This window comes from Donghicola sp., assembly GCF_025210255.1.
GTDB classification, from domain to species: Bacteria; Pseudomonadota; Alphaproteobacteria; order Rhodobacterales; family Rhodobacteraceae; genus Donghicola; species Donghicola eburneus.
Window position 1 is genome coordinate 111,559 of sequence record NZ_JAOARZ010000029.1, and the last position, 57,671, is coordinate 169,229.

Consider the following 57,671-nt stretch of genomic DNA (forward strand, 5'->3'; position numbering starts at 1 on the left):
ATCGTTCGCCGCCGCGCCAGGGTTTGATGACAAGAGGACCATGGGCAACCGGATGCCCGCATCCTCTAGAGCCTGCGCGAGCTCCAGCCCGTCCATCCCCGGCATTTGGTGATCGGTCAGCAGGATATCAAACCCCTGATCCGCCTGAAGCGTGGCGAGTGCGGCGGGCCCGTCCGCAACGGCGGTAACCTCTACTCCCATCAATGAAAGCTGCTTTTCCAGAATGCACCGGTGTCCTTGTTCGTCGTCCGCGACCAAAGCTCTGCGAATACGCTCACCAATCGCAGGCGGGGCGGGCAGTTCCCCATTTTCGGGCAGAGGCAGGCGGAAGCCAAAACACGTTCCCTTGTCAGGTTCGGATTCGCACCAAAGCTCGCCTTGCATCATATCGATCAAGCGGCGCGTGATTGCCAACCCAAGGCCCGTGCCTTCGAATTTGCGGTTCCTGTCATCCTCGACCTGATTGAACTCGCCAAAAATGTGCTCGATCATTTCGGGCAGAATGCCGATGCCGGTGTCTTCGATCAGGACGTGGATGTTGGATTTCTTGTCGTCTTTGTGGCCAGTGACGCGTACCCGCACGTGACCCGTTTCCGTAAACTTCACGGCATTTCCGATCAGGTTCGTTAGAATCTGCCGGATACGGCCGGGATCGCCAACGAACTGGGTCGGCATAAACAGATCATAATCCAAGAGCAGCGCCAGCCCCTTTTCCCGCGCTTTGGGTTGCAAGAGCATCAGGATCTCATGGATGCAGCGCTCCAGATCAAAGGAGACAGCGTGCAGAGCCATCTTGCCCGCTTCGATCTTAGAGTAATCCAGAACGTCGTTAATGATGACAAGCAACGCCTCGGCGGAATTGCGGATCGTATCCACATACAGTCTCTGTTCGTCATCGAGCTGCGTGTCACCAAGCAGGTCCGCCATCCCCATAACACCGTTCATCGGCGTGCGGATTTCGTGGCTCATGTTCGCCAAGAAGCTGGATTTCGCCCGAGAGGCTGCCTCGGCTCGGACTTTGGCATCCTTGAGTTCGGCTTGGTTTTTCTTGGTTTGGGTAATGTCCACGCGCAGACCGACACGGCCACCATCCGGCGTTTGATGCTCCAGGATGCGCAGCCAACGCCCGTCGCTCATCTGCTGCTCGCGCTCGGCGCCCGTCCGGTGATGCGACAGCCGCGCCTCGAGCCACTCTTTCTCGTGACCCAGAGCCTCGGCGTATTGTCCGCGATCCAACCCAAATCGCAAAATCTCTTCGAACGAGGCACCGGGCACCAACGCTGGCGCCGTGTCCGCATAGTATTGCCTGAACGTGTCATTGCAGGTGATCAGGCGATCATCTTGATCGTACAGGATAAAGCCGTCCGGAACCGAATGCACAGCAGCCCAAAGCCGCATCAGATCCGTCACGTCGACCCCAAGGGTCACCATACCACCTTGGGGCGTTCGCTGATCCACCAGCTTGATGAACTGGCCATTCCAGAGACGGAGAACCTCTGGCTCGGTCTCTTGGGATTGCCATCTTTGGATCATCCTCTGACACCAATCCATGGGCGTCTCACCCTGCAAATCCACAGTGCCCTCGAACGCAAGCGCATGGATGATGCTGGTGTAGCTGACCCCTTCTTGGATCTCAGCCAGTCCGTCGAAAATCTGCAAATAGGCACGATTGGCAAGGATCAGCCGCGCGTTTTCATCAAACAGCGCAAAGCCGTCCTGCACCGCCTCGATCGCTTGCCACAGACGCATTTCTGCGACCTCGGCCTTGGTCATCGCGACACCTAGGTCGACCAGAACACGGCTGTGGTCTTTGCGGATCGTCTCGACTTCATTGCGGGTTTCGGCAAGGTCGGCGGACAAGGCCTCGGCATGACGACCCAATTTGCGATTGGCCGCACTCAACTCTTCTTGCTTCATCTCGAGCAAGCGTTCCGCCGCCAGTCGCGCGCGTCGTTCCTGAGCCAGTCTGGAGGCCAGATCCATGAGCCGATTCCCTGTTCCGAATAGGGGCAACCTGACGGAACAGGGTGAATAGGCTCTTAAATTGCGGTGACTTTAGCGCTCAATCGCCAGCGCAATCCCTTGGCCACCACCAATGCACATGGTGATCAGGGCGCGTTTGCCACCGATTCTTTCCAGCTCGTACATAGCTTTGACGGTGATGATCGCGCCGGTCGCGCCCACCGGATGACCCAGAGCAATCGCGCCGCCATTCGGGTTCACCTTGGCCGGATCAAGTCCCAGTTCGCGGTTCACAGCGATGGCTTGCGCGGCAAAGGCCTCGTTCGACTCGATGACGTCGAAATCGCCGACAGTCAGTCCGGTTTTCGCCAACAAGGCCTGCACGGCAGGGACAGGGCCGATGCCCATCACCTCGGGGCGTACACCAGCGTGGGCATAGCCAATGATGCGCGCCCGCGGCGTCAGGCCCGCGGCTGTTGCAGCTTCTTCCCGCGCCAGAACCAAGGACGCCGCGCCGTCATTCAAACCACTCGCATTGCCTGCGGTGACAGAGCCATCCTTGCGGAAGGCAGGGCGTAGTCCGGCCAAGGTTTCCAATGTGGTCGCCTTGGGATGCTCATCGGTGTCAAAGGGGACCAACTCGCGCTTGCGCTTCACCTCGACCGGCACGATTTGATCTGCGAAATAGCCCGCTTCGATTGCAGCGGCGGTGCGGCGCTGGCTTTCCACGGCAAAGGCATCCTGATCTTCGCGGCTCACGCTATGTTCAATTGCCACGTTTTCGGCGGTGATCCCCATGTGACCTGTGCCAAAAGGACAGTTCAGCGCCCCCAGCATCATGTCCTGCGCCTGCATATCGCCCATTTTGGTACCCCAGCGCGCGCCGGGCACGATGTAGGGCGAACGGCTCATGCTCTCGGCACCGCCCGCCAGCGCATAGTCTGCATCCCCCAGCATCAGCGATTGCGCGGCCGAGATGATGGCCTGCACGCCCGACCCGCAGAGCCGGTTCACGTTCATCGCGGGCACGCTGTCGGGAATACCCGCATCCATCGCAGCGACGCGCGACAGGTACATGTCGCGTGGCTGGGTGTTAATGATGTGGCCATAGGCAACGTGACCGATCTGCTCCGGCGCGACGCCAGCCCGCTCCATCGCCGCTTTGGCCGTGATATTCCCCAAAGTCGCTGGCTCGATCCCCGCCAAGCTGCCGCCAAAAGTGCCAATCGCGGTGCGTGCGCCGCCTAGAATTACGATACCTGTCATGGGTGCTCCCTCCCCCTGTGATTGCAGGTAGGTTAACCCTGCAAAGAGCAGTATGTCATAAAAACGTGGGGTCAGATTTCGGGACCGGATTGCTTGACTTTAGGGCTCGTGCAGGGGCTTAGTTCCGCTATGACGGATGAAGCCTCCACCCCCGAAACCGAAGTCCTCTCGCTACTGCCCACTCGCCTGCGCTCTGCGCGTCGGGACAAGGGGCTGTCGCTGGATGCGGTCGCCAAACTGTCAGGCGTATCCCGAAGCATGGTCAGCCAGATCGAGCGTGGGGAATCCAGCCCGACCATCGCGACCCTCTGGAACCTGACTCGCGCTCTTCAGGTGGATTTCGCAGGGCTTCTCGAGGGTGTGGATGAGCCTGCAGGCATCGAAGTGCTGCGCAACGCAAATGTCCCGCTGATCGCCAACGCGGGTCAGGGATGCTCGATCCGCATTCTATCCCCGCCCGAGGAAGTCGGTCGTCATGAAGTCTATGACATCCGTTTTCAGGACAGCGGGATTCTGGACAGCGCCCCTCATAAACGGGGAGCGCGGGAACATTTGACCGTCATTAGTGGTAATGTTCGTATCAAGGCTGGTGACAAGGTCGAGATGCTCGGACCCGGAGACACAGCCCGCTATCCGGTCGACCAGCCTCATACAATCAGCGCCGAGGCTGGCCCTGCACAGGTGTTTCTGGTGGTTCAGGATGCCTAATTCCACCGTGCAGTCGCGAATTTCCGATATCACGGAAATTTTCCCCTAAAACAGATTTCCGGTATTTTGGAAATTCTTCCGTCATGCTACCTTTGTGGAAACACGGAGGTGATTCATGACGACCGCATTTCTGAACCAGATCACAGAAACCCTGCACGAGATCGAAAAAGACGGTCTGTATAAACGGGAGCGGATGATCACCTCGCCCCAGTCGGGATGGGTATCTGTGGGCGATCGCAAGGTTCTAAACCTGTGTGCGAACAACTATCTGGGGCTTGCGGATCACCCCGACCTGATCGCCGCCGCCAAAGGCGCGATGGATGATCATGGGTATGGCATGGCCTCGGTCCGGTTCATTTGCGGCACCCAAGACCTGCACCGAGAGCTGGAACAGCGGCTGGCAGACTTCCTTGCCAAAGATGACGCGATTCTGTTCGCCGCCTGTTTTGACGCGAATGGCGCGCTGTTCGAACCCCTGCTGGGCCCCGAGGACGCCATTATCTCGGACGCGCTGAACCATGCCTCGATCATCGACGGCATTCGGCTGTGCAAGGCGCAGCGCTATCGCTACGCCAATTCGGACATGGCGGATTTAGAGGCCAAACTGATCGAGGCAAAGGAGGCCGGGGCGCGTCACATCATGATCGCCACCGACGGCGTCTTCAGCATGGACGGTTATCTAGCCAAGCTGCCCGAGATCACGCATCTGGCTACCCAATACGGCGCAGTGGTGATGGTGGACGACTGCCACTCGACCGGCTTTATGGGTCCAAAGGGGGAAGGCACCGCAGCGCACCAAGGGGTCGACGTCGATATTCTGACCGGCACCTTGGGCAAGGCTTTGGGCGGCGCTTTGGGCGGCTACATCGCAGGCCCCCAACCCGTGATCGACCTGCTGCGCCAGCGAGCGCGGCCCTATCTTTTCTCGAACGCGCTGCCGCCTTCGGTCGTGGCCGCAGGGATCAAGGCGCTGGAGTTGGTCGAACAGGGCGACGCGCTGCGCGAACAGCTTTTCGAGAACGCAAAATACTGGCGTGCTGGTTTGACCGACCTTGGTTTTGACTTGCTGCCGGGCGAACACCCCATCATCCCCGTCATGCTCGGCGAGGCGCAAAAGGCCCAAGATATGGCGAACGCCCTGTTCGAAGAGGGTGTCTATGTCTCGGGCTTTTTCTTCCCCGTGGTGCCCAAGGGCCAAGCCCGCATCCGCACCCAGATGAACGCCGCCCTGACCCGCGATGATCTGGATTTCGGCCTGAACGCCTTTGCCAAAGCTGGCCGCAAGATCGGAGTGATCGCATGACCCGCCCCAACACCATGAGCGCGCTGGTCAAGGCGCAGCCTGCTGTCGGCCTCTGGCAGGAACAGCGCCCTGTGCCCGAGATTGGCCCAGATGACGTGCTGATCCGCGTCAAGAAAACCGGCATCTGCGGCACCGACATCCATATCTGGAACTGGGACGAGTGGGCGCAGAAAACCATTCCCGTCCCGCTGATCACCGGTCACGAATTTGCGGGCGAAATCGTGGATATGGGCCGCAACGTCGAAGGGCTCTCGATCGGCCAACGTTGTAGCGGCGAAGGGCACCTGATCGGCAAAACCAGTCGCCAAAGCCGCGCGGGCCGTTTCCACTTGGACCCTGAAACGCGGGGGATCGGGGTGAATGAACAAGGTGCCTTTGCCGAATACCTGCGGCTGCCTGCCTTTAACGTGGTGCCCCTGCCCGATGAAATTAGCGACGACATTGGCGCGATCCTCGATCCGCTGGGTAACGCGGTGCACACAGCGCTGAGTTTCGATCTATTGGGCGAGGACGTGCTGATCACCGGTGCGGGACCCATCGGCATCATGGCCGCCGCAGTCGCCCGCCACGCCGGTGCGCGCCATGTAGTAATTACGGACGTGAACGCTGATCGCTTGGCCTTGGCCGGGCAGGTTGCGGACGTCACCCCCGTGAATGTCGCCCAAGAAGACCTGCGGGATGTGATCGCTCGCCTCAAGATGAAGCAAGGATTCGATGTCGGGCTAGAGATGTCCGGCAACCAGCAAGCCTTGGATCAGATGGTCGAGGCGATGGTAATGGGTGGACGGATTGCGCTACTCGGCATCCCGCCGGGCAAAAGCCCCGTGGACTGGTCTCGAATCGTTTTCAAAGCGATCACCCTCAAAGGCGTCTATGGCCGAGAGATTTTCGAGACGTGGTACAAGATGATTGCGATGCTGCAAAACGGGCTCGACGTGAGCCGTGTTATCACCCATCGGTTTGCGAAAGACGACTACATTCAGGCCTTTGAGACCATGCGATCAGGCAAGTCCGGTAAAATTGTTTTGGACTGGACGTGAAGCCTCTCGAAATCCGCAATTTCGCGCGTGCAGCATGCGATATTTTTAGGTCGGAACCTTTGGCGTAGTTTGAAGTTGTCATCATGAGTGACTGATATTCAGACTGCTCTGCCGACAGCCTGACCCGCAATTTACGCGGCACGGTGGCAATTCCCGCGATTGCGGGCTGCATCGCCCCAACGATGCCATGTAGTTAAAGACCTTTGAAATCAAAGGGGGAGAGTTGCGAAGCCTCTCCCCCTTTCTTTTTTCTTTATTCAGCGGTCACATGCGGCCGAACGGGCACGCGTCCCTCTTCGGTCAGCTGCCAGATGTCTCGCCCCTCAACGACCACTGCAGAGATCTGACCGCCGTATGCGGCACCGGTGTCGATATCCACGCGGTTCCCGAAATGGGTGATCCGGTCCAGATGCGTGTGGCCGTGAAGGATCAGTGGGCCAAAGCTGCCTTTGTGCTCGTGGAACGGGCCACGAATCCACACCAAGTCGTCCTGCACCTGTTGATCAAGCGGCACGCCGGGGCGCACGCCGGCGTGGCAGTAAAAAACATCATCTGTGGGATAGCATTCACGCAAACCCGCGATGAAATCCAAATGCCCTGATGGCACTTTCGCACGGCCTTCGGCGTGGATTTCGTGGATCGGGCGGTCGTCGGACACATCGACACCATAGGACGCCAGCGTTTTGCGCCCCCCGATATTAATGTCCAGCATCAGCCAATGCAGATCGTGGCGCAGAGGGTCGGGTTGTTCGACTGGTTGCAGAAAATGCCACATCATGCGGTCGTGATTGCCCAAGAGATTGATCCAAGGTTTTCCCTCTGCCTCTCCGGCCATCAGATAGTCCAGCACCCCGCGCACATTCGGTCCACGGTCGGCGTAATCCCCCAAGTGGATCACGGGGGCATCTATGTCACCACAGCGTGTACGATCCAATTCAATCAAGCGGTGCACGCCTTGCAGTTTGTCCAAATGACCGTGGATATCGCCAATCGCGTAGCAGCGCATGAAACCTCCGAAATGAAAAAGCCTGCCGCATTGCTGCGACAGGCCGATCTTTAGCACACCTAAAAGGTGATTACTTGACGTCGAATTGAAGCGGCTTGACCTGCTTGAACTTGCCGGTGCCTTTCAGCGCGCTGACAACAGTCTCGTCGATCGGTGCATCGACATAGAGCAGAGCGATTGCTTCGTCGCCCGATGCCTTACGGCCAAGGGTAAAGTTCGCGATGTTGACGCCGTTCTCACCCAGAACGCCGCCCAGAGTACCGATGATGCCCGGCACGTCGTCGTTGGTCGTGTACAGCATGTGCGCACCGATCTCGGCGTCAATGTTGATGCCTTTGATCTGAATGAAGCGCGGCTTGCCGTCGCTGAATACGGTGCCAGCGATCGAACGCTCGAAGTTTTCGGTGACCACGGTCACTTTGATATAGCCTTCGAATGCGCCCGACTTGTCCTGCGTGGTGGTCGAAATCTGCACGCCGCGCTCTTTGGCGATGACGGGTGCGGAAACCATGTTCACGTCAGGGTTGGTCGCCTGCATGATGCCAGCCACAACAGCCGAGGTCAGCGCGTCGGTGTTCATGTCAGCCGACACACCGTCGTACAGAACGTTGATGGCCTTGATCGCGTCGTCAGTCATCTGGCCGATGAAGGCACCTTCGTGACCGGCCAGTTCAATCCACGGTCCCATGACCTTGGCTTCTTCGGCAGTGATCGAGGGCATGTTCAGCGCGTTTTCAACAGCGCCGGTCAGCAGGTAGTTCGACATCTGCTCGGCAACCTGCAGAGCAACGTTTTCCTGCGCCTCGGTGGTCGATGCGCCCAAGTGGGGGGTGCAGACAACGTTGGGCAGGTTGAACAGAACGTTCTCTTTTGCGGGCTCTTCTGCGAACACGTCGAACGCAGCGCCAGCCACGTGGCCGGACTTCAGCAGTTCTGCCAGAGCCTCTTCGTCAACCAGACCACCGCGGGCACAGTTGATGATGCGAACGCCTTTCTTGGTCTTCGCGAGGTTCTCTTTGGACAGGATGTTGCGGGTGCCGTCGGTCAGAGGAACGTGCAGAGTGATGAAGTCAGCACGCGACAGCAGCTCGTCCAGCTCAACTTTCTCGACCTGCATCTTCTCGGCTTTTTCTTCCGACAAGTAGGGGTCGAACGCGACGACTTTCATCTTTAGGCCGCGGGCACGGTCGCACACGATGCCACCGATGTTGCCTGCGCCGATGACGCCAAGGGTCTTGCCGGTCAGCTCAACGCCCATGAACTTGGACTTTTCCCACTTGCCCGCGTGGGTCGAGGCCGACGCTTCGGGGATCTGGCGCGCAACAGCGAACATCATAGCGATGGCGTGCTCGGCAGTGGTGATCATGTTGCCGAAGGGCGTGTTCATGACGATCACACCTTTTTTCGACGACGCTTCTTTGTCGACGTTGTCGGTGCCGATGCCTGCGCGGCCAACGACCTTCAGGTTGGTGGCATGCTCGAGCAGCGAAGGCGTGACTTTGGTCGCCGAACGAATGGCCAGACCGTCATACTTGCCGATGACTTCTGCCAGCTTTTCTTTGTCTTTGCCCAGTTCGGGCATGAAGTCGACGTCGATGCCACGATCACGGAATATCTGAACGGCGGTTTCGGACAGCTTGTCGGATACGAGAACTTTGGGAGCCATTTTGATGGTCCTTTGATCTGAGAATTCTATGAGGATGTTCGGGGGCGGCGAGGCGCCCCCAAGGGGGAAAGCTTAGGCTTGCGCTTCGATTTCAGCTTCGAAGGCCCACTCGAGCCAAGGCATCAGAGCCTCGACATCAGAGGTTTCCACGGTGGCACCGCACCAGATGCGCAGCCCTGCGGGCGCGTCACGGTATGCACCGATGTCCAGCGCAACGCCTTCTTTTTCCAGACGCTTGGCAACAGCCTTGGCGAATGCCGCGCCGTCCTGAATGCGCTCGTCGGTGAACTTCAGGCAAACCGAGGTATTCGAGCGGTTTTCGTCGTTCACGGCAAGGTTCGCGATCCAGTCTTTCTGCTCGCAGAAGTCCCAGATGACTTTGGCGTTTGCATCCGCGCGCGCCATCAGAGCGGGCAGACCGCCAATGTTGCGGGCCCATTCCAGAGCAACCAGATAGTCCTCAACAGCCAGCATCGAGGGGGTGTTGATGGTCGCACCGGTGAAGATGCCGTCGATCAGCTTGCCGCCTTTGGTCATGCGGAAGATTTTGGGCATCGGCCACGCGGGGGTGTAGCTTTCCAGACGCTCAACCGCGCGGGGGCTCAGGATCAGCATACCGTGGGCCGCTTCGCCGCCCATGACCTTCTGCCAAGAGAAGGTGGTCACATCCAGTTTGTCCCAAGGCAGGTCCTGCGCAAATGCGGCCGAGGTGGCGTCGCAGATGGTCAGACCTTCGCGGTCGGCGGGGATCGCATCGCCATTGGCAACGCGCACACCCGAGGTGGTGCCGTTCCAGGTGAAGACAACGTCGGTGGTATAGTCGATGGACGCCATGTCAACGATCTCGCCGTAGCCGGCCTCTTTGACCTCTGCGTCGATTTTCAGCTGCTTGACCACATCGCTGACCCAGCCGGCGCCAAAGCTTTCCCAAGCGACCATGGTCGCCTTGCGGGCACCCAGCAGCGACCACATGGCCATTTCAACCGCACCAGTGTCGGATGCGGGAACGATGCCGATTTTGTAGTCAGCGGGGATGCCAAGAATGTCACGGGTTTCTTCGATGGCAGCCTTCAGCTTGTCCTTGCCCACAGCGGCACGGTGCGAACGGCCCAAAGCAGCGTCCGACAGCAGTTCCAGCTTGAATGTGGGGATTTTGGCGCAGGGGCCCGAAGAAAAACGCGGATTTGCCGGCCGCGTAGCCGGTTGTGCGATAGCCATTGCTGGTACCCTTCCAGATAATCGCCTCTCGTTGGGGAGAGGTGTCCCGCTGACGCAGATACGGGGCTTCGCGCTCTTTCACAATAGCCAATTTGTCGCTATAGCGCCGCTTGAGTGACGAAAAACGACGACTTTGTTCCCTATAGGAAACTTCCCTCATGTATGTGGCAACCCTACTGACCAATCCTGCCAATCCTGCGCTGGACGCGATGCTTGTTGATTCTCTGCGCAATGCGTGGGGCGGTGGAGCCGTTCAGTGGCTGTGCCCCGACGTGGCCGCAGAGTTCGGTCTGGACGTGTTGCCTGACAACCAGTGGGATGTGTGGGAAGACCTGCAAAAGCAAGGCGTTGACCTGGTGATCCAGCCTGCGGAAGGTCGCAAAAAGAAGATGCTTCTGGCGGATATGGACAGCACCATGATCCAGCAAGAGTGCATCGACGAATTGGCAGACGAAGCAGGTGTCGGCGAGCGCGTCAAAGACATCACCGCCCGCGCGATGAACGGCGAGCTGGACTTCGAAGGTGCCCTGACCGAGCGCGTGGGCCTGCTGAAAGGCCTACCCGAGAGCGTCATCGACAAAGTTCTGGCCGAGCGCATCACCTTTATGCCCGGTGGCCGCGAATTGCTGGCAACGATGAAAGCCAACGGTGCTTACTGCGCTTTGGTGTCTGGCGGTTTCACAGCGTTCACTGCGAAGGTGGCAGCGGAACTAGGCTTTGACGAGAACCGCGCGAACACGCTGATTGCCGAAGGTGGGGAGCTGACTGGTGACGTTGGTCGCCCGATTCTGGGCCGCGAAGCCAAAGTGCAGGCTTTGGAAGAGATTACAAAGCGTTTGGGGATCACCGAGGCGGATGTTGTGGCCGTGGGGGATGGTGCGAATGATCTGGGAATGCTGGGTCGGGCTGGCGCAGGCGTGGCGCTGCACGCCAAGCCCTCAGTCGCGGCGCAATGTGATATCCGCATCAACAACGGCGATCTGAGTGCGCTACTGTACATTCAGGGCTACGCTAAAACGGAATTCGCTGGATAACGGGGTCGCGGCTGGCGCCGCGCTGCCTTCTGCGAGGGTATTTTCACCAAGATGAAGGGGCCGCTGTGGCCTCTTTTGCTTTACGTCAGCGGAACGGGGTTCCATGGCTCCAGATCGTCAGGCTCTGGCGGGTGCCGTCGGTAACAGGGGTTACGCGGTGCATCATGAAGCTGGGGAACAGGGTCGCCGTACCGCGCGCAGTACTCGCAGCAAGACAATCGCGTCCGGTCATGAGCTCGAGCTTGCCGCCTTGGTAGGCATCGGTTTCGGAGAGTTGGACCACCATGGTCAGTTTGCGACGGCTGGCGATGCGGCCCTCGCCAATGTCAGAGTGCCAATCGAAATGCCCACCAGCGCTGGCGCGATAGGTGGCGACTTGGGCGCTTTCTGCAAATTCGCTGATCTCGAAATCAAATACGTCGCGGTTGGCCAAGCGCACCAGTTCCAGGATGCGGTCCATCACCCATTCTGTATCCGAGACTTCGTCCAGCCAAACCAGTTCAGCGCGGCGATAATTATGATCTTTCTGGTCACGAACCAGTTTGGCATCACTCGGGATCGCATCATTTACGATCTGAGTGATGCGGTCACATTCGGCCGCCGAGAAGGCGTCGGGTATCTGGTGCACAGTAATCATTGAAGATGTCCGTAGAACGAGAATTCGGAAGCGTTCCGTTAGGGCTATTGCCCTGAGTCGTCTGATAGAATTCCGACACGGCATCCCAAATGCGACATGAAAATGCACGCCACGTTCTACCACGAGCTGTGATGCTACGGAGACCGCGCAACGTCACGGAAATGGCGTATGGCATCGGCCAGATCGTCAAAATCGCCAAAAATCCGACTGCCCTCTACCTCCGCGAAAATTTCGTCCGTAGGGTGCTGCAGGATTTGGTAGATGGTCCCCATGTTGCCTTGTGCCACACGGCGCACGCGCGAGAAGTCTTGCCAACGCAACGAATGGCCATCCGGCAGATGAATACCAAGCGCATCGGCACGCATGACCTCTGGCGCGCTGCGGATCATCCTATCCCTTTGCCACAAACGCCCTGCACCGATCAAAGTGATCAACGCGCAGAGCGGCAAAAACACAAGGATCAGATTCGAAAATCCACGCTGTACCCCGAGGGAAACGCAAAGTAAAAAAGAGGCCGGCCCAATCAAGAGGGCCCAGAACGCCAAGGCCCACGTTACGCGCGCCCAAAGCGGGCGCTCGTATATGATCAGTGGCGTCACTTTCCGGTCCGGAAGCGGTTCACGATCGGGTAGCGCCGGTCCATCCAGAACGCCTTGGTCGTGAGACGCGTGCCAGGGGCTGCCTGATACCGCTTCCATTCATTGATGTAGAGTAGATGTTCCACCCGCTTGACGTCGTCTCGATCATAGCCGCGCGAGACCAGATCATCGACCGATTCCTCGTGGTCCACGAGACCGGTCAGGATCGCGTCCAGCACGTCGTAGGGGGGCAGGCTGTCCTCGTCCTTTTGGTCGGGGCGCAGTTCGGCGCTCGGGGGTTTGGTGATGATACGGGGCGGGCAAACCTCGCCTTCCGGACCCTTCATCCACGGGCGATGGTGGGCGTTGCGCCAGCGACAGGTCTCGAACACGCGCGATTTGTACATGTCCTTGATCGGGTTGTAGCCACCGTTCATGTCGCCGTAGATCGTGCAGTAGCCCGTGGCCATTTCCGATTTGTTGCCGGTGGTCAGCAGCATTTCCCCGAACTTGTTGGACAGCGCCATCAGGATGGTGCCGCGGATACGGGACTGGATGTTTTCCTCGGTTACGTCTTCGGCCAAGCCCTCGAACATCGGGGCCAAGGTTTCGGTAAAGGCATCGCGGGCGGGCGTGATCGGGACGGTGTGATATTTCACGCCGAGGTTTTCAGCGATCTCTTTGGCGTCCTCAAGCGAGTGTTCGGAGGTGTATTCGGAGGGCAGCATAATGCAGCGGACATTGTCTGCGCCGATCGCATCCACAGCGACCATCGCGACCAAGGCCGAGTCGATGCCGCCGGACAGGCCCAAGAGCACCTTCTTGAAACCGGACTTGCCGAGGTAATCGCGCAAGGTGACGACCATCGCGTGGTAGTCTTGCTCCCATGCATCGGGGTGAGCGGCCAATTTGGTTTGCTCTGCGTCCCATCCTTCATCGGTGCGGTTCAGGGTGATGTGGGCGACAGCCTCTTCGAACACCGGCAATAGAGCGGCCAATTTGCCACCACGATTCAACACGAAAGAGCCCCCGTCAAACGCCTGATCGTCTTGACCGCCGACCATGTTCACATAGACCAGCGGCATGTCATTCTCGATCACACGGGATACCATGTGAGTCAGGCGGGTGTCGTACTTGTCCCGGCGATAGGGCGAGCCGTTGGGAACCACCAGAAACTCTGCGCCTGTTTCGGCCAGTGTTTCGGCGACGTCTTCGTGCCAAGCATCCTCGCAGATTGGGGTGCCGATGCGGACGCCGTTCAGCACATAGGGGCCGTTCATTTCGCCAGATTTGAAGGTCCGCTGTTCGTCAAACACGTTGTAGTTCGGCAGGTGATGCTTCAGCAGTTGGGCGCTGATCTTGCCGCCGTGCAGGACAAAGTACCCATTGTGCAGGTTCGGACCGACCATCACAGGCGCACCAATCCCGATGGCAGGGCCGTCGGCGCAATCGGCCGCCAGTGCCTCCAGATGCTCCATGCAAGCGTTCTGCAGGGCAGGCTTCATCACTAGATCCTGCGGATTGTAGCCAAGAAGGAACATCTCGGGGCAGACCACATAATCAGAACCGGCCTCTTTTGCCTCGGCCCAGACCTGACGCACGCGATTGGCATTGCCCGAAAGGTCCCCCATCACTGGGTTCAACTGGGCCATGGTCAGGCGGAAACTCTGGGTCATGTCGATAGCCTCTTGCGGTCATATGCAGGGGTCGCGTCCCCACCGCTTTACCAGAATGCGGCCCGAGGGAAAGAGATCGCGCGAAATCCGTTGCCCGAAGTCGGGGGGTGAATTAGGGTCCGATGTAGGTTGTTTACTGGGATCTTCCCCGTAAGAGGAGTGAAAGATGCGCGATTTCAAAAGCTTTGCGGCGACGACAGCACTTGCCGTGATGTTAGGCGGATCGGTTCTGGCACAAGACACGGGCGAGGTAATTACCAAGCAATATGACGACGGCGGCATCTACGAGGGCACGTTCAAAGACGGTCTTCAGGATGGCACCGGCACCTATCGTTTGCCGAACGGATTTACATACACGGGCGACTGGGTCGCGGGTGAAATCCGCGGTCAGGGCGAGGCACGCTTTCCCAACGGATCAGTCTATGTGGGCCAGTTCGCCAAGGGTAAACCCGATGGCGTCGGCAAGATCACCTTTGCCGATGGCGGCACCTACGAGGGCGAGTGGGTCCAAGGTGAGATCACCGGCCAAGGCGTGGCCGATTACGCAACCGGCGTCCACTACGAAGGCGGCTTCTTGAAGGCGATGCACCACGGCAAAGGCCGGATGGAGAGCCCCGGCGGCTATGTCTACGAGGGTGACTGGGCCAACGGCGTCAAAGAGGGGCGCGGCACGATCACCTACCCCGACGGCGCGGTCTACGAGGGCGAAATTAAGGACGGCACCCGCGCCGGCGAGGGCACTCTGACCATGTCCGACGGACTGACCTATCAGGGCAACTGGTCCGACGGTCAAATCAACGGCGTGGGCAAACTCACTTTGGCCAACGGCGACGTGTACGAAGGCGAACTGGTCGACGGCAAGCGTCAGGGTCAGGGCAAAGTCACCTATGCCAACGGCGACACCTACGAAGGTGCGTTCGAAAATGACCAGCGCCACGGCCAAGGTACCTTCACCGGCGCGGACGGCTACGTCTACAACGGCGACTGGGTCAGCGGCGAAATTCAAGGGCGGGGCAAGATGACCTACCCCGATGGCTCGGTCTACGTGGGTGAAGTCGCCAAAGGCTTGCCCGACGGGCGCGGCACCATCCGCTATCCCGACGGCAACAGCTACACGGGCGACTGGGACTCCGGCGTGATCGAAGGTCAGGGCAAGATCACTTATACCAACGGTCTGGTCTACGAAGGCGGTTTCAAAAACGCCCGCAACGATGGCCAAGGCGTCCTGACCATGCCCGATGGCTATCGCTACGAAGGGGAATGGTCGAACGGCGAACGTCAGGGCAAAGGCACAGCAACCTACGCAGACGGCACTGTCTACGAAGGTGACTTTGTCGCGGGCAAGCGCGAGGGCACCGGCACGATCACCATGCCCGATGGCTTCCGCTACGAGGGTGAGTGGAAGAATGGCGAGATCAGCGGCGAAGGCACCGCGACCTATGCCAACGGGGACGTCTACCAAGGCACCTTTGTCGAAGGCAAACGTCAGGGCTTTGGCGTCATGCGCTACACCACCGGCCAGCAGACCGAAGGGCAGTGGGACAACGGTGCGCTCGTTACCGAAGGCGCGGATGAGGCGCCGGCCGACACCGCGACCGATGCGCCCGAAGTTCCTGCGGAGACTGAAACCGAGGCCCCTGCGAACGACGACGCAGAGCCTGAAGCAGAGGCCCCCACAACCGAGTGACTTAGACGGGTGTCAGATAACCCCGCCCTGATCCATCCGGCGCAGCAGGCTATCGGCTTCAGAGAGCACCGTGTCGCGGTGCTCTTCGTCCATCCGGTCCCATGTGCGATACATATTTCCCATACGCGGGTTCTTTTCGAACCGCTCGCGGTGGCGATCCAGAAAATGCCAGTACAGCAGGTTAAACGGGCAGGCCCCCTCACCCGTCTTCTTGCTAACCTTGTATTCACAGGATTTGCAGTGATCCGACATCCGATTGATGTAGCTGCCAGAGCTGACATAGGGCTTGGACCCCAATAGGCCCCCGTCGGCGAACTGGCTCATCCCAATCGTGTTCGGTGCCTCGACCCACTCATAGGCATCTGCATAAACGCCCAAGTACCATTCGTGCACCTCGGCAGGATCAACACCCGCGAGTAGCGCGAAATTCCCAGTGATCATTAGTCGTTGGATGTGGTGCGCATAGGCCTCTTCCTGAGTAACCTTAACCGCACATTCCACACACTTCATCTTGGTCTCTGCGCCCCAGTAAAACGCGGGCAACTTGCGGCCATGCTCCAATGTATTGCTCTGCATATAATCCGGCCCTTGGAGGAAATAGATGCCGCGCACATATTCCCGCCACCCGATGATCTGCCGAATGAACCCCTCGACCGCATTGATCGGTGCGTTGCCGTTCTCGTATTCCTTTGCCGCCGCCTCGCAGACCTCCAGCGGGTTCAACAGCCCCGCGTTGATGTAGGGCGACAGGATCGAATGATAGAGCCACTTCTGGTCCGTCAGCATCGCGTCCTGAAAGTCCCCAAACTTGGGCAGCGCGTTCGTCATGAAGTCCTTCATCGCATCCAGCGCTTGCTCCCGCGTGGTCGCAAAGAAGAAGCCATCCAGATCACCGAAGTGGTTGGCGAACCTATCTCCAACCAGATCCAGAACCTCTTGCACATCTTCGTCAGGTTCGAACCTCAGGGGGCCATCATGGCTCACGTCATCCGGCGCAGGCTTGCGATTGTCGTGGTCGAAATTCCACTTTCCCTCGACCGGATCGTCGCCATCCATGAGCAAACCGGTCTTGCGCCGCATATCGCGATAGAAATACTCCATCCGCAGGGATTTGCGCCCCTCGGCCCAGTCCTGAAATTCGGTGTGCGATGCCAGAAAGCGATCATCGTTGAACATGTGCACACTGACCGGACAATTTTCGAGCGCACTGATCAGGCGGAACTCTCCCGGCTCGGTCGCGATCACCTCATGGGCATTGAACTCTTTGGCGCGGCGCATCAACTCGCCGCAAATGCTGTCGCTGCCCTCGTCTTCAAACCGCTTATACGCAACCTGCCAACCGTCGGCCTCCAGCGCCTTGGCAAATTTGCGCATCGCCGCAAAGACAAAGGCGATCTTCTTGGGATGGTGCTTCACGTAAGTCGCCTCGTCCCCGACCTCGGCCATGACGACGACGTCATGCTCTTTGTCCCCCTCTTTTAGAGCGGACAGGTCCATCGACAGCTGGTCTCCCAGAACCAGAATCAAGCGCTTCTTCTGGCTCACCACGGAATCTCCTTCATCGCGTAATCGTAAAATCCACCGGATTGCGCGGGTTGCAGCCCCTCAATCACATCTACCAGACGCGCTGCCGCGACTTCGGGTTCCACGGCCGGATGCCGCCCCAGATATTTCCGCGTGAACTCGGTCGCGACGGTCCCAGGATGCAAGGCCACACAAATACAGTCTTTATGCGTCCGCCCCAACTCGATTGCGGTGCCGCGCACAATTTGGTTCACCGCCGCCTTTGACGCGCGATAGCTGTGCCACCCCCCAAGCCTGTTGTCCCCGATGCTCCCGACACGCGCGGACAACACCGCCAGAACAGAGCGCCCTTCCTTCGGCAACAACCGCGCCGCATGTTTTAAAACCAAGGCCGGCCCGATGCAGTTCACCGCAAACTGGTCCGCCATCGCCTTGGCATCCAACTGGCGCACAGATTTCTCTGGCGCCGCGCCATCCACCTCCAAGGCACCAGTGGCATTGAACACCACCTCAAACGGCACCTCCAGACGCCCGAGGACTTCGGCAACAGAGGTCTCATCCGTGACATCCAGCCCATCCAAGGACCGCGACACACCAACGACATCATATCCGCGACGCGTAAACTCCGCGCACATGGCCGATCCGATTCCCCCCGATGCCCCGATCACCAGTGCCCTTTTCATACTCGCCCCTTGCAGACTTCTTCTTGCGATAAATACTCAACGGCGCGCGGCCCATAGCCTGCGAACACCTTCTGGCATAGGCACTTAGGGCCGATCCGGCCCCTATCAACAAATCTGCTCTTTTCTTCCCTGCTTCGGCATGTATAGATGCCGCCCATGATGATGATGGGACATATTGCGTCTAACGCTCCTGCTGGCCGTGCTTTGGCACCGGCCGCCCTGTCCCTACTTCTCCTAACTCGCCTCTGAGCGTGCCCGATGGGCGCGTCCGCTCAGAGGAGTTATCTATCGCGCCCCTGTTTTGCCTATGAACAGCCCTCGGGCTCCGGAGAATAAAGCGAGATTCCTATGACTACTGCGACCAACCGCGTCAAAATTTTCGACACCACCCTGCGTGACGGCGAGCAAAGCCCAGGCGCAACCATGACCCATGATGAAAAGCTCGAGATTGCAGAGCTTCTGGACCTGATGGGTGTCGACATCATCGAAGCGGGCTTCCCGATCGCATCCGAAGGCGACTTCCGCGCCGTATCCGAGATCGCGCAGCGCAGCCAGAACGCCAGCATTTGTGGCCTTGCCCGTGCGAATTACAAAGACATCGATCGCTGCTGGGAGGCCGTAAGGCACGCCGCCAAGCCGCGCATCCACACCTTTATCGGCACCTCGCCGCTGCACCGCGCCATTCCCAACCTCTCGCAGGATGAAATGGCCGAGCGCATCCACGACACCGTGACCCACGCCCGTAACCTCTGCGAGGATGTGCAGTGGTCGCCCATGGACGCCACCCGCACCGAGTGGGACTATCTGTGCCGCGTGATTGAGATCGCGATCAAGGCTGGCGCGACCACCATCAACATCCCCGACACCGTAGGCTACACCGCCCCGCGTGAGAGTGCGGACCTGATCCGCCGCCTGATCGAAACCGTGCCCGGCGCGGACGAGATCACCTTTGCGACCCACTGCCACAACGACCTTGGCATGGCGACCGCGAACTCGCTGGCGGCAGTCGAAGGTGGCGCGCGCCAGATCGAGTGCACCATCAACGGCCTTGGCGAGCGTGCGGGCAACACCGCACTCGAAGAAGTCGTGATGGCTCTGAAAGTACGTCACGACATCATGCCTTTCACCACCGGCATCGACACCACCAAGATCATGAATATCTCGCGCCGCGTTGCGTCTGCGTCGGGTTTCAACGTCCAGTACAACAAGGCGATAGTCGGCAAGAACGCCTTCGCTCACGAGAGCGGTATCCACCAGGATGGTATGCTCAAGAACGCCGAGACTTTTGAGATCATGCGTCCTGCTGATGTGGGCCTGTCTGGCACTTCGCTGCCGCTTGGTAAGCACTCGGGCCGCGCCGCGCTGCGCGCGAAGCTCAAAGACCTTGGTTATGACGTTGCTGACAACGAGCTGATGGACATCTTTGTCCGCTTCAAGGAACTCGCCGACCGCAAGAAAGAGGTCTATGACGAGGATATCGTCGCCCTCGTTCAGGCTGGCGCCCCCGCAAGCGAGCATCTGAAGGTCAAATTCCTGCGCGTGATCTGCGGCACCGAAGCACCCCAGTCCGCAGACCTGACCATGACCGTTGACGGCGTGGACAAACAGGTCACCGCGCAGGGTGACGGCCCCGTCGATGCAACATTCAATGCGGTCAAAGCCCTGTTCCCCCACGGCGCACGTCTGCAGCTGTACCAAGTGCACGCGGTGACCGAGGGCACCGATGCGCAGGCCACCGTCACCGTGCGTCTGGAAGAGGATGGTTTGGTTGTTACCGGTCAGTCAGCGGACACCGACACCGTGGTCGCCAGCGCCAAAGCCTATGTCGGCGCGCTGAACCGACTGATCGTCCGCCGCCAGAAATCGGGCAAAGACACCAAAGAGGTCAGCTACAAAGACACCGTTTGATCGGGTTTTTGACATCACAGTCTTGGGGCTGGCCATTGGGCCGGCCCTTTTCTTTGTCAGCGGTGCGCTTGGCCACTGATGCGACGTGAGTATTTGTACAAAGCAGAAAGAGCAGGTGCGGCGAAAGCTCAGCGTTTGAAGAGCTTGTCGATCTGCTTCGTCGCGTCTTCGGTCCCCCAAGGCGCGTTCGCGATGTACATGCCAGAGCCGATCATGCGGTGCCCTTCGCGGACGGGCGGGAAACGGACTTCGTGGATCACCGCGTTTGGCAAGTCTTGCGATTTCAACGCAGTCAGCATGGGTTTGTGGGCGTCCGATGTCAGGATCGGATACCACAGAGCAATGATCCCAACGTTCCATTTGCGATGCAGGTTCGCGATCTCGCGGGGGATACGCGCGTAGTCCTCCTTGACCTCGTAGCTGGGGTCGATCAGGCAGAGACCGCGGCGCGGGGTCGGCGGGCACATGGCTTGGGCCAGTTCAAAGCCATCCTGTTTGTGAACTTTGGCACCCGTTCCGCGCATTGCTGTGCGCAGGGCATCGAATTCACGCGGGTGCAATTCGGCCAGATTGATGCTGTCCATCGGCCGCAAGAGCTGCGACGCGATCATGGGGGATCCGGGGTAGGCCGTTGGGCCGTGTTCCGCGCGGATCGCAGTCACAGCGCGCACATAGGGGTGATCTGACGGCAGAGCCTTGCGCGCCAGCGCAGACGTGATCCCTGCCTCGGCCTCGCCCGTTTTCACCGCCTCTGGCGCGTCCAGCATGTACAGACCGCGCCCCGAGTGGGTCTCGATGTAGGACAGGGGTTTGTCCTTTTGCGTCAAATAGGACAGCACCGCTGCAAGAAGCATATGCTTTTGCAGATCTGCGGGATTTCCAGCGTGGTAGATGTGTTGATAGGACAGCATAGCGCCTCTTACCCGTGCAAGTGGCCCCATGGAAAGGCGGAATGGTGCTGATTTGACCGTTCTGGCCCCTTTTCCGCAGAGGAATGCGCCCCTATAAGGTCACACGCCTGCCCCTCTGGAGTCGCGGGTACCGAATTATTTAATGTGAGGCCTCCACAATGGCGTTCCTTGGAAGTTTGCAGGGCGTATTTTCATCTGACATGGCGATCGACCTCGGCACCGCCAACACTCTGGTTTACGTGAAGGGTCGCGGTGTGATCCTGTCCGAGCCCTCTGTGGTCGCTTATCACGTCAAGGACGGCACCAAGAAAGTGCTGGCTGTCGGCGAAGATGCAAAGCTGATGCTGGGCCGTACTCCCGGCAGCATCGAGGCCATTCGCCCCATGCGCGAAGGCGTCATCGCGGACTTTGACGTAGCCGAAGAGATGATCAAGCACTTCATCCGCAAGGTGCACAAGCGCTCGACCTTTTCGAAACCCAAGATCATCGTGTGTGTGCCCCACGGCGCAACCCCCGTTGAGAAGCGTGCGATCCGTCAGTCGGTTCTGTCCGCAGGTGCCCGCCGCGCTGGCCTGATTGCAGAGCCCATTGCGGCCGCGATCGGTGCAGGGATGCCCATCACCGACCCGACCGGCAACATGGTCGTGGACATCGGCGGTGGTACCACCGAAGTTGCGGTTCTTTCGCTGGGTGACATCGTGTACGCGCGTTCAGTCCGCGTCGGTGGTGACCGGATGGACGAAGCAATTATAAACTATCTGCGCCGCCAGCATAACCTGTTGATCGGTGAAGCCACTGCAGAGCGTATCAAGACCAGCATCGGCACAGCCCGTATGCCCGACGATGGCCGCGGTGCATGTATGTTGATCCGTGGTCGCGACCTGCTGAACGGTGTGCCCAAAGAAATCGAAATCAGCCAAGGCCAAGTTGCCGAAGCCCTGAGCGAACCCGTCCAGTCAATCTGCGAAGCCGTGATGACCGCCCTGGAAGCGACCCCGCCGGATCTGGCAGCAGACATCGTGGACCGTGGTGTGATGCTGACCGGTGGCGGCGCGCTGCTGGGTGAGTTGGATCTGGCCCTGCGCGAGGCAACCGGTCTGGCGATCAGTGTTGCGGACGACAGCCTGAACTGTGTGGCCTTGGGCACCGGCAAAGCGCTGGAATACGAAAAGCAGCTGCGTCACGTCATCGACTACGACAGCTGAGGTGGGCCGCTGCGGCGGCTGCGTGCTGGAGTAAATTTTGGCAAAGCACGGAAACAACGGCGAAGACTATTACGCACCGCTACGCAGATTGGGCTTGGCGGTGCTTATACTTTTGCTGTCTGCGATCTTTTTGGTCTGGCGGATCGACTCGCCCCGTGTCGAACGCTTTCGCATGGCGGTGATTGACCGCGTTGTGCCGAGCATGGATTGGGCGATGGCCCCCGTGACCGCGACGGTCGAACTGTTTCGCGACCTGCAGAGCTATCGCCGCCTGACCGAACAAAACGCCGAGCTGCGCCGCGAATTGCAGCAGATGAAGGCGTGGAAAGAGGCGGCACTTCAGCTCGAACAAGAGAACGCGCGCCTTCTGGACCTGAACAACATGCGGTTGGACCCCGCGCTGACCAAGATCTCGGGCGAGGTTCTGGCCGATAGCGGCTCGCCCTTCCGTCAGTCGGTGCTGCTGAACGTGGGCGCACGTGACGGGATCGTTGACGGGTGGGCCACCATGGACGGGATTGGCCTTGTGGGCCGTATCGCAGGCGTGGGCGAGCGCACCAGCCGTGTGATCCTGCTGACCGACACCAACAGCCGTGTGCCTGTCAGCGTGCAGCCTTCGGGACAGCGTGCGATGATCGTGGGCGACAACAGCCCTGCTCCGCCGCTGGAATTCATCGAGAACTCTGATCTGGTGCGCCCCGGAGACCGCGTCGTGTCGTCTGGCGACGGCGGAGTGTTCCCCGCCGGTCTCTTGGTCGGTCAGGTTGCCCAAGACCGCAATGGGCGCCTGCGTGTGCGTCTGGCGGCCGATTATGAGCGTCTGAAGTTCCTCAAAGTCCTGCGCAGCCAACCGGCCGAAGATATCGGCACCCACGGGGGTCTTGTTGCCCCTCTGACATCGTCCGAAAGTTTCCCCGATGCCGTGGACTTGGGTGTTCCCGTCGACACCCCCGAGCTGAGCACCGGCGAGCCAGAGGCCAGTGCCAATGGCGGATAGCGAGTTTCCGGGCCGCTGGGTCCTGACCCTTGGCTATGTGGCTGTCTGCGCGGCGCTCATGTTCACGCGCCTTTTGCCGCTCGATTCCTTGCCGCCGTCATGGGCGGGGCCTGATCTGGTAATTTGCGTGACCATGGCGTGGATGCTGCGTCGCCCTGATTCGGTCCCGATGGTCGTGATTGCTGCAGTGGCCTTGATGGCGGACCTGTTGTTTCAGCGTCCGCCCGGTCTGTGGGCCGCGATTACGCTGGGACTCAGCGACTTCTTGCGCAGACGCGAAGAAGGATTGCGCGATGCGCCCTTTCCCATCGAATGGGGCGTCGTCAGTCTGGCATTTGTGATCTCCAAGGTGTTGTACCGCGTGATGCAGACATTATTTGTGGTGCCCAACGAGCCTCTGGGGCTAACCTTGACCCAGATCGTTGTCACAATCGCAGCCTACCCGCTGGTCGTCCTGACGCTGAACACCGTTTTCAAATTGCGCAGGGCCGCCCCCGGTGAGGTCGATTCTCTGGGGCACAAACGATGAGACGCAGTGAACGGGATACCAGCCTGAGCCATCGGCGCATCACGCGGCGTGGATTGATCGTGGGCGGACTGCAGGTCAGCTTTATCGCGCTGCTGGCCGCGCGCATGCGGCATATGCAAGTCAATCAGGCCGAAGAATTCCGTCTGCTGGCCGAAGAGAACCGGATCAAGGTCCGTCTGCTGCCCCCCGCCCGCGGCCTGATCATGGACCGCGAAGGCACGCCGATCGCCACCAACGAACCCAGCTACCGGATCGTAATCGTTCCCGAAGATGCGGGCGACGTCGAAGAAGTTCTAAGCCGCCTGTCGCAGATCATCGAACTTAGCGAAGATGAACTGAACCGCGCCCGCCAAGAGATGGAGCGGACGCGTTCCGCCCCCTTCTTGCCCGTCACAATTGCAGACCGCGTCAGCTGGGATGCAATTTCCAAAGTCGCGGTGAACGCCCCTGCCCTCCCCGGCATCACGCCCGAGGTTGGGCTGTCGCGCAAATACCCCTTAGGCGGCGATTTCGCCCATGTCGTCGGCTATGTCGGCCCCGTGTCGGACTACGACCTGTCCAAGATAGAAGAGCCTGATCAGCTCTTGCGTATTCCGCGGTTTCAGATCGGCAAGGTCGGCGTTGAAGCCAAGATGGAAGACATGCTGCGCGGCTCTGCCGGTGCCAAGCAGGAAGAAGTCAACGCAGCTGGCCGCGTCATGCGCGAGCTAGACCGCCGCGAAGGGATCGCAGGCGCGAACCTGCAGTTGACCGTTGATCACAAGCTTCAGGGCTACATCCAAGCCCGTCTCGGCAGCGAGAGCGCCAGCGCCGTGGTGATGGACGTCGAAACGGGCGATATCCTGTCCATTGCGTCAGCGCCTAGCTTCGACCCGAACCTTTTTGTTCGCGGGATTTCGGTCGCGGACTACTCAATCCTGCGGGACAACGATCACCGCCCCTTGGCGTCAAAAACCGTGCAGGATGCCTATCCGCCAGGCTCGACCTTCAAAATGGTGACCGCTCTGGCCGGACTGGAAGCAGGGGTTATTACCTCGAACGATACGGCTTACTGCCCCGGCCATTTCGAGGTCGGCGGGCGCCGTTTCCACTGCTGGAAGCGTGGCGGGCACGGCTCGATGGACCTGATTTCGTCCCTGCGTCACAGCTGCGACGTCTACTATTACGACCTCGCGCTGAAAGTGGGCATCGAAAAGATCGCCGAAACGGCCCGCAAACTGGGTCTGGGAGAGCGGTTCGACGTGCCCATGTCCGCAGTTGCCGAAGGCTTGACACCCGACAAACAGTGGAAGCTGGAAGCGCGCGGCGCGGAATGGCTCATCGGTGACACGGTAAACGCCAGCATCGGTCAGGGTTTCGTCCTGACGACTCCGCTGCAACTTGCAGTGATGACGTCTCGTATCGCGACAGGCCGCAGGATCATGCCGCGCCTGATCAAGTCCATAGATGGTAAGCCGACAGAGCCCGAAGGCGGCGAAGATCTGGGTCTGAACGAAGATTACCTGCGCCAAGTCCGTCGCGGCATGTTTGCCGTGGTCAATAACCGACGAGGAACGGCCTATCGGTCCCGCATCGCGGACGAGGCCAACCGGATGGCGGGTAAGACCGGCACTGCGCAGGTCAGCAACCGCGTCGTCCGCAATGACGAAGTCCCGTGGGAAGAGCGGGACCATGCCCTTTTCGTGTCGTTCGCGCCCTATGAGCGGCCCAAAATCGCCGTGGCGGTTGTGGTTGAACATGGCGGCGGCGGCTCTTCGGTTGCGGCCCCTATTGCGCGCGACATCACGCTCGAGGCCCTATTCCGCGGACCGCCCCCACCCGAGGCGTATCCCGCAAGCGATCGCGAAAAGAAGATGGAAGAGCGCCAAGAGATTGAGGAACGGCTCAATGCCCTCGGGTCCGAAGGCAGCACACGCGCATGAGTTACCTCGAGTATAATGTCAAATACGTGCCTTCGGGCGCGCGTAAGATCCTCTATCTGAACTGGCCCCTGATCCTGCTGATCACTGCTGCGGCCTCTGCGGGTTTTTTGATGCTGTACTCCGTTGCGGGGGGCTCTTTGCGACCCTACGCGTGGGCGCAGATGATCCGCTTCGGGATGGGAATGTTCGCGATGTTCGTCATTGCGATGGTGCCAATCTGGTTCTGGCGCAATGTCTCTGCTGTGGCTTACGGGATCTCGATCGTCCTGCTGCTGGTGGTCGAACTTTTTGGCACGGTCGGCATGGGGGCGCAGCGTTGGATCGATATCGGATTCATGCGGCTGCAGCCGTCCGAGTTGACCAAGATCACAGTGGTCATGCTGTTGGCGGCCTATTACGACTGGCTGCCCGTGACCAAGACGTCGCGGCCCCTGTGGGTCTTTATCCCTGTCATGCTGATCATGATTCCGGTCGCATTGGTTCTAAAGCAGCCAGATCTTGGGACCGCCTTGCTACTGCTGATCGGCGGCGGCGCGGTAATGTTTATGGCAGGTGTCCATTGGGCCTATTTCGGCGTGGTGATGGCGTCTGGGGCGGGGCTGATTGCCGCTGTTTTCAACAGCCGCGGCACCCCGTGGCAGCTGATCAAGGACTACCAGTTCCGCCGCATCGACACCTTCCTTGACCCCTCCAGCGACCCCTTGGGCGCGGGATATCACATCACCCAGTCTAAGATCGCGCTCGGATCTGGTGGATGGACCGGCAAAGGGTTTATGCAAGGCACCCAGACCCGTCTCAACTTCCTGCCCGAAAAGCATACGGACTTTATCTTTACCACGCTGGCCGAAGAATTCGGGTTCATTGGCGGGGTGTCATTGCTGACGATCTACGGTTTGATCATCGTGTTCTGCATTGCAACTGCGCTGAGCAACCGGGACCGCTATGCATCGCTGCTGACGCTAGGGATCGCCATGACATTCTTCCTGTTTTTTGCAGTAAATATGTCGATGGTCATGGGCTTGGCGCCCGTTGTGGGCGTGCCGTTGCCACTGGTTAGCTATGGCGGCTCGGCAATGCTGGTCTTGCTCGTGGCCTTTGGCCTTGTTCAGAGCGCTCATGTCCACAAACAGAGGTAACCTATGATCAACGTCCAACTAGCTGCGCCCGCTGCCTACTGGGCCGAATACGAGGCCCCACTGACCAGAGCATTGAAAGCGGCAGGAGTGGATGCGGATCTTTCTATGGATCATGCGCCCGAGGATGTGGATTACATCGTTTACGCCCCCCATCCCGAGATGCAGGATTTCACGCCTTTTAAGCGCTGCAAGGCGGTTTTGAGCCTGTGGGCCGGTGTGGAAAAGATTGTGGGGAATCAAACACTCACGATGCCCTTGACCCGCATGGTGGACCCTGGATTGAAGAAGGGCATGGTCGAGTTTGTGACCGGCCATGTGCTGCGCTACCATCTGGGGATGGACCAGCACATTCTGGTGCAAGACGGTGTCTGGCGCCACAAGGCGCCTCCCTTGGCACAAGATCGCAAGGTGACCATTCTGGGACTTGGCGAACTGGGTCGCGGCTGCGCTGAGATGCTGGTCCAGCTTGGATTTCAGGTGCGCGGATGGGCACGCAGCCCGCGCGAGCTTGCAGATATCGCATGTTTCAGTGGAGCCGCTGGAATGAAGGCCGCACTGGAAGGGGCAGAGATCATCGTTTTGCTGCTGCCTGACACACCCGAAACCGAGAATGTCTTGGATTCAGAGGCTATGTCATGGCTGGCCCATGGGGCATCGATCCTGAACCCAGGCCGAGGACCCTTGATCGATGACGACGCACTTTTGGCTGCGTTGGACAGTGGGCAGGTGGCGCATGCAACGCTTGACGTTTTCCGCGTGGAGCCTTTGCCTGCCGAGCATCCCTTTTGGGCGCATCCGGATGTGACGGTGACGCCTCACATCGCGTCGGAAACCCGAGCGGACACTGCGTCCAAAGTGGTTGCCGAGAATATCCGACGCGCCGATGCAGGGGAGCCCTTGCTTTATCTGGTTGATCGAGCGGCTGGGTACTAAAGGGGGCGCTGCCCCCTCTCGGCCTTTGGCCAATTCACCCTAGGGGTATTTTTCCCAAGAAAGAGTTTAAGGCGAAGGATAGCCAAGGTCTGCGAAATCGCGGGCGTAGAAAGCACAAAGTTGATCCAGCAGCGGGCCAGTGATGTGCTGCTCCCAAGTGCTGTGTTCACTGCGATTGGCGTGGGGCACGCCGTCGAGCGCGAGGCCAACTTTGCTCGCGAGGCGCGCGATTTCGGCATCGTAATTTTCAAAACGGTAGAGTTCGTCTGCCTCGGTCAGGCAGTAGAACCTGTGGGTTTGCTGGATCGTGTGATGGCGAATGATCTCGGGTTTGGTTCGGCGGGTGCCCGTGTGGTCGATTGTGACGTTCATCGTGATCGCGGCGAAGTCTTCAATTGTGCCTTTGAAACCACGATGCTGGTTGAAATAGGAATAGGCCGAGACGAAGCGGTCGAGCGGGTGCCGGACAAACGCAAACTTGTAGAGGTTGCGCCATTCGGGGCGCATTTCGCCAAACGAGCGGCCAGAGAAGCGACCGTCCCACAAGTGCCGGCGGATCGTTGTACCGCCGGTCTTGTGGATGTGGATGATGACACAATCCGGATTATGGAGCCGGAAGTTGGCCATGCTGCGGGTCAGCCCTTGGTCAGGTCGTCATAGGCCTTGAGGCGTTTCAGGAGAGCCGTCATTTCCGTCAGCGGGACCATGTTCGGGCCGTCCGAGGGGGCGTTTTCGGGGTCCTGATGCGTTTCGATGAAGACCGCGCCAGTGCCCACCGCCAGCGCCGCTCGGGCCAGAGGTTCGACAAATTCACGCTGACCGCCGGTCGAGGTGCCCTTGGAGCCCGGCATCTGGACCGAGTGGGTCGCGTCAAACACCGTCGGGTAGCCGGTTTCGGCCATGATCGGCAGGGCGCGCATGTCCGACACCAGCTGGCCGTAGCCGAACGTGGTGCCACGCTCGCAGAGCATGATGTTCTCGTTTCCGGTGCTTTCGATCTTTTTCACCGCGTTGCCCATGTCCCAAGGGGCAAGGAACTGGCCCTTTTTTACGTTCAAGGCTTTGCCGGTTTCACCAGCGGCGAGCAGCAGGTCGGTCTGGCGGCACAAGAAGGCGGGGATTTGCAGGATGTCGCAAACCTCGGCCGCCTTGGCGCAGTGCCACGGTTCGTGGACGTCGGTGATCGTGGGAACGCCGAATTCCTCGCTGATGGTGTTCAGAACCTCTAGGCCCTTTTCCATGCCGAGGCCGCGTTCACCAGACAGGGAGCTACGGTTCGCCTTGTCATAGCTGGCCTTGAAGACCCACTGGATGCCCGAGGCCGCGCAGGCTTCGGCGATGCCGTTTGCCATCATGCGCGCGTGGTCCAAGCTTTCGAGTTGGCAGGGGCCGGCGATCAGGACAAAGGGCAGGTTCTGTGCGATCTTGATGTCGCGGACGGTGACGGTTTTCATTCGGTGCCTTCCTTTTTCAGCACAGATTCAATGCGTTCCACATCGACGGGGTTGTTCAGTTCCCAGAACACGCGGCCACGGCCTTCGACCTGAACACAGGCGACGGACTGACCATTTTCGAGGAAGCGCAGCTGTTCCAGACCTTCGAGCTTTTCCAGCGTGCCCTCGGGCCACGACATATAGGATTTCAGGGCGGCGGGGCGGTAGGCGTAGACGCCAACGTGGTGGAACACAGGGGTGTTGTCGCCAGTTGCGGGCTCGTCCCCGGTGTAGGGCACGACCTCTTTGGAGAAATAGAGCGCGTGGCCGTGGGTGTTGAACACGGCGGTGGTGCCGCCCACACGGCGGGCGCGGCGGTCTTCGCGGAAGTTGTTCAGGGTCTCGGCGTCGCAGCGCAGGACGGGGGTCGCGACGGGCAGTTCGGGGTCGGCCTTCATCGCGTCGATCAGGGCGGTCAGGAACCAGACGGGAGTCAGGGGCGCGTCGCCCTGCAGGTTCACCACCAGATCGGTGTCTTCGGGCAGTTGGGAGACAGCTTCGGCGCAGCGCTCGGTGCCGTTCTTGGCGAACTCCGAGGTCATCAGGACATCTGCGCCAAACGCTTTGGCGGCGTTGGCGATCCGGTCGTCATCGGTGCAGACATAGACCGCATCGACGCCGTGGGTCGCCTTGGCCACTTCCCACGAGCGCTGGATCAAGGACTTCGCGATGCCGGTCGCGCCATGCAGCGGCACCAGCGGTTTGCCCGGATAGCGGGTCGAGGCGTAACGGGCGGGGATCAGGATAACAGTGCTCATGCAACACCTGCGCGCAGACAATCGTGGATGTGGATAATGCCCCGCAGCACACCCTCTTCGGTGGTGACGCAAAGCGTTGTAATTTTGTTGTCGTTCATGATCCCCAGCGCCTCGGACGCGAGGGCAGTCTCGCGGATCGTGCGGGGGCCGCGGGTGGCGACCTGACCGGCGGTTTTCTCCATCAAGCCATCCAGATTACGGCGCAAGTCGCCGTCCGTGATGATGCCGTTCAGTTTGCCATTCTCGATCAGCGCGACAATGCCGAGCCCCTTTGCCGACATCTGGACCAGCGCGTCGCCCATAGTAGTCTCTTCGTCCACGAGCGGCAGCTCGTCGCCTTTGTGCATCAGGGCCGCAACAGGCAGAAGCTGCGCGCCAAGGCTGCCACCGGGGTGGAAGGCTAGGAAGTTCTCTTTCTCGAAGCCACGAATACGCATGAGGGCGACCGCGACCGCATCCCCCAGCGCCATGGTCAGCGTGGTCGAGGTGGTCGGCGCCATTCCAATCGCGCAGGCCTCGGGCGCATTCGGGAGTTGCAGCAGGTAGTCAGATTGCTGCGCCAAGGTGCTGTCCGCGTTTTTGGTGATCGCAACCATCTTGATCCCGAAGCGGCGGGTGTGGGCGATGATGTCGGCCAGTTCCTTGGTCTCGCCAGAGTTCGAGATCAGGATCACCACGTCGTTCTTGGTGATCATCCCCAGATCGCCGTGGCTGGCCTCGCCGGGGTGGACGAACTGCGCGGGGGTTCCGGTGCTGGCAAAGGTTGCTGCCATTTTCGCGCCCACATGGCCGGATTTGCCCATGCCAGAAACAATCACCCGGCCCGTGCTTGCTTGAATCAGTCGCACCACTGCCGGAATTTGCGCCGGCGGCGCGTCAGCCATCAGGGACAAAGCTGCAAGCTCTGTTTTCAGGACATCCTGCGCGTATTGCGAGATTTCGTTCTCTGTCATGCTGCTTGTCTATCCGGGTCGTCGTTAGAGCCCATGCACTATCAGGTATTCTTGGGCAGCAAAATGCTTTTCCCAAAGCAAAACTTCGCACACCACCACGTAACAACGGTTGGACGAATGCGTGATCAGCCGCTAATGTCGGGTGCGCACGGTCCCTTGCAATCGGGCTTGCAGAAAGAAACCTGGACTTCATGGACGATCGACGTGGTTAAAGTACTGGCGCGCAGTTCTTCGCGCATCCGGCAGCCTCTGGCGCGCGCAGTTTGCGCGCTTTGCTGCGTCTTCGGCACGGTGCCGGCTTGGTCGGCAGATGGATCATCTGAAACAAACTATACGATCTGGGGCACCCCCGGCCTGATTACCTTGCCTGACGCCAAACTGGCTTCGAATGGCGAGGCCGCGTCGACCTTTGGCTATATGCCGGGCACGACGACCGTTGGCCTGACATTTCAGTTTTCCGACAGAATTACTGCGACCTTCCGCTATGCTGGCGTCGATGGTGCGATCAACCCGTTTCAGGGCCAAGACACCTATTACGACCGCAGCTTTGACGTCCGATATCAAGTGCTGGACGAGGGCCGATATTTACCCGCCGTCGCCGTTGGCCTCCAAGACTTTGCGGGCACGGGCCTTTATTCCGGCGAATACGTGGTCGCGACCAAAACCGTCGCGCCCGGGTTTTCGCTAACTGGCGGGATCGGCTTCGGTCGTTTGGGCAGTTACAATCCACTCACCACAATCGGCGAGCGCCCGTCCCGTTTGATTGATGAGATCGGCACAGGTTCCTACGTGTTTGAGGGGCGCGGCGGTACGTTCAACTTTAACCAGTGGTTCCGCGGGGATGTCGCTCCCTTTGCCGGTCTGAGCTGGGACGTAAATGACAAATGGCGGTTCGTGGCGGAATACTCCAGCGATGCCTTTGACGCCGAAGAGGCTGCGGGTTTCTACAAGAACCGGACGCCGCTTAATTTCTCTTTGACCTATGACTTGGGCGCTGACAGCCGCGTTTCTCTGTATTCACTGAACGGCGACAAGTTCGGGGTACAGGCGACCTTCTCGATCAACCCGCGCGAACCGGCCATGAACACCGGTATCGAAGAGGCCCCTCTGCCGATCCGCAAGCGCGCGCCCGGCGAAAGCGAATTATTGGGGTGGACACAGCTCGGCGATGCGGTGCTGCCCACGATCCGCGAGAACCTGAAGCGCCAGCTTGATCGCGACCAATTGCGGATCGCTGGCCTTGAGGTATCGGGGCGTGAGGCAACACTTCTGCTCGAAAATCCGCGATACGGGTCCGAGCCCCAAGCCATCGGTCGCGCCGCCCGCGCAATGGCAAGCCAGCTGCCCTACTCGATCGAGACGATTCACATTGTCCCGGTCTCAAATGGTATGGGTCTGTCGCGGATCACTTTCCAACGCTCTGACCTCGAAAATCTGCAGTTCAATACTGTAGAGGCCATCAAGGAACGTATGGTGATCGAAGACACGCGAGGGCACATGATCGCCTTTGATGACGATAAGTATCCTTCGTTCGACTATGGCTTTTCTCCCTACATCCAGCCCGGGTATTTCGACGTATTCCAGCCTCTGCGTGCCGACTTTGGTATCCGCTTTCGCAACACCCTTCGCTTGAGCAAGAATTTCAAAATTGGCTCTTCCTTCACATATCGATTGGCTGGGGACTTGGCGGGATCAGAACCAGATTTCGACGGCATCGTGCCACCTGTCCGCACTTTGGGGCCGCTCTATTTCGAGGATCCGTTCGGTGTAGAGTCCCTTGCGCTCTACTACACAGCGCACCCTTTCAAGGACATCTACGTGAGCGGCCGCGTCGGCTATCTGGAAAACATGTATGGCGGTGTGTCCGGCGAGGTCCTCTGGAAGCCAGTCGACAGCCCTTTGTCGCTTGGGATTGAAGTATCCCGTGTCAGGCAGCGTGGGTTCGACCGCCTGTTCGACTTCCGCGATTACGAGGTCACGACGGGCCACGTTTCCGCCTATTATGACTTCGACAACGGCTACTTTGCCAAACTCGATGTTGGCCAATATCTGGCGGGCGACAAGGGCGCGACGCTGCTGGTCCAACGGACCTTCGACAACGGCTGGGCTTTTGGCGCCTTTGCCACGCTCACAGACATTTCGGCCGAAGACTACGGCGAAGGCAGCTTTGACAAAGGCATCATGTTCACCATGCCGCTCAGCTTCACCCTTCAGGAACCGAAGCGAACATCATACACCGAGGTTGTCCGACCGCTACAACGGAACGGTGGTGCAAAACTCAGTGTGAACGACCGTTTATACGGTGGGCTCGCGGATTATCATCGCCCCTCTCTCGATCAGGAATACGGAAGGTTCTGGCGATGACGTCGCTTGTGCGTTTGATCACTGTAATTATGGCCGTTGGGCTTGTGGCATCCTGTGGCTCGGACCGCCAAGAATCGAGGCTTGAGCTGTTTAGCCGTATCGGAGCCAATTGGCGCACAAGCCTGAGCGATACTGAGCAGCAGAGCAACGCGGCCCAACTGCGCGCCGCCGTCCCAGCTCTGTTGGAGCAAGTGCCAACGCCTATGATTTTAATGACCCAACGCACGATCAACGGCGCTGGCATCTTTGTCCTAAATACCGAGATTGGGAATTATCGGGTCTTCAGTTCCAGCGACGACATGACCGTTACGCTCGAAGGCGGCGTCTTGGCCGAAACTCGCAGGCTAGGCGACGATTTGATGTCCTCGGAAAACGGGCCGTTACCAGGTTTGCTCGCCGCGCGTTCGGAGGGCGACTATCAACGGGTGCTGCGCACGCTGGACGGCGAAGGGCACGAAATCTCGGTGATGTATGACTGCCGGCTGAGCCAAACCGCTCCTGATCGTATGATCGAAAACTGTACGACACCGGGTCGCGCATTTAAGAATGTGTACGAGTACACCCCGGGGGCGCCGCTGCTGGCTCGGTCAGAGCAGTGGCTTAGTAATGACCACGGACACCTGAGCATTGAGTACCTACGCCACTGATCACGTTTGACTCCTCAGGGCATTTGCACAGCAATCCAGTTACAAAAAAACGCGGCCCATGGGCCGCGCTTTGAATTCCGCCTATCAGCACCAATTAGTTGGTGGTGGTGGTGGTGGTGGTCGAAGAATCGTCGCTCGAGTCGCTGTCTTGCGCGGCAAGGTACGATGCCAGAGCGGCACCAGTCAGAACAACACCGCCAACGATAACCAATGCGCTTGCGCCTGCAATGCCAGCCAGACCACCGGCCGCACCGCCGACACCCAGACCAACACCTGCGCCGCCACCTGCGCCGCCGCCTGCACCACCGGCCTGAGCCGCTGCAGCGTCTGCCTGTGCCAGAACTGCGGTCGAGGTCGAGGCTGCAAGAGCAAATGCAGCAGTAAGAGTAATAATCTTCTTCATCTTGCTATCTCCAAAGCGTGATTCCCCGTTCGCCCCAGACGCAAACAGGTCTAGCCTTATCCATTGCACAGGATTGTAAATTTGGCCAGCAACATTTGCTCTCAAGTTCAAGCTAAAAAAGGAAGTGTTGCAATTTCGATGAGGAATCGTGCAACAACATCTTGACCTCTCAGTTTCGGTCATCTTCTGCGACTACGACAGCTTCTAAGTGAATTTCCGATGCCGTTCTCAAAACGCCTGTTTGATTTGGTTTTTTCTTTGTTTTTGCTGCCATTTCTCGCGCCTCCTATCCTGCTGATATATTTAGCGATTATTGTAAGCGACGGTTTCCCAGGCTTTTATCGCTCCGAGCGCATGAAGGATGCATGCACGGGTTTCACTCTATTGAAGTTCAGGTCGATGAAAGTAGTGAGCCAAGACACCGGCGTATCAGGCGGAGATAAAACCGCTCGCATCTTTCCGGTGGGCAAGTTCCTGCGCAAGTATCGGCTAGATGAACTTCCGCAAATTTTTAACGTCATTCGCGGCGACATTAGTTTCGTGGGACCAAGGCCACCGTTACGACAATACGTCGAAAAATTCCCTGACATTTATACTCAGGTGTTGAGATCACGGCCAGGAATCACCGGAATGGCCACAATTTTCTACCACAAGCACGAAGAGTCACTCTTAAAATCTTGCGCCTCGGCCGAGGAGACCGACGCCATTTACTCTGACAGATGCGTCCCCCGTAAAGCGCAGCTCGATTTAATTTACCAAAGAAATAGAAACCTTTGCATGGACCTTTGGTTGATCAAAAAAACGGCTTTGCGCAAATAGTCGCCTGCGAATCCTCGAAACTCTGCCACAACTTTAGCTGTAAGGTGGCTTCGAGCGCGAGACTCGCGTATAGCAACAATAGAAGTGTTTTTACCTCGTAATTGTTTACCTGGTCTGTCGTCCCGGCATTCGGAAAATTTAAATGCTCATTTACAATCTGCTGATGCGGATGACCCGCGCACACAAGACACTCCTCATCCTCGCATTGGATGTGATCTTAGCGCCAATCTCCCTATACTGCGCATTCGAGCTAGTCGGTTTGTCATCAGCTGTTGTGGACCTGAATGCTATCGCAACGGCATTCCTCTTTGGCAGCGTTGCGCTCTTCGCAATGGGTGCTGCCCTTCTTCTTGGCCTGCATCGAGTACGTTTGAACAGCTACGATATGGCGTGTGCGGGCCTCAGTTCGTTGGCAGCGGTGACAGTTGCTGTGCTTGGCGCCGTCACTGTTCACCTCGCTGGAATTGATATACCGATTCGTGTCTGGATTGCCGCGGCAGCCTGCAACAGTCTATTAAGCATTGGGGCGCGTGCGCTCGTGCGACAGATGCTTCTAGCGGTTTATCGCAAGGGGGATAACCGTCTGCGAATTGTAATCTACGGTGCGGGGCAAACTGGCCAACAGCTGGCGGCTGCACTGAAGACTGACCGCTCGGTTGAGATTATCGGCTTTGTTGATGACAACCCTACCTTACAAAGCCAAACTATTTCCGGCCTAAAAGTTCACTCGCCAATCAAGGTCAAAGCGCTCTGCGACAAGCGCCAAGTGGATCGCGTGATCCTTGCGATGCCCTCGGTCAGCCTACCAAGGCAGCGTCAAATTTCCCGCCGCTTGAATGAGATGGGCTGTGAAACACGCCTGCTACCTTCTTTCGCGGATATGATGAACCGTACGGCCAATAGCGAAGAGCAGCGTTTCGACGCAAACGCGGTGTTGAACCGTGCTCGGTTGGAGGATCAGATTCCCGAAACCGGCGAAAGCTACGAAGGCAAGGTCGTGATGATCACCGGTGCAGGTGGTTCGATTGGCTCTGAGCTTTGCCGCCAGATCTTTTCCTGCAAGCCGAAGAAGATCGTGCTGGTCGATCATAGCGAATTTGCACTCTATGCGATTTCGAAGGAACTGCATGCACTGAATCGCAAAATCAAGATCGCCTCAGTCCTGATGTCAGTGACGGACCGGAAGGGCATCGAGCGAGTTATGCGGAGCAAAGGGGTTCAAGTCGTCCTTCATGCAGCCGCCTATAAACATGTGCCGATTGTCGAAAACAACGAACTCGCTGGTTTGTGGAACAATGTCTTTGGCACCAAAATCACAGCCGAAGCTGCGCGATCTGTAGGCGTGGAACGCTTTATCCTAGTTTCGACAGACAAGGCTGTGCGCCCATCAAACGTGATGGGCGCGTCAAAGCGATTGGCAGAGCTCGTGATACAAGATCTCGCGACGCGCAGCTCTGGGACGCGCTTTTCGATGGTCCGTTTCGGTAACGTACTTGGATCTTCAGGCTCAATCATTCCGCTCTTTGAAGAGCAAATTGCATCTGGCGGTCCGGTGACTGTTACGCACCCCGAGGTCACCCGTTTCTTTATGACCATCCCAGAGGCATCGCGACTTGTGCTGCTGGCAGGATCGTTCACGCGCGGTGGGGACGTTTTCGTTTTGGACATGGGGCAGCCCGTACGGATCGCGCAGGTCGCCCGTCAGATGATCGAAGCAGCGGGATATTCTGTACGCGATCATGACAACAAGGATGGCGATATCGAGATTCGCTATATTGGGATGCGCCCAGGAGAGAAATTGCACGAGGAATTACTCATCGGGCAGGACATGCTTACCACGCCCCACCCGAAAATCTTGCGCGCCAGAGAAGGGCGCTTGTCCGAAATCCAAGTCGCCTCCGCTTTGAATGACATCCGCCTCGCCATAGAAAGCGGAGATTCCGAAGCTGCGCGCGCCGCCGCTTTCAAGTGGTCAATGCCAACGGACGACTACAAGGACGCGTCGACAGCACAGCTGATTTCGTAAACGACCACTCGCCACGCCGGGCCTAAATCCAGCGCCCAATCGCAGTGCAGTGCAGTGTCAAGCTGCCTGTCACGGAGTAAGCGCTCAGGACCTGAACCTCTGCTTGGTGGCTGGCGGGTGCAGTCCCGCCCAAAGTCCCCCAAACGCCGCTTGCGCCGGACACGCTGACCGAAATGGAGGGCGGCTCTGCGAATTGCGCCGGGAACGTCCAAGTGGCAGCAGCCGAGCTATAGAGCGCGCCCATCGCGGAGGTTGCATCCGTCACATCAATAGTCCCCAAGCAAATTTGTGTGCCGTCCACAAATTTGACGACGGAACCGGCGCCAGAATGAGAAGACTCAATAATCGCGCCAGAGGGGACACCGTTGCTCATACCAACGGCACCGAGAACGTTGCCACGACAATAACCGTAGTCAGAGCGCATCAATCGCCCCTCGGTCGTATCCTCTGCCGAAGTCTGGACCGCAGCCCCTGTGAGGTGTCCAGTTTGTGGGTCTACCACGATCGCATCCAGCCAAGTCCCGCCATCAGCGGACACCTTTACGTGGACTGCGTCATCGCCACAGAGGCCAATCTCTGCGCGGCCGGACCAATTCGATTGCAGGACAAGGCTGGCTGTGTCGCCGGCACCCGCTTTGTTGACTTTGAGTTGATGGTTGTTGCCTTCGTGGGTCAGCAAAGTAGCCTGGGCGCTCACGATCAATCGGTTTGTCGTATCTGCTGTCGCATTAACACCAACCGCAGGCAGATTCTTGAGATCCAGCGGCACGGGTATCCAAGCGTCATTTTGATAGACGATATGCCTCTCGTTGGCAGCGTCCCAAGCAAACCAACCTTCTGAAGGCTGCAGGTAAACCCAACCGCTTTGGGTATAGGTCGCGACCATTCTAGGGTTGTTCACCCAATCGCCTGTTGCGCTGTCAGACGTGAAATAGCTATGGCCCACGACAGGCTCAGACGGCGGTGCTGCCTGAAAACTGCTCTGAAGCACCATCTGCACAGCCCCATCCAGCCGCAGAAGAGCCTCGTTATGGGTGACGTGTTTCTGGGCTTGGGCGGGCAGGATCATCGGCAGGTCAAGCCGAGGGGACGCGCTGGTCATGGACACTCTCCGTTTTTGCGATGCACGGAGAAAACCGACCCTAGGTTAACATGTCTGAAGGAACCTTGGCGCTGCATTCATCCCATTTTAACGGACACGGGCGCCCACAGACGCCCGCTTCGTGCTGCCAAGCAGAAATGGGTTAGTTCGCTAGATTCTGCGCCTGTACAAAGGTCGCCCCGCTTGCGCGGAACACATCAAGGAAGTTGTTGATCAAGACCAGTGGCGACTCCGAGGCGTAGACGATGTCGCCAGGGAAAACTTCGAACTTCTGTGCTGCGAACAATCCATCGGCGTTGGTCATATCCAACGCAAAGATCACCAAGTCTTTGTCCGGCCCGTGTGTATCGAGTCGCACAGCGTTGTGCTCATACTGGCGCAAAACGAGCAAACCCTTGGGGTTTGCGCGCGTGTCTGTCAGACCGCCAGCATTTGTGACTGCCTGAAGCGCTGTCATTGGCGGATACTTCAGAGGGACTTGCATCTCGCGTCCTGTCGCCCCCATGACTGTCACATTTTGGGGCAGATCGGTGACCAGTACCTTGTCGCCACCACGCAAAGCGGTATCCAGCGCACTGTTCTCGGTCAGCTCGGATGCAAAGATTTCGTAGGTCCCACCCCCACGCATCAGTCGAACCACAGGGTTCTGAATACTATCGGCTACACCACCCGCATCTGCGATCAAGTTTAAGACGCTGTAGCTCCGATCCGTCAGGGGATAAGCGCCTGGACGCGACACACCATCGACGGCACGCGCAATATTGTTCTGACCCGGCTGAGCAGAGACGAGCACTTGCACCGAAGGCGCGATGCTCTCCATCTGCCGCGCAATCGTGTTTCGAGCACTTTCGATCGTTTTGCCAGCAACTTGCACATTGCCGATATAGGGCAAGTAAACGCTGCCTCCGGATGAGACTCTGATATTCTGAACCCGCGCTTCTTTTTGTCCAGTGCCCGTCAACAGGGAGTCTTCTTGGCTATCCCAAATGCTCAGCGACAGGATATCGCCCGAGCGAATGATATAGTCGGACGCACCGCGGCTTCCGCCGATCCACCCATGCTTTAGACCGCCACCAGTCCGCGGCCACTTCTCGACCATGGCTAGGGAGGTGGGGTTCAGATCGACGACATCAAAGCTCGCGTCTTGGCTGTTAGAGCCCCTGAGAACTTCTGATTTTGTCACCGCACCTCGCGGAACGATACAGCCTGAGATGGCTGTAACCAGAACAAGGCTTAGAAAAAGGCGCAGCATTGGGAAACCTTAAAGCATTTATCAATTGGCTGAGTTGATGCCATTTTTTGCGCTTCGCTCCAAGACAAGCTTTGCGATCAAGGCTAGAAAGATGCTCAAGCAACACGGGATGTTTGCCAAAATCGGCGCAAATCATCCGATAGAGGGATATCATCAGGGATGCTCGAAACTCCGGTTCTGGTAACGGGTGCAAACGGTCAGGTCGGACGCCGCGTGCTAAAGGCGTGGAAGCGCGAGCGGCCGTCCTTTCACGTTGCAGCGGTCGCACGCGACAGCGGACCGATGTGGCAAGCGTGGACGCCAGACATGCCGCCCGTCGTTTCACAGGCTCGCGCTGTCGTTGGCCTTTGGGGTGTCTGTTTCGGAACGCTAGAAGAAACCCGCGTGAACCTTGATCTGGCACGCGCCGCGCAGTCACTGGCAACCCAAACCGGCGCGGATCGTGTGATCCATTTGTCGACGCAATCGGTCTATGGCCGCTCTTGCTTGTTGGCCAGAGAGACACAAGTGCTGACACCGGCAAGCCCTTATGGCCAAGCCAAGGCCGAAATGGAGGATATGCTACGCGGCACCGACGGGCCTCGGCCGATTATCCTGCGGGTTGCGAATGTGATCGGCGCAGATGCGATCTCTAGATCCTTGGCAGGTACAGCGCCCATCGTCCTAGATCGTTTTTCCGATGGCTCTGGGCCCGTCCGCAGTTTCGTTGGAATTGCGGATTTGGCACGGATCGTCGCAGCGTTGTGCACCTGCCCTCTCGAAGACTGCCCAGACATCCTGAATGTGGCCGCGCCTGTAGACCTGCCTATGAATGCGATTCTTGATGCTGCGGAACGCGATTTCCACTGGAAAGAAGCACCAGAGGGCGCATTGCCCGTCGCGACAGTTTCAACCCAAAAGCTGCAACAAAGCTGGTTGCCCCAGCCGCAGGCCTGTAGGGCTGAGGCGCTTTACCACGATTGGCAGATGTTCCGCGACTGACTGTTACAGCGCGAAATTCTCGATAAAGGTTCGGGCATCGGCGTCAGAAAGACACCGCAGATGCGACTTGAGCTTCAACACAGCCTCGGCAGTTGCCTCGGCCTCTGGAATGGGTCTCTCGCGGAGCATGTTCTGCAAGTTCGCAAAAAAGGGTGTTTGCCCCGTCATATCGCAGAGGAACTCATGAACATCCTCAAAACGGTCAAACATTTCGGCTCGAAGCGCAGAGCCATACATCTCGATGTCCGATGACTTCGGCAAATCGAGTTCAGGCGTTATGACTTCCAAGAAAGTTCGCAAATTTTGCGCAACTTCGGGCATCAGCTGTGCATTACCACGCCGCACAATCTCTTGCACCGCGCGGTGCATAGTGGGGTTCTGGGGCGCTGGCGTTGTCAGATTCTGAGGAAAGTTCAGACAAGACTGCTCTTTGAAGTCCGCGATGGTGCCTTCGGACCGCACCGCTGAGAAGTCCCGTAACACAAAGTCCGCTTCGGGCATCGCCCGTGCCCAAGGTTCCAAAATCTGACTGTAATCGAAATGCGTGGTGTCGTAATATGACTGCAATCCGCCACGCCCCAAGGAATGCAGTCGCTCGCCAGCCTTCAGGCGCTCTCCATGCCAGCTTGCCAGATAATTATCTACGCGGCGCAAGTTTGCGATAATCCGGAAATCAGCATCGGGGAATTCATCAATAAGGGTCTGAATCAAGCGGGGACTGATCACGCCAAATGTCGAGAACACTTCGGACGCGAGGATCACAGCCTCTGGCTGCACAAATTCGATCTGCTTTTTGATGGCACGAAACATCTGACGTGTGCGTGGCAGCCCAGTGTGCTTAGGCGGCACAAATCGGTTCTCGTCGACCTCGGAAATCATCTTGTAGGCAAAGGCATTGTGCGCCTCGCGGGCATTTACCGGCAGGGGAATATCGTCGATATCGCCAATGATCGCCTTGGAGACCATGAAAGATAGGCCCTCAGCCTCGATCATGGGATACAGAATGCCGGATTGGATCAGCCGCACGTAGTTCCGGTACAAAAAATCCTGAAGCTGACTGGAGCCCACTTTGTGCGGACCAATGAAAATCACAAATTGCATCTGCGCGAGTCTCCGCGGCTATCGGTCATCCGGATCGCACGCGTCGAAATGCAGTGGCGTGCTCCCTGTCCCTAGCGGCCTCGCTTGAAAAAGACCAGCATTGGGCGGGACGTAGCGCCTAAAGGATCAGAAAAGCTCGGAGTTGCTAATGATGGTGTCCAAATCAGTTACACCTTCGATCAGTAGCATGTCGCCCGAGTCGAACGTCAGCACGGCGTTGCCATCCACGACGCTGAGATGATCGCCAAGATCAAAGCTCTCGTCATCGCCATCCGTCCACAGGTTCGTCTTGAGCTTGAGCATATCGCCATCGCTTGCAGTGAAGTCCGTGATGGTGTCGCTGCCATGATTGGCCGAGAAGACAAACGTATCCGCGTCACTTCCGCCAGTGAGGGTGTCATCCCCCAGACCACCGATCAGAGTGTCATCGCCATCACCGCCACCCAAGGTATCGTTGCCAAGGTTGCCTAGCAGTCTGTCGTTACCTTTGTTTCCGTAGACTCGGTCGTCCCCGCTGCCACCAAGCACCTTGTCACGACCACCGCCGCCAAGCAGCAGGTCGTCGTCGCCTTGGCCAAAGAGCTTGTCACCCTTGCCATTGCCGGAAAGAGAGTCTTCCCCGTCACCGCCAAATAGCCTGTCTTTGCCGCGGCCACCCTGCAATGTATCCGCCCCTTGGCCCCCATACAGTCGGTCGTTCTGGCCATTGCCGACAAGCGAGTCATCTCCGATTCCACCGTAGAGCTGGTCTCGGCCACCGCCACCAAAGAGACGGTCGTTACCGTCTTCACCCTGCAACGTATCGTGACCCGCGTAACCATAGATGCGATCGCTGCCTTGGCCTGCGTTCATCAAGTTGTCAGCACCGTTGCCGGACAGGGTGTCGTTCCCCCCGCCAGAATAAACATTTTCGATGATGGTACCGCGAGCGATCGCGACGATGCCGTCATACCCACCCACATTCGAGAAGCTCTCCTGCGCCAAGTCGATGTAATCAGCGGTCGATAGCGTGCTGAAATCGATCGTATCCACACCGGACTCGTCATAGAACGTGATCGCAACAGCATCACCGCCGTATTTTGCCGAGGTCTGCCCCGTGATGGCGTCCTCCAACAGCTCGCCAAAGATATTGTTCAGATTTGTCCCGACCCCATAGACGGTATCGCCAGCTGTCGCAGAAGAGGACCCTGCCGCGCCATAGATCGTCTGGATCGCAAGGATGTCAGCCATCATCGCTGTCACAGGGTCAGCATAATCTCCGTCGATGGTCGGGTTTTCTGTCTGACTGAAGTAGGACATCACAGACATCTGGTAGCTGTCGTTCGCAAACACAGCGTCATCAGTGTAGGAGGCATAACCGTTGTAGTCGCCCATATGCCCCAGCCCCAAGGCATGACCTATCTCGTGGACATAAGTGCTGAACGCGTAGCTGTCGATTGTGGTACCGTAGGAGTCGAGCCAGCTCTCTGACACGTTTACAAAGGCGCTCGTAATCGTCTCTCCAGTGTAGCTGGTGTTGCAGTAGGCGCCCGAATAATCGTCCGAGAAAGTAATATCCGCAGTGCTCGTCGTCTCGATGAATTGGATGTCGGCAACCATTTCCCACATCTCAAAGGCCCATCTGGCCAACTGCTGGCCTTCGGACGTGAGGTCCGTAAGATCCACAGTAATGACCGTAGTCGAATTCCCGTCCGCAAAGGACCGCTGCGGGGCCCCGCTCCCTGCCCAATACCCTTCGATCAGATAATCAGCCAGATCATCCAACGTCCCGTCTGTAAGCTCTGCACTAGAGCCAGACGATCCGCTCGAAAAACTTACGCTATCCGTGCCAGTCGTGGCATCTTCGACCGTCAAATCAGAGGGGGGAAAATCGCAATCCCCTGTCTGAGGTCTGAGTTCTTGGCAGATGGTGCACATGGTGTCCCCGGTCCGAATAATGGGCTGTGAAAAGCACTGAGAATTTAACTTCCCAACCTTGATCAAAGCTTACGGTTTATTTGGGACGGACCAATGGCATTGCCCTTGTTTTAAAGGCTATTTTGGGGTTTCATTCGGACAGGACCTCCCCATTTGCGTAGCATTTCTGGCCAATTAAGGCAGCATTTGAGGGGTATCTCTCACCATTACAGACAAGCCAATACAGCGTTGGGATAAGTTCAGCCACATTCGAGAGGGGCTTATAAACTTAGGGGGAATTAATACGACCCGACGAACGTGTCCGGCTACGTAGGTCGCGCAGCAATGTTAATTTAAAATTACATATTTCGCCAAAATGTTGAGCAAAATGCGGCAGATGCAGGTTTCAAGAGCCTCAAACGAAAAGCGGCCCCCAAAACGGGAGCCGCCAAATTTTAACTACTTTTCGAGCGATCTGATCAGATACCCAGCGCAGTGATTCCCGCCTGAGCGACCTCCATATCCTGCGCGGGCGTACCCGAACTGACACCGATTCCCCCGACGCACGCGCCATCGACCATGACCGGAAGGCCGCCACCAACAACCATCAAGCGACCGCCAATGGCGCTGTTAATGCCGTGGGTTGGGCCCTCGGGCTGGCTAATCGCGCCGTATTCGTGAGTCGCCTTCTTGGCGCCCGACGCGGTAAAGCTCTTGTCGATCGCGATAGTGGTGCTGGTGACTTTGCCACCGTCCATGCGTTCGAACGCGATCAGGTTGCCGCCGTCATCGGTGATCGCGATGCACATGGGCACGCCAATCTCCTCGGCTTTGGCGCGGGCACCAGCGAGCATCTTGGTTGCGTCTGCCAGATCTAGGCGTTGTACAGTCATCATGATCGTCTCTCCTTAGCTTGCTTTGGCCACGCGGCGCGCTGCGTGCAGAAGCGGTTCGGTATAGCCCGAAGGTTGCTCGGCCCCCTTAAACACCAGATCGCAGGCCGCTTGGAACGCGGGACCATCATAGGCAGGTGCCATTGCAGTGTAGGCAGGATCATTTGCGTTCTGAGCGTCCACCTTCAGCGCCATGCGCTTGAGCGAATCCAAAACCTCTTGCTCCGAGCAGATGCCGTGCATCAGCCAGTTCGCCAAATACTGAGAGCTGATACGCAGGGTTGCGCGGTCTTCCATCAGGCCAACGTCGTTGATGTCCGGCACCTTGGAGCAGCCGATGCCCATGTCGACCCAACGCACAACGTAGCCAAGGATCGACTGGCACGAATTGTCCAGTTCCCGAGTGACTTCTGCATCGGACAGGTTGCGGCCAATCATCAGCGGCGGGGTGAGCAGCGCATCGCGGCTGGCCTTCTCGCGGCCTTTCAGCTCTTCCTGCAAAGAGGCCACATTCACCTGATGGTAATGGGTCGCGTGCAAAGTCGCAGCCGTGGGGCTGGGAACCCATGCGGTGTTTGCACCGGCTTTGGGGTGGCCGATTTTGACCTCCAGCATTTCGGCCATCGCGTCGGGCTTGGCCCACATGCCTTTTCCGATTTGGCCCTTGCCGTCCATGCCAGCGGTTAGGCCCGCGTCCACGTTCCCGGCCTCATAAGCGGTCAGCCAAGCGGCATCCTTCATTTCACCCTTCGGGATCACAGGACCCGCATACATTGAGGTGTGGATTTCGTCGCCAGTCCGGTCAAGGAAGCCAGTGTTGATGAACACGCAGCGCTCTTTGACTTCTTTGATACAGGCCAAAAGGTTCGCCGAGGTGCGGCGCTCTTCGTCCATCACACCAAGTTTCACGGTGTTGCGCGCCAGACCAAGGATATCTTCAACGCGCCCGTACATCTCGTTGGCAAAAGCCACCTCGTCGGGGCCGTGCATCTTGGGCTTCACGACGTAAACTGAACCTGCGCGCGAGTTGTTGTTGGCGGATTTCGCCAGATCGTGCATCGCGGCGGCCACAGTCACTGCGGCGTCCAGCATGCCCTCGGGGGTTTCTTGTCCATCCAGCAGCACTGCGTCGGTAGTCATCAGGTGGCCCACGTTCCGGACCAACAGCAGAGCACGGCCGGGGTGGATGGCAGGCTTGCCCTCGGGCGTCAGGTAGGTAACGTCAGGGTTCAGCGTGCGGGTCAGTTGTTTCCCGCCCTTTTCAAAGCTTTCTGCCAGGTCGCCTTTCATCAGCCCCAGCCAGTTGGCATAGGCAACGCACTTGTCCCCGGCGTCCACGGCCGCAACCGAATCTTCGCAGTCTTGAATCGCGGTCAGAGCACTTTCCAGACGGATATCAGAGATACCTGCAGGATCGTCCTTGCCGATGGTCGAGTTAGGGTCGATCACGATCTCGATCAGCAGACCATTCTGGCGCAGGAACACGTTGCCGCGCTCGTTGTAACCAGCCAGCTGTGCGGGATCAGCCAGAGCAGTTTCAGCACCGCCGACTGTGGCCACCAGCGCACCATCGCGCACCTCAAGTGCCTGGACGTCGGCCCAAGAGCCATTTGCCAGCGAGGTCGCTTTGTCTAGATGTGCACGCGCCCAAGCGATGACCTGAGCACCGCGCGCCGCGTCATAGCCTTTGCCCTCGGGCTGGCCTTCGATCGCGTCGGTGCCATACAGCGCATCATAGAGCGAGCCCCAGCGTGCGTTGGCCGCATTCAGGGCAAAGCGTGCATTCATCACAGGAACAACCAGCTGCGGTCCGGCGATGGTTGCGATTTCAGGGTCAACGTTCTGGGTATCCACGGTGAACGGCGCGGGTTCATCCACGAGATAGCCAATCTCTTTCAGGAACGACTGATATTCAGCTGCATCGATTGTCTGGCCCTGACGCTCTTTGTACCAAGCATCAATCTGCTGCTGCAGATCATCGCGCTTGGCCAAAAGTGCGGCGTTCTTGGGCATCAGGTCACGCAGCATCTGCGCATAGCCCGACCAGAACACGTCGGGGGTTACGTTCAACAGCACTTGCTCTTCGATCAGTGCGGCCAGCGGTGCGGCAACCTGCAGACCTTGGCGCTCAACATAATTGGTCATGGCGTCCTCCATTTCTGAGAAGACAGATAGCGCGCTGTATCGAAATGCGTGACAAATGGAAAAAGGTTTTTCACAATGTGGAAAACACGAGGTCGAAAATGAAAAGCCCCAAAGATGGTGTTCAGTCAGTTAGCCGCGCTCTAATCTTGCTGCAGGAATTAGCGCGCTCGGATGATGGGTTGCGGGTTTCTGATCTGGCGCGGACCACGGGCTTGGCTGTATCGACCGCCCACAGATTGCTGACCACGCTCGAACAACTTGGCTTTGCGCAATTCGAGCCAGAGACAACACTGTGGCATGTGGGCAGAGAGGCATATGCCGTTGGTTCCGCCTTTGGTCGGCGGCGTAACTTTGTGGCGCCTGCGCTGCCTTTTCTCAAGCGACTCCGAGATGTTACACGTGAAACGGCCAATTTGGGCATCCTCGATGGCAACCAGCTCGTCACTATCAGTCAAGTCGAGAGCCGAGAGATCATGCGCGCCATCTCGAACCCCGGCGGGCAAGTGCCCGTGTTCTGCAGTGGCATGGGCAAAGCGATCGTCGCGACATGGACGGATGAAGACATCAAGGCACTTGCAGAACGCGCTGGCTTGCCGCCGATGACCTCGAAAAGTTTGCGATCCATGGACGAGGTTTTCGTCGATATCCACAGAACCCGAGAGCGTGGATATGCTCTGGATGACGAAGAACACGTGACCGGCCTACGTTGCGTCGCAGCCGAGGTCTGGTCCCCCCAAGGCGAGGCGGTGTGCGCAATCAGTGTCAGCGGATTGGCCGCCCGGCTCACCGATGCGCGACTTGATTCGATTGGACAACAGATCCGCAAGGCAGCGAACGAACTCACCCAACAGCTGGGGGGCACGCCACAGAATCACTCAAGGTAAACGTCGGAGAGCAACGGATAGTGATCCGATGGATACTCGCCTAGGAACTTCTGCCGGACGACAACAGGCGTGGTCGCCAAGCGGATGTTTTCGGAAAAGCCCATGTGATCGATTGCGGCAAACAAATGCAACCCGCGATTAAAGTGGAAGGTAGATCCAGCAATCTGCGGAATGTTCAAACCACGACGTGCCAAGACGCGCAGGGGCCGCATCCCGTCCCACGAATTGAAGTCGCCCATTAGAACCACGTGATCCCCATCCGCCATCCAGGGGTCGATGTGCTGGCTGATCAATTCAGCCGATTTACGGCGGTTTTTCTGGTTACAGTAGTCGAGGTGCATGTTCACGACACGAAGCGTTTGGCCTGTCGCCTTTACTCGCAGCTTCACCCAAGATGCGAAGTAGGGATAGCCGCCGATCTCGCAGGTGTGGCGCATCCGCTTGTATGTCTCGGGAAAGGCAAAGGACCCCTCGTCCAGCAATTCAAACCGGCTTGTGCGGTAAAAAATAGGCTGGGTCATTGGGCAATAGGTCCAGTCCCCGCGCGCAGCATAGCTATACTCGGGGTTGCGTTCGAGCAGATAGTCACGTGCCAGATTGACCTCATCACCATTCTCTGAGGCAAAGCTTTCCATCTCTTGAAAAGTGATGATATCCGGCCCGATCGCGCGAAATGCAGTGTTCAAGGGCTCTTTGCGGCGATGCCAATCCTCAATCGACCACTGACCGGTTTCTTCCTGAAGCTTGATGTAATGCACATTATATGTGGCCAGCCGGATCGAATTTGCCGGCTGCGGAGGAATCGGGTGCTTCTCTGAGTGGAGCCAGTGCGATGCCGAAACCAGTACCAAGAGCAGCACAATCGCCCCAAGAATCACCCCTATCGCTAAAATCATATCCCTCGCCACCGCTGTTATAAGTCGTTCGGTGGCTTAACTAACCAACACGCATAGCGTTCCATTCAAACGCGCATCAATCTTTGCCATGTCTCGGGTACACGACTTCGATGGGGCACAACGCGACTTCTGCGCGACATACATCTTTTGATGTATTTTCTGCAAAACGTCTGACTACATTCTTCGGTCTACATTTAGCCATCTGAGCAAGTCGTAAGTCTCGCCATAGGTATAGATACGTCCGTACGGACACCGAGTCTCCCCTTCGCGCCATTCCCCTTAGTCGAAAACGCAGAGGCTCTCACCAATGGCGGTCGGGCAATCCCCGTAGAAACCCATCAATATAAGGCTACTCCGGCAGCCAAGACATTGACCGGAGCGGGTTGGGCCCGCTGGGACCGACCCTCCTTGAAGCCAATTGAAGGGGACTGTCATGTTCGGGACCGCCAAGAAGATCACCACCAAAGCTGCTCTTCTGTTAGCTGTAGTTTCTGGTTTGGCTGCTCCGGCATTTGCGGCGAAACCACCCTCGGCGCGCCAGCTTGCGCAACTCTGCGGTCAGGCGCCAATCGTGAGGGTTGTCGAAAACATTCACCAGCCCGTCGTGACCACCCGGAAACCAGCAAGCTACAGCAAAAAAATCAAAGCAGGCTGGCGGATCCAAGGTCTGGCAGAGCTAAAGCGATCCTTCAAAGCGAACTTCCAATGGGAAATGCTGAATACCGCTGCGGGGTCATGCCTACGGATCAAATCGGTCCAAGTGCAAACCGGCGTGATACAGCCCCAGATCTGGATCAACCCCCGCATCCGCCGCAACAGCTGCGAGTATAAAGTCACGTTGAACCATGAACTGCAGCATGTGCAGAACCACAACGCCTATATTCGCCAATTCAGCAACGATGTGCGTCGCAATCTGGCCTCTCGTCTGCGGAATAAGAGTGGTATGGTGATCAAAGCAGGCACCGACACCCGCGCCGCCAAAGACATCCTGATGCAGCGCACAATGGACATCCTCTACGCGTCGAACCGTAGTTTTGACGCCATCGCAGACTCCAAAGATCGTGCGATGGACACCGAAACGAACTATCGCCGCGAATACAACATCTGCCGCTGAGGCACGAGATTACCCAAGGCTTCGACGTTCCCTCGTACCATTACGAAGCCCAAACTAAAGCCCCGTCGCACTCTCGTGGACGGGGCTCTTTTTTGCGTGTCGCTTGGCGAAGGACTTATTCCGGAAGGACGCGCACCGCACCCTTGTCGGCGGACGAGGCAAAGGCGGCGTAAACCTTCAGCGCTTGGCTGACCTTGCGCTTGCGTGTCTCTTCAGGTTTCCAGCCCGCTGCATCCTGAGCCGTACGGCGCGCAGCCAGTTCGACCTCGTCCACCGCCAGATTGATAGTGCGGTTCGGGATGTCTATTTCGATGATGTCACCGTCACGCACCAAGCCGATGGTGCCGCCAGCAGCCGCTTCGGGCGACGCATGACCGATCGACAGCCCAGACGTGCCACCCGAGAAGCGACCGTCAGTGATCAGCGCGCAGTCTTTGCCCAGACCTTTGGATTTCAGATAGCTGGTCGGGTACAGCATTTCCTGCATGCCCGGACCACCTTTGGGGCCTTCGTACCGGATCACAACAACTTCGCCAGCCTTTACCTGATTGTTCAGGATGCCATAGACAGCGCTGTCTTGGCTTTCAAAAACCTTGGCGGGACCGGTGAACTTCAGGATCGACTCGTCAACGCCCGCAGTTTTCACGATGCAGCCATCAAGTGCGATATTCCCCTTCAGTACGGCCAAGCCGCCATCCTCGGAGAAGGGCGCTTCGACCGAGCGGATCACACCGCCGGTTCGGTCGGTGTCCAGATCAGGCCAAATGCTGCTTTGGCTGAACGCGGTCTGCGTTGGGACACCGCCCGGTGCGGCAAGGAACAGCTCGCGCGCTGCATTGTTTTGCGACACAGCGATATCCCATTGGTCGATCGCGTCGCCCAATGTCGGCGCATGAACAGTCGAACAGCTGGTGTCGATCAGTCCGCCCCGGGCCAGTTCGCCAAGAATACCGATGATGCCACCAGCGCGGTGGACGTCTTCCATGTGGACGTCAGCCTTGTTCGGCGCGACCTTGCACAGGCACGGCACCCGGCGCGACAGAGCGTCGATATCGTCCATAGTGAAGTCCACACCACCTTCGATCGCGGCAGCAAGGATGTGCAGAACGGTGTTGGTCGAACCGCCCATTGCGATATCCAGCGCCATCGCGTTTTCAAACGCAGACTTGGTGGCGATATTACGAGGCAGAACACTCGCGTCATCTTCATCATAGTAACGCTTGGTGATCTCTACGATGCGGCGGCCAGCTTCGAGGAACAGGTTTTTCCGAGCCGAGTGAGTAGCCAATGTTGAACCGTTGCCAGGCAACGACAGCCCCAAGGCTTCGGTCAAACAGTTCATCGAGTTCGCGGTGAACATACCAGAGCACGAACCGCAGGTCGGGCATGCCGCTTCTTCGATCGCCATAAGGTCCGAGTCAGAGACTTTGTCGTCCGCTGCTGCAACCATAGCGTCTACGAGATCCAGCGATACTTCGCGCCCGTCGCCCAGAGTCACTTTGCCAGCTTCCATAGGGCCGCCCGAAACAAAGATCGCGGGGATGTTCAGGCGCATAGCGGCCATCAACATGCCGGGCGTGATCTTGTCACAGTTCGAGATACATACCATCGCGTCGGCGCAATGCGCGTTCACCATGTATTCAGTGCTATCTGCGATCAGTTCGCGAGAGGGCAGCGAATAAAGCATGCCATCGTGGCCCATCGCGATGCCGTCATCAACTGCGATCGTGTTGAACTCTTTCGCAATGCCGCCAGCTGCCTCAACTTCGCGGGCAACCAACTGCCCAAGATCCTTGAGGTGAACGTGACCGGGCACAAACTGGGTAAAGCTGTTGACGATGGCAATGATCGGCTTGCCAAAATCAGTGTTCTTAACACCGGTTGCACGCCAGAGGCCACGGGCCCCTGCCATGTTACGGCCGTGGGTGGTTGTACGTGAACGATATGCGGGCATGTCTTTCGCTTTCAGTCTAGCTATCGCACAGACACCTGCACCCCAGAGACGGAAAAATCAACCACAGGCAGCCCGAGTCCAACGCAAATTGATGCGATTTTCCGACCGATAGGTTTTCAAAAATTGCGCTGCACTGCGGAAACGCGACGCATTATTTCAGATTTGCGCTGCGCCCCTCGTTTGTTAGCGACCGGAAACACAAAGGAAATCCACATCTCTGCAAATTCAATTTAACTATTTTGTCGCTTATTGGAACTTTCAGATCGTTAGTTGCGTCTATAAACCATAGGTAGTTATCGGTTTCCTGTCATAGAGAGAACAAAAACAACCAAGGGAAATTGGCTATGCAGACGCCAAAGAGCAAGTTCCCTAACGATTATACCTTTTGCATGACGCAGCGCGACACGCGCGACCTTGATTTCGGCACTGTTCTACGAACGACGTTTTTCATGTTGGCGTTGGTCCTGTCGTCTGCTCCCACCTTTGTGTGGTCAGCACAGAAACTCAGTCCTTCGCTTAGTGCGCAATGCGCACGCGCGCCGCAGATCATCATACGCGCCCAATCTACCCAAGCCAAAATTGTAAGAAATCAACCAACTGGAGCACGCTCTGCACTGAGAGCGGGTTGGAGGATACAAGGCTTGACGAAATTTGACCGCGATACCCATGTGACGTTCCAATGGGAAAAAATTCGCGATCGGTCAGGCTCCTGCATCCGAGTAAAGGAAATGCAGGTGATGATCGGGGAGCACCAACCTAATATTTGGCTCGCGCCTTCGATCACCCATAACGCATGCCTCAGGGAAGTCGTCCTTGCGCATGAGTTCGAGCATGTCGCCCACCACAAAACTTACTCTGATCAGCTCAAACGCGCGCTCAACCGTAAATTGCGATTTCTGATCCGCGGCAGAATGCACTTGCCACTTGCAAGTTCAACTTCCGAGAGTGCTGCGAAAAAGGAATTGGAGCGGCGTGCGAAGCTAGCAGTTCTAAAATTGCAAAAGCCTTTGGAGCATGCTGCACGGCAGAAAGACAGACGCATAGATACCCCCCAACACTACGCACAAGAGCTTGCGAAGTGTGGGCTCTAAAAACAAAGGGCGGTGACTGTGCACCGCCCTTTCTGATTTAGAAGTCCAGATTTTCAACGCTAAGTGCGTTCTGTTGGATGAACTCGCGCCGCGGTTCGACCACATCCCCCATCAGCTTGGTAAACAGATCGTCGGCTTCGGCCACGTCGTCGATTTTCACCTGCAAGAGGGTCCGCGCATTTGGGTCCAGAGTTGTTTCCCACAGCTGCTCGGGGTTCATCTCACCCAGACCTTTATAGCGCTGTAGCGACAGGCCTTTCTCGCCTTCACTCAGGATCGCGTGCAACAGGTCAAGCGGACCGTAGATCATCTGCGACCGCTCTTTGCGCCATAACTTCGCGGGCTTGCCGTACACGTCCTGCATCGACTCAGTCATGGAGCCGACGCGGCGCGCTTCGCCCGACCGTAAAACGGGGCCATCGAGGGTCCGCGCCTCTTCGACGCCGCGCAGAATACGGCTCAGGCGCATGCCACGGTCCTGCGTCGGGCGCCCCTGCCATCCACGCTCATATTCCAGCGCAATCATGTCCAGACGCGCCGCGACGGTGTCACACATGCCTTGCAGGTCCGCATCAATCGCACCCGGGACGAAGGCCCCAGCAATCGCTGCTTGTTCCAGAATGTGGCGCGGATAATGGGTCGGAAAGGCATCGAGGATGCGTTTGACCGAACGGGCTTCTTCGACGACGCGGACCAAATCCTGTCCCACGATCTCTTCGCCGTTGCCCATGCGCAGGCTCGCGCCATCGACGCCCTGCTGGATCAAGTAATCCTCCAGCGCGGGATGATCCTTGAGGTAAACCTCTGATTTACCACGCGCCACTTTGTAGAGCGGTGGCTGCGCGACATACAAGAAGCCGCCCTCAATCAATTCTGGCATCTGGCGGTAGAAGAATGTCAGCAGCAGCGTTCGAATGTGCGCGCCATCGACGTCCGCATCCGTCATAATGACGATCTTGTGGTACCGTAGCTTGTCGATGTTGAACTCGTCACGGCCAATGCCAGTGCCAAGCGCCATCACAAGGTTACCGATTTCCTGACTCCCGAGCATACGGTCGAAACGCGCACGCTCCACGTTCAGGATTTTACCGCGTAGGGGCAGGATCGCCTGTGTACCACGGTCACGACCTGTCTGAGCGGAACCGCCAGCAGAGTCACCCTCCACCAGGAAGAGTTCGGTCTTGGACGGATCTTTTTCCGAACAATCCTTGAGCTTACCGGCAAGGAAATTCACATCCATCGCGGTCTTGCGGCGAGTCAGTTCACGCGCCTTGCGGGCCGCTTCACGGGCCAGAGCGGCCTCAATGATCTTGCCCACTACTTGCTTGGCGATGTTCGGGTTTTCCTCGAACCACTCTGACAGCTTTTCGTTCATCAAGCTCTCAACAGCGGGACGCACTTCGGAGCTGACAAGCTTGTCTTTGGTCTGCGAGCTGAACTTGGGGTCCGGCACTTTGACCGACAGAACCGCCGTCAGGCCTTCGCGCGCATCATCCCCAGAGAAGGTCACCTTCTCTTTCTTGGCGATGCCAGAGGTCTGCGCATAGCTGTTGATGGTCCGCGTCAGAGCACCACGGAAACCCGCCATATGCGTACCACCATCGCGCTGCGGGATGTTGTTGGTAAACGGCAGCACCATCTCGTTGTAGCTGTCGTTCCACCACATCGCGACTTCGACGCCGATGCCATCTTTTTCACCGGTCATAAAGATCGGCTCTTCGATCATCGAGGTCTTGCTGCGGTCCAGGTATTTCACGAACTCGCGCACACCTCCTTCGTAGAACAGCTCCGTGCGCAGGGGCTCCGCAGGACGCTCGTCCTCTAGGATAATCCGCACACCAGAGTTCAAGAATGCCAGCTCGCGCAGCCGGGTTTCCAGCGTTTTGAAGATGTAATCAAGGTTCGAGAACGTATCGGTCGAAGCAAGGAAACGCACCTCTGTGCCCTTCTGACCCTCGGCGTCGCCGACAACGCGCAAGTGCTCGGCAGTCTCGCCGCGTACGAACTTGGCGTAATGCTCTTTACCATTGCGCCAGATGCGTAGTTCTAACCAGTCGGACAGAGCGTTCACGACCGAAACACCCACGCCGTGCAGACCGCCCGAGACCTTGTAAGAGTTGCTATCAAACTTACCGCCAGCGTGCAGCTGGGTCATGATCACTTCGGCTGCGCTCACACCTTCTTCTGCGTGCATATCGACCGGAATGCCGCGCCCGTTGTCTCGGACAGAAACAGAATTATCGGCATGGATTTTCACGTTCACGGCGGTCGCGTGACCGGCTAACGCTTCGTCAATGCCATTGTCCACGACCTCGTACACCATGTGGTGCAGACCGCTGCCGTCATCGGTGTCCCCGATATACATGCCAGGGCGCTTGCGAACAGCATCCAAGCCCTTGAGAACTTTGATAGAATCGGCGCCGTATTCTTCCGGTCGCTGAGTGGTATCGGACATGCAGGGTTCCCCTTGTTCTTTGTCCTAGGTTTTACAAGTTCTTGCGAGCAATGTCACGCAAATGACCAATATATTGCGCTACAGGACAGGAATCACACAGCCAACCAGAATGAGCAGCACACCGGCAATCTGGTTGGTGCGTTTCAGCGCCTCGGGGCTCTGAAGGAGGCGGCGCGCCCGCCCGACGAAGCCCGCCAAGATGAGATTCCCAACGAGCGGCACGCCCGCCGAAATCAAGCAGACCGCCGCGATGTCCAGACCCGTCACATTCGAGAGATCAAAGAAGCCTGGCAGCATTCCCATGTAAAACAGAATGGCTTTTGGATTGCCCATGATCGCCGCCAAACCAGCCACGAAGCCCGCCCAAGCACCGGGGCGTGTCAATCGGCTGTCCGCACTAAGCAAGGTATCCGCCTTGCGGATCAAGCCGACGCCCATAAGGATGAACACAACCGCCGCCACGTAGCGCAGCGCGATCAGCAGACCGTCATAAGTCTGCACCACCCACGCGACCCCCAGAATGGCAAGCAAGGGCCACAGGACGTCCCCGATCACAACCCCCAACGCCAAGGGCCACGCTGCCCCGAATCCGCCTGACAGAGCGCGGGCAACCATCGCAACCCATACAGGTCCGGGCGTCAGAAACAGCACGAACAAAGCACCTGCGTACAAAAGCAGGTCGATACCGGTTAAACTCATGCAAGCTTGCCTTCGTCATCTAGCGCCCAAAACGGGTTCATCGCGTATTCCCAAACGTGACCATCCGGATCGGCCACGGTGCCAGAATACCCGCCCCAAAAGACCTTGACTGGCGGCTTGCACGCGGTTCCACCAGCCGCCAGAGCCGCTTCGTAGGCTGCATCAACCTCTGCTTCTGTCGCAAAGTTCTGGGCCAAGGTCATGGCCCCTGTTCCCAACGACTCAATCGGTCTTCCTAAATCCTCAGCCAGCGCAGCCTTGTCATAAAGCCCGAATTTCATTCCACCCATGTCAAAGAAACAAACGCCTGCCTGCGCCTCTTCCGCAATCCAACCCAATGCCTCGTAGTAGGAGCGCGACCGCGAGAGATCGGCAACAGCAAGGGTCACAAGGGTGATCCGGTTCGCTTTCATGGGAAAAACCTTTCATCAATGTGGCTCACGCCGGCCTCTTCGCCGACCTCGAAATACTGAGCCCGATCTCCAAATTCCGTGAACAATTCAGGCCCTGTTCCAGTCATCCAAGCCTGCGCCCCCAAGGCGCAAACTTCGTCGTACAAAGCCGCACGCCTGTTCGCATCCAAATGCGCTGACACTTCGTCGAGCAAGAGGATAGGCGGCGCACCGAAATCCTGCGCCAAGGCCCGTCCGTTCGCCAAAATCAATGAAATGAGCAGCGCCTTCTGCTCTCCGGTTGAACAGTCCTTGGCTGGCACAGACTTGGCGGCATAGGTACCTTCTAAATCCGTGCGATGCGGCCCAACAAGCGTTCGCCCCGCCATCAAGTCGCGTCCGCGGCTTTCAGCAAAAGCCAACGCCAGATCCTGCGGCGAAACATCTTCAGCCTCGACCAAATCCAGATCAGCCACGGGAAACGCCGTCTCGGCCTCGCGTTGCGCCGCAGAAACACGGGCAAGTGCGAGTCGCCTATTTTCCATCACCTGTGCGCCCGCCTCTGCCATTTGCGCCTCAAGGGCGCCATACCAATACGCGTCGCGCTTCTGATCCTTGAGCAAACGGTTCCGCTGGCGCATAGCCTTCTCGTACACCAGAGACGCTTCGGCATGCGCGGGAAAGAAGCTCATCACCATTCGGTCTAGGAACCGCCGCCGTCCCTCAGCTCCTTCGATCCAAAGACGATCCATAGACGGGACGAGCCACAACACCCGTCCGATCTGCCCCAAAGACAACTGCGTCGCACTCTTGTCATTCAACTTCAGTTGCCGCGCGGCGCCTTTGTCCGACCAGATCTCGATGTCATGATGGTCTGCCCCATGCTCGAGCGCGCCCGTCAACTTCCAGCCAAGTGCTTCGGGCCGCCGCGACATTTCCTCTGCACTTGCGCGGCGCATCCCACGCCCCGGCGAGAACAGCGAAACTGCCTCTAGCACATTTGTTTTCCCTGCCCCGTTCGATCCAAACAGCGCCACCGGTCGCCCATCACAAAATACCTCCGCTCGCCTATGCGAACGAAAATGAGACAACCGCAAATGACTGAGGAATAAGCCCTTCATCCTGGCCCTAAATACCCCCGCCGGAGGCACCGCCGGGCCTTGAGGCCCGGGAAATACAGTGCGAGGCCCCGCAGGGCCTCGCTCATTCAGATCAGACGCGCATCGGCATCACGACATAGATCGCCGAGGTATCATTCCCCTCACGCATCAATGTAGGATCGCCCGATGAGTTGAACATGAAGACTGCATTCTCGCGATCTACCTGACTTGCAATCTCAAGTAGGTATTTGGCGTTAAAACCAATCTCCAATCGCTCGTCCGCATAGGCGACGACCAGCTCTTCCTCCGCCGCACCGCTGTCAGGCGCATTCACAGACAGAACCAGCTTGTCTTCTTCCAAGGCCAGCTTCACAGCTCGCGAACGTTCGCTGCTGACTGTCGCCACACGGTCGACAGCTTTAGCAAAATCACCAGCATCGACCTCCATACGGCGGGTATTCCCCATCGGAATCACGCGTGTGTAGTCAGGGAAGGTGCCATCGATGACTTTTGACGTCAGCGTGATGGTCGGCGTTGCAAAGCGCACCTTGGTCTCGGAAACCGAAACAGTGATTTCGGCCTCGTCATCGTCCAGCAGCTTCCGCAATTCTCCCACGGTTTTTCGCGGGACAATCACGCCGGGCATCGCCTCGGCATCTGCTGGTAGAGGCGCATCGATTCGTGCCAGACGGTGACCATCTGTGGCGACGCAACGCAGAACGCG

49 protein-coding genes (2 of these 49 only partly in view) are annotated in these 57,671 nt (G+C 58.0%); 20 read left to right on the plus strand and 29 right to left on the minus strand.

Annotated elements, in window-relative coordinates; all coding sequences use genetic code 11:
• Positions 1-1,983, minus strand: partial view of a response regulator gene (locus N4A58_RS14355; protein WP_293710747.1) — the 5' portion only. The gene continues 567 nt to the left of window position 1, outside the view; the window shows 1,983 of its 2,550 coding nt (coding positions 1-1,983); the start codon lies at positions 1,981-1,983; its stop codon lies beyond the left edge, outside the window.
• A 72-nt stretch (positions 1,984-2,055) separates the two neighbouring features.
• The gene (locus N4A58_RS14360) at positions 2,056-3,228 is read right to left on the minus strand and encodes an acetyl-CoA C-acyltransferase family protein (protein WP_293710749.1); all 1,173 of its coding nucleotides are present in this window, start codon (positions 3,226-3,228) and stop codon (positions 2,056-2,058) included.
• 129 nt (positions 3,229-3,357) lie between these two features.
• On the opposite strand from N4A58_RS14360, the gene N4A58_RS14365 reads away from it, so the two are divergent.
• The 3 genes from N4A58_RS14365 (at position 3,358) to tdh (ending at position 6,279) form a co-directional block, all read left to right on the plus strand.
• The gene (locus tag N4A58_RS14365; protein ID WP_293710751.1) at positions 3,358-3,936 is read left to right on the plus strand and encodes an XRE family transcriptional regulator; all 579 of its coding nucleotides are present in this window, start codon (positions 3,358-3,360) and stop codon (positions 3,934-3,936) included.
• A gap of 115 nt (positions 3,937-4,051) precedes the next feature.
• Positions 4,052-5,239 (plus strand): glycine C-acetyltransferase, encoded by a 1,188-nt coding sequence (locus tag N4A58_RS14370; RefSeq protein WP_293710753.1) that lies wholly within the window; start codon positions 4,052-4,054, stop codon positions 5,237-5,239.
• On the plus strand, positions 5,236-6,279 hold the full coding sequence (gene tdh / locus N4A58_RS14375; protein WP_293710755.1) for an L-threonine 3-dehydrogenase: 1,044 nt from the start codon (positions 5,236-5,238) through the stop codon (positions 6,277-6,279). Before N4A58_RS14370 ends, tdh begins: the two co-directional genes overlap by 4 nt.
• A gap of 253 nt (positions 6,280-6,532) precedes the next feature.
• Here tdh and N4A58_RS14380 read toward each other — a convergent pair whose 3' ends face one another.
• The 3 genes from N4A58_RS14380 to N4A58_RS14390 form a co-directional block, all read right to left on the minus strand.
• Positions 6,533-7,285: a metallophosphoesterase gene (locus N4A58_RS14380; protein WP_293710757.1), complete on the minus strand. Its 753-nt coding sequence runs from the start codon at positions 7,283-7,285 to the stop codon at positions 6,533-6,535.
• A gap of 70 nt (positions 7,286-7,355) precedes the next feature.
• Complete coding sequence (serA, locus tag N4A58_RS14385; RefSeq protein WP_293710758.1) at positions 7,356-8,951, minus strand: phosphoglycerate dehydrogenase; 1,596 nt, start codon at positions 8,949-8,951, stop codon at positions 7,356-7,358.
• A gap of 72 nt (positions 8,952-9,023) precedes the next feature.
• Positions 9,024-10,169: a phosphoserine transaminase gene (locus tag N4A58_RS14390; RefSeq protein WP_293710760.1), complete on the minus strand. Its 1,146-nt coding sequence runs from the start codon at positions 10,167-10,169 to the stop codon at positions 9,024-9,026.
• 158 nt (positions 10,170-10,327) lie between these two features.
• Between N4A58_RS14390 and serB the strand changes: the two genes are divergently transcribed.
• On the plus strand, positions 10,328-11,203 hold the full coding sequence (serB, locus tag N4A58_RS14395; RefSeq protein WP_293710761.1) for a phosphoserine phosphatase SerB: 876 nt from the start codon (positions 10,328-10,330) through the stop codon (positions 11,201-11,203).
• Positions 11,204-11,288: 85 nt separating this feature from the next.
• On the opposite strand, the gene N4A58_RS14400 is transcribed toward serB, so the two are convergent.
• The 3 genes from N4A58_RS14400 to N4A58_RS14410 form a co-directional block, all read right to left on the minus strand.
• On the minus strand, positions 11,289-11,840 hold the full coding sequence (locus tag N4A58_RS14400) for a 2OG-Fe(II) oxygenase (RefSeq protein WP_072709175.1): 552 nt from the start codon (positions 11,838-11,840) through the stop codon (positions 11,289-11,291).
• Positions 11,841-11,974: 134 nt separating this feature from the next.
• A complete protein-coding gene (locus N4A58_RS14405; protein ID WP_293710763.1) occupies positions 11,975-12,229 on the minus strand; it encodes a hypothetical protein in 255 nt (84 codons plus the stop codon).
• A 206-nt stretch (positions 12,230-12,435) separates the two neighbouring features.
• A complete protein-coding gene (locus N4A58_RS14410; protein WP_293710765.1) occupies positions 12,436-14,094 on the minus strand; it encodes an NAD+ synthase in 1,659 nt (552 codons plus the stop codon).
• 211 nt (positions 14,095-14,305) lie between these two features.
• On the opposite strand from N4A58_RS14410, the gene N4A58_RS14415 reads away from it, so the two are divergent.
• Positions 14,306-15,781, plus strand: coding sequence for a 2-isopropylmalate synthase (locus tag N4A58_RS14415; RefSeq protein ID WP_293710925.1), 1,476 nt, complete (start codon positions 14,306-14,308; stop codon positions 15,779-15,781).
• 12 nt (positions 15,782-15,793) lie between these two features.
• Here the strand turns inward: N4A58_RS14415 and N4A58_RS14420 are convergent, their stop codons facing one another.
• Both N4A58_RS14420 and N4A58_RS14425 read right to left on the minus strand, forming a co-directional pair.
• Entirely contained in the window at positions 15,794-17,326 is a 1,533-nt protein-coding gene (locus N4A58_RS14420) for a cryptochrome/photolyase family protein (protein WP_293710767.1), read from the minus strand.
• Positions 17,323-17,988: an SDR family NAD(P)-dependent oxidoreductase gene (locus N4A58_RS14425; protein WP_293710769.1), complete on the minus strand. Its 666-nt coding sequence runs from the start codon at positions 17,986-17,988 to the stop codon at positions 17,323-17,325. Before N4A58_RS14425 ends, N4A58_RS14420 begins: the two co-directional genes overlap by 4 nt.
• 348 nt (positions 17,989-18,336) lie before the next feature.
• On the opposite strand from N4A58_RS14425, the gene N4A58_RS14430 reads away from it, so the two are divergent.
• Positions 18,337-19,896, plus strand: a complete 1,560-nt coding sequence (locus tag N4A58_RS14430; RefSeq protein ID WP_293710771.1) for a 2-isopropylmalate synthase — start codon at positions 18,337-18,339, stop codon at positions 19,894-19,896.
• 128 nt (positions 19,897-20,024) lie between these two features.
• Here the strand turns inward: N4A58_RS14430 and N4A58_RS14435 are convergent, their stop codons facing one another.
• Positions 20,025-20,807 (minus strand): 23S rRNA (adenine(2030)-N(6))-methyltransferase RlmJ, encoded by a 783-nt coding sequence (locus N4A58_RS14435; RefSeq protein ID WP_293710773.1) that lies wholly within the window; start codon positions 20,805-20,807, stop codon positions 20,025-20,027.
• A gap of 158 nt (positions 20,808-20,965) precedes the next feature.
• On the opposite strand from N4A58_RS14435, the gene N4A58_RS14440 reads away from it, so the two are divergent.
• From N4A58_RS14440 to N4A58_RS14465, 6 genes are read left to right on the plus strand one after another with little or no spacing between them, the layout of a single operon-like run.
• Positions 20,966-22,012, plus strand: a complete 1,047-nt coding sequence (locus N4A58_RS14440) for a rod shape-determining protein (protein WP_072709162.1) — start codon at positions 20,966-20,968, stop codon at positions 22,010-22,012.
• Positions 22,013-22,049: 37 nt separating this feature from the next.
• Positions 22,050-23,009 (plus strand): rod shape-determining protein MreC, encoded by a 960-nt coding sequence (gene mreC, locus N4A58_RS14445; RefSeq protein ID WP_072709160.1) that lies wholly within the window; start codon positions 22,050-22,052, stop codon positions 23,007-23,009.
• Positions 22,999-23,538 (plus strand): hypothetical protein, encoded by a 540-nt coding sequence (locus N4A58_RS14450; protein ID WP_072709158.1) that lies wholly within the window; start codon positions 22,999-23,001, stop codon positions 23,536-23,538. Before mreC ends, N4A58_RS14450 begins: the two co-directional genes overlap by 11 nt.
• On the plus strand, positions 23,535-25,460 hold the full coding sequence (mrdA, locus tag N4A58_RS14455) for a penicillin-binding protein 2 (RefSeq protein WP_072709156.1): 1,926 nt from the start codon (positions 23,535-23,537) through the stop codon (positions 25,458-25,460). The genes N4A58_RS14450 and mrdA overlap by 4 nt, the downstream gene beginning before the upstream one ends.
• Positions 25,457-26,596 carry a rod shape-determining protein RodA gene (gene rodA, locus N4A58_RS14460; RefSeq protein ID WP_293710777.1) on the plus strand — a complete coding sequence of 380 codons (1,140 nt, stop codon included), beginning with the start codon at positions 25,457-25,459 and terminating at the stop codon, positions 26,594-26,596. Before mrdA ends, rodA begins: the two co-directional genes overlap by 4 nt.
• Before the next feature lie 3 nt (positions 26,597-26,599).
• A complete protein-coding gene (locus N4A58_RS14465) occupies positions 26,600-27,529 on the plus strand; it encodes a glyoxylate/hydroxypyruvate reductase A (protein WP_293710779.1) in 930 nt (309 codons plus the stop codon).
• A gap of 66 nt (positions 27,530-27,595) precedes the next feature.
• Here N4A58_RS14465 and N4A58_RS14470 read toward each other — a convergent pair whose 3' ends face one another.
• From N4A58_RS14470 to N4A58_RS14485, 4 genes are read right to left on the minus strand one after another with little or no spacing between them, the layout of a single operon-like run.
• Positions 27,596-28,156 carry a sulfotransferase family 2 domain-containing protein gene (locus N4A58_RS14470; RefSeq protein WP_293710781.1) on the minus strand — a complete coding sequence of 187 codons (561 nt, stop codon included), beginning with the start codon at positions 28,154-28,156 and terminating at the stop codon, positions 27,596-27,598.
• Positions 28,157-28,164: 8 nt separating this feature from the next.
• On the minus strand, positions 28,165-28,983 hold the full coding sequence (gene kdsA / locus N4A58_RS14475) for a 3-deoxy-8-phosphooctulonate synthase (RefSeq protein ID WP_293710783.1): 819 nt from the start codon (positions 28,981-28,983) through the stop codon (positions 28,165-28,167).
• Entirely contained in the window at positions 28,980-29,780 is an 801-nt protein-coding gene (locus N4A58_RS14480; protein WP_293710785.1) for a 3-deoxy-manno-octulosonate cytidylyltransferase, read from the minus strand. Before N4A58_RS14480 ends, kdsA begins: the two co-directional genes overlap by 4 nt.
• A complete protein-coding gene (locus tag N4A58_RS14485) occupies positions 29,777-30,733 on the minus strand; it encodes a KpsF/GutQ family sugar-phosphate isomerase (protein WP_293710787.1) in 957 nt (318 codons plus the stop codon). The genes N4A58_RS14480 and N4A58_RS14485 overlap by 4 nt, the downstream gene beginning before the upstream one ends.
• 204 nt (positions 30,734-30,937) lie before the next feature.
• On the opposite strand from N4A58_RS14485, the gene N4A58_RS14490 reads away from it, so the two are divergent.
• Together N4A58_RS14490 and N4A58_RS14495 are read left to right on the plus strand one after the other, a co-directional pair.
• A complete protein-coding gene (locus N4A58_RS14490) occupies positions 30,938-33,097 on the plus strand; it encodes a YjbH domain-containing protein (RefSeq protein WP_293710789.1) in 2,160 nt (719 codons plus the stop codon).
• Positions 33,094-33,744, plus strand: a complete 651-nt coding sequence (locus N4A58_RS14495; RefSeq protein WP_293710791.1) for a YjbF family lipoprotein — start codon at positions 33,094-33,096, stop codon at positions 33,742-33,744. The genes N4A58_RS14490 and N4A58_RS14495 overlap by 4 nt, the downstream gene beginning before the upstream one ends.
• Positions 33,745-33,838: 94 nt before the next feature.
• Here the strand turns inward: N4A58_RS14495 and N4A58_RS14500 are convergent, their stop codons facing one another.
• Positions 33,839-34,147: a hypothetical protein gene (locus tag N4A58_RS14500; protein ID WP_293710793.1), complete on the minus strand. Its 309-nt coding sequence runs from the start codon at positions 34,145-34,147 to the stop codon at positions 33,839-33,841.
• 219 nt (positions 34,148-34,366) lie between these two features.
• On the opposite strand from N4A58_RS14500, the gene N4A58_RS14505 reads away from it, so the two are divergent.
• Together N4A58_RS14505 and N4A58_RS14510 are read left to right on the plus strand one after the other, a co-directional pair.
• A complete protein-coding gene (locus N4A58_RS14505; RefSeq protein WP_293710795.1) occupies positions 34,367-34,966 on the plus strand; it encodes a sugar transferase in 600 nt (199 codons plus the stop codon).
• Positions 34,967-35,108: 142 nt separating this feature from the next.
• Positions 35,109-36,992 (plus strand): nucleoside-diphosphate sugar epimerase/dehydratase, encoded by a 1,884-nt coding sequence (locus tag N4A58_RS14510; protein ID WP_293710797.1) that lies wholly within the window; start codon positions 35,109-35,111, stop codon positions 36,990-36,992.
• Positions 36,993-37,014: 22 nt separating this feature from the next.
• On the opposite strand, the gene N4A58_RS14515 is transcribed toward N4A58_RS14510, so the two are convergent.
• Both N4A58_RS14515 and N4A58_RS14520 read right to left on the minus strand, forming a co-directional pair.
• Entirely contained in the window at positions 37,015-38,094 is a 1,080-nt protein-coding gene (locus tag N4A58_RS14515; RefSeq protein WP_293710799.1) for a DUF2793 domain-containing protein, read from the minus strand.
• Between the two features lie 142 nt (positions 38,095-38,236).
• On the minus strand, positions 38,237-39,277 hold the full coding sequence (locus N4A58_RS14520) for a polysaccharide biosynthesis/export family protein (RefSeq protein ID WP_177218590.1): 1,041 nt from the start codon (positions 39,275-39,277) through the stop codon (positions 38,237-38,239).
• A 228-nt stretch (positions 39,278-39,505) separates the two neighbouring features.
• Between N4A58_RS14520 and N4A58_RS14525 the strand changes: the two genes are divergently transcribed.
• The gene (locus N4A58_RS14525) at positions 39,506-40,327 is read left to right on the plus strand and encodes an NAD(P)-dependent oxidoreductase (protein ID WP_293710801.1); all 822 of its coding nucleotides are present in this window, start codon (positions 39,506-39,508) and stop codon (positions 40,325-40,327) included.
• Positions 40,328-40,330: 3 nt separating this feature from the next.
• Here the strand turns inward: N4A58_RS14525 and N4A58_RS14530 are convergent, their stop codons facing one another.
• The 4 genes from N4A58_RS14530 to N4A58_RS14545 all read right to left on the minus strand — a co-directional run bounded on the left by N4A58_RS14530 (position 40,331) and on the right by N4A58_RS14545 (position 46,362).
• Positions 40,331-41,428, minus strand: a complete 1,098-nt coding sequence (locus tag N4A58_RS14530) for a hypothetical protein (protein ID WP_293710803.1) — start codon at positions 41,426-41,428, stop codon at positions 40,331-40,333.
• A gap of 126 nt (positions 41,429-41,554) precedes the next feature.
• Positions 41,555-43,345: a M10 family metallopeptidase C-terminal domain-containing protein gene (locus N4A58_RS14535; protein WP_293710805.1), complete on the minus strand. Its 1,791-nt coding sequence runs from the start codon at positions 43,343-43,345 to the stop codon at positions 41,555-41,557.
• A 458-nt stretch (positions 43,346-43,803) separates the two neighbouring features.
• The gene (locus tag N4A58_RS14540; protein WP_072709128.1) at positions 43,804-44,220 is read right to left on the minus strand and encodes a heme-binding protein; all 417 of its coding nucleotides are present in this window, start codon (positions 44,218-44,220) and stop codon (positions 43,804-43,806) included.
• Positions 44,221-44,232: 12 nt separating this feature from the next.
• Complete coding sequence (locus tag N4A58_RS14545; RefSeq protein ID WP_293710808.1) at positions 44,233-46,362, minus strand: malate synthase G; 2,130 nt, start codon at positions 46,360-46,362, stop codon at positions 44,233-44,235.
• 98 nt (positions 46,363-46,460) lie between these two features.
• Between N4A58_RS14545 and N4A58_RS14550 the strand changes: the two genes are divergently transcribed.
• Positions 46,461-47,246, plus strand: a complete 786-nt coding sequence (locus N4A58_RS14550) for an IclR family transcriptional regulator (RefSeq protein WP_293710810.1) — start codon at positions 46,461-46,463, stop codon at positions 47,244-47,246.
• Here N4A58_RS14550 and N4A58_RS14555 read toward each other — a convergent pair.
• The gene (locus N4A58_RS14555) at positions 47,234-48,142 is read right to left on the minus strand and encodes an endonuclease/exonuclease/phosphatase family protein (RefSeq protein ID WP_293710812.1); all 909 of its coding nucleotides are present in this window, start codon (positions 48,140-48,142) and stop codon (positions 47,234-47,236) included. The two genes, N4A58_RS14550 and N4A58_RS14555, sit on opposite strands and share 13 nt — an antisense overlap.
• A gap of 433 nt (positions 48,143-48,575) precedes the next feature.
• Between N4A58_RS14555 and N4A58_RS14560 the strand changes: the two genes are divergently transcribed.
• On the plus strand, positions 48,576-49,256 hold the full coding sequence (locus N4A58_RS14560) for a hypothetical protein (protein WP_293710814.1): 681 nt from the start codon (positions 48,576-48,578) through the stop codon (positions 49,254-49,256).
• A 115-nt stretch (positions 49,257-49,371) separates the two neighbouring features.
• Here the strand turns inward: N4A58_RS14560 and ilvD are convergent, their stop codons facing one another.
• Positions 49,372-51,210, minus strand: coding sequence for a dihydroxy-acid dehydratase (ilvD, locus tag N4A58_RS14565; protein WP_293710816.1), 1,839 nt, complete (start codon positions 51,208-51,210; stop codon positions 49,372-49,374).
• 344 nt (positions 51,211-51,554) lie between these two features.
• On the opposite strand from ilvD, the gene N4A58_RS14570 reads away from it, so the two are divergent.
• The gene (locus N4A58_RS14570; RefSeq protein ID WP_293710818.1) at positions 51,555-52,301 is read left to right on the plus strand and encodes a hypothetical protein; all 747 of its coding nucleotides are present in this window, start codon (positions 51,555-51,557) and stop codon (positions 52,299-52,301) included.
• A 37-nt stretch (positions 52,302-52,338) separates the two neighbouring features.
• Here N4A58_RS14570 and gyrB read toward each other — a convergent pair whose 3' ends face one another.
• The 5 genes from gyrB to dnaN all read right to left on the minus strand — a co-directional run.
• The gene (gene gyrB, locus N4A58_RS14575; protein WP_293710820.1) at positions 52,339-54,756 is read right to left on the minus strand and encodes a DNA topoisomerase (ATP-hydrolyzing) subunit B; all 2,418 of its coding nucleotides are present in this window, start codon (positions 54,754-54,756) and stop codon (positions 52,339-52,341) included.
• Between the two features lie 78 nt (positions 54,757-54,834).
• Entirely contained in the window at positions 54,835-55,455 is a 621-nt protein-coding gene (locus N4A58_RS14580) for a LysE family translocator (RefSeq protein ID WP_293710822.1), read from the minus strand.
• Positions 55,452-55,868 carry a VOC family protein gene (locus tag N4A58_RS14585; RefSeq protein ID WP_293710824.1) on the minus strand — a complete coding sequence of 139 codons (417 nt, stop codon included), beginning with the start codon at positions 55,866-55,868 and terminating at the stop codon, positions 55,452-55,454. The genes N4A58_RS14580 and N4A58_RS14585 overlap by 4 nt, the downstream gene beginning before the upstream one ends.
• Positions 55,865-56,968, minus strand: coding sequence for a DNA replication/repair protein RecF (recF, locus tag N4A58_RS14590; protein WP_293710826.1), 1,104 nt, complete (start codon positions 56,966-56,968; stop codon positions 55,865-55,867). The genes N4A58_RS14585 and recF overlap by 4 nt, the downstream gene beginning before the upstream one ends.
• Before the next feature lie 91 nt (positions 56,969-57,059).
• Positions 57,060-57,671 carry the 3' portion of a DNA polymerase III subunit beta gene (gene dnaN / locus N4A58_RS14595; protein ID WP_293710828.1) on the minus strand. The gene runs 507 nt beyond the window's last position, so 612 of the gene's 1,119 nt are visible here — the last part of the coding sequence; the start codon falls outside the window, past its right edge; it ends in the stop codon at positions 57,060-57,062.

What these genes read in the sequence shown, in the direction of transcription:
- N4A58_RS14360 (WP_293710749.1), bottom strand. Translation starts at nt 3,228, where the DNA reads ATGACAGGTATCGTAATTCTAGGCGGCGCACGCACCGCGATTGGCACT.
- N4A58_RS14365 (WP_293710751.1), top strand. Translation starts at nt 3,358, where the DNA reads ATGACGGATGAAGCCTCCACCCCCGAAACCGAAGTCCTCTCGCTACTG.
- N4A58_RS14370 (WP_293710753.1), top strand. Translation starts at nt 4,052, where the DNA reads ATGACGACCGCATTTCTGAACCAGATCACAGAAACCCTGCACGAGATC.
- tdh (WP_293710755.1), top strand. Translation starts at nt 5,236, where the DNA reads ATGACCCGCCCCAACACCATGAGCGCGCTGGTCAAGGCGCAGCCTGCT.
- N4A58_RS14380 (WP_293710757.1), bottom strand. Translation starts at nt 7,285, where the DNA reads ATGCGCTGCTACGCGATTGGCGATATCCACGGTCATTTGGACAAACTG.
- serA (WP_293710758.1), bottom strand. Translation starts at nt 8,951, where the DNA reads ATGGCTCCCAAAGTTCTCGTATCCGACAAGCTGTCCGAAACCGCCGTT.
- N4A58_RS14390 (WP_293710760.1), bottom strand. Translation starts at nt 10,169, where the DNA reads ATGGCTATCGCACAACCGGCTACGCGGCCGGCAAATCCGCGTTTTTCT.
- serB (WP_293710761.1), top strand. Translation starts at nt 10,328, where the DNA reads ATGTATGTGGCAACCCTACTGACCAATCCTGCCAATCCTGCGCTGGAC.
- N4A58_RS14400 (WP_072709175.1), bottom strand. Translation starts at nt 11,840, where the DNA reads ATGATTACTGTGCACCAGATACCCGACGCCTTCTCGGCGGCCGAATGT.
- N4A58_RS14405 (WP_293710763.1), bottom strand. Translation starts at nt 12,229, where the DNA reads ATGATCCGCAGCGCGCCAGAGGTCATGCGTGCCGATGCGCTTGGTATT.
- N4A58_RS14410 (WP_293710765.1), bottom strand. Translation starts at nt 14,094, where the DNA reads ATGACCCAGAGTTTCCGCCTGACCATGGCCCAGTTGAACCCAGTGATG.
- N4A58_RS14415 (WP_293710925.1), top strand. Translation starts at nt 14,306, where the DNA reads ATGTTAGGCGGATCGGTTCTGGCACAAGACACGGGCGAGGTAATTACC.
- N4A58_RS14425 (WP_293710769.1), bottom strand. Translation starts at nt 17,988, where the DNA reads ATGAAAAGGGCACTGGTGATCGGGGCATCGGGGGGAATCGGATCGGCC.
- N4A58_RS14430 (WP_293710771.1), top strand. Translation starts at nt 18,337, where the DNA reads ATGACTACTGCGACCAACCGCGTCAAAATTTTCGACACCACCCTGCGT.
- N4A58_RS14435 (WP_293710773.1), bottom strand. Translation starts at nt 20,807, where the DNA reads ATGCTGTCCTATCAACACATCTACCACGCTGGAAATCCCGCAGATCTG.
- N4A58_RS14440 (WP_072709162.1), top strand. Translation starts at nt 20,966, where the DNA reads ATGGCGTTCCTTGGAAGTTTGCAGGGCGTATTTTCATCTGACATGGCG.
- N4A58_RS14450 (WP_072709158.1), top strand. Translation starts at nt 22,999, where the DNA reads ATGGCGGATAGCGAGTTTCCGGGCCGCTGGGTCCTGACCCTTGGCTAT.
- mrdA (WP_072709156.1), top strand. Translation starts at nt 23,535, where the DNA reads ATGAGACGCAGTGAACGGGATACCAGCCTGAGCCATCGGCGCATCACG.
- rodA (WP_293710777.1), top strand. Translation starts at nt 25,457, where the DNA reads ATGAGTTACCTCGAGTATAATGTCAAATACGTGCCTTCGGGCGCGCGT.
- N4A58_RS14465 (WP_293710779.1), top strand. Translation starts at nt 26,600, where the DNA reads ATGATCAACGTCCAACTAGCTGCGCCCGCTGCCTACTGGGCCGAATAC.
- N4A58_RS14470 (WP_293710781.1), bottom strand. Translation starts at nt 28,156, where the DNA reads ATGGCCAACTTCCGGCTCCATAATCCGGATTGTGTCATCATCCACATC.
- kdsA (WP_293710783.1), bottom strand. Translation starts at nt 28,983, where the DNA reads ATGAAAACCGTCACCGTCCGCGACATCAAGATCGCACAGAACCTGCCC.
- N4A58_RS14480 (WP_293710785.1), bottom strand. Translation starts at nt 29,780, where the DNA reads ATGAGCACTGTTATCCTGATCCCCGCCCGTTACGCCTCGACCCGCTAT.
- N4A58_RS14485 (WP_293710787.1), bottom strand. Translation starts at nt 30,733, where the DNA reads ATGACAGAGAACGAAATCTCGCAATACGCGCAGGATGTCCTGAAAACA.
- N4A58_RS14495 (WP_293710791.1), top strand. Translation starts at nt 33,094, where the DNA reads ATGACGTCGCTTGTGCGTTTGATCACTGTAATTATGGCCGTTGGGCTT.
- N4A58_RS14500 (WP_293710793.1), bottom strand. Translation starts at nt 34,147, where the DNA reads ATGAAGAAGATTATTACTCTTACTGCTGCATTTGCTCTTGCAGCCTCG.
- N4A58_RS14505 (WP_293710795.1), top strand. Translation starts at nt 34,367, where the DNA reads ATGCCGTTCTCAAAACGCCTGTTTGATTTGGTTTTTTCTTTGTTTTTG.
- N4A58_RS14510 (WP_293710797.1), top strand. Translation starts at nt 35,109, where the DNA reads ATGCTCATTTACAATCTGCTGATGCGGATGACCCGCGCACACAAGACA.
- N4A58_RS14515 (WP_293710799.1), bottom strand. Translation starts at nt 38,094, where the DNA reads ATGACCAGCGCGTCCCCTCGGCTTGACCTGCCGATGATCCTGCCCGCC.
- N4A58_RS14525 (WP_293710801.1), top strand. Translation starts at nt 39,506, where the DNA reads ATGCTCGAAACTCCGGTTCTGGTAACGGGTGCAAACGGTCAGGTCGGA.
- N4A58_RS14530 (WP_293710803.1), bottom strand. Translation starts at nt 41,428, where the DNA reads ATGCAATTTGTGATTTTCATTGGTCCGCACAAAGTGGGCTCCAGTCAG.
- N4A58_RS14535 (WP_293710805.1), bottom strand. Translation starts at nt 43,345, where the DNA reads ATGTGCACCATCTGCCAAGAACTCAGACCTCAGACAGGGGATTGCGAT.
- N4A58_RS14540 (WP_072709128.1), bottom strand. Translation starts at nt 44,220, where the DNA reads ATGATGACTGTACAACGCCTAGATCTGGCAGACGCAACCAAGATGCTC.
- N4A58_RS14545 (WP_293710808.1), bottom strand. Translation starts at nt 46,362, where the DNA reads ATGACCAATTATGTTGAGCGCCAAGGTCTGCAGGTTGCCGCACCGCTG.
- N4A58_RS14550 (WP_293710810.1), top strand. Translation starts at nt 46,461, where the DNA reads ATGAAAAGCCCCAAAGATGGTGTTCAGTCAGTTAGCCGCGCTCTAATC.
- N4A58_RS14555 (WP_293710812.1), bottom strand. Translation starts at nt 48,142, where the DNA reads ATGATTTTAGCGATAGGGGTGATTCTTGGGGCGATTGTGCTGCTCTTG.
- N4A58_RS14560 (WP_293710814.1), top strand. Translation starts at nt 48,576, where the DNA reads ATGTTCGGGACCGCCAAGAAGATCACCACCAAAGCTGCTCTTCTGTTA.
- ilvD (WP_293710816.1), bottom strand. Translation starts at nt 51,210, where the DNA reads ATGCCCGCATATCGTTCACGTACAACCACCCACGGCCGTAACATGGCA.
- N4A58_RS14570 (WP_293710818.1), top strand. Translation starts at nt 51,555, where the DNA reads ATGCAGACGCCAAAGAGCAAGTTCCCTAACGATTATACCTTTTGCATG.
- gyrB (WP_293710820.1), bottom strand. Translation starts at nt 54,756, where the DNA reads ATGTCCGATACCACTCAGCGACCGGAAGAATACGGCGCCGATTCTATC.
- N4A58_RS14580 (WP_293710822.1), bottom strand. Translation starts at nt 55,455, where the DNA reads ATGAGTTTAACCGGTATCGACCTGCTTTTGTACGCAGGTGCTTTGTTC.
- N4A58_RS14585 (WP_293710824.1), bottom strand. Translation starts at nt 55,868, where the DNA reads ATGAAAGCGAACCGGATCACCCTTGTGACCCTTGCTGTTGCCGATCTC.
- recF (WP_293710826.1), bottom strand. Translation starts at nt 56,968, where the DNA reads ATGAAGGGCTTATTCCTCAGTCATTTGCGGTTGTCTCATTTTCGTTCG.